The sequence below is a fragment of the Sphingopyxis terrae subsp. terrae NBRC 15098 genome, assembly GCF_001598815.1.
Lineage (GTDB): Bacteria > Pseudomonadota > Alphaproteobacteria > Sphingomonadales > Sphingomonadaceae > Sphingopyxis > Sphingopyxis terrae.
The window spans coordinates 57,672-113,686 of record NZ_BCZQ01000004.1 but is presented as its reverse complement, the minus strand read 5'-3'; the positions used below and the strand labels follow the sequence as shown (position 1 = coordinate 113,686).

57 protein-coding genes and 1 tRNA gene (2 of these 58 cut by a window edge) are annotated in these 56,015 nt (G+C 64.7%); 30 read left to right on the top strand and 28 right to left on the bottom strand.

Going from position 1 to position 56,015, the window contains the following annotated elements; translation table 11 throughout:
- The 3 genes in view from STE01S_RS03290 to STE01S_RS03280 are tightly spaced (at most 18 nt apart) and all read left to right on the top strand, a layout consistent with a single transcriptional unit that may run on beyond the window.
- Positions 1-199 carry the end of an RBBP9/YdeN family alpha/beta hydrolase gene (locus STE01S_RS03290; RefSeq protein WP_003051425.1) on the top strand. Its footprint begins 461 nt before the window's first position, so the window shows 199 of its 660 coding nt (coding positions 462-660); its start codon lies off the left edge, out of view; its stop codon occupies positions 197-199.
- A 5-nt stretch (positions 200-204) separates the two neighbouring features.
- Positions 205-1,125 carry a cysteine synthase A gene (gene cysK, locus STE01S_RS03285; protein ID WP_003051422.1) on the top strand — a complete coding sequence of 307 codons (921 nt, stop codon included), beginning with the start codon at positions 205-207 and terminating at the stop codon, positions 1,123-1,125.
- Between the two features lie 18 nt (positions 1,126-1,143).
- The gene (locus tag STE01S_RS03280) at positions 1,144-2,277 is read left to right on the top strand and encodes a cell wall hydrolase (protein ID WP_062764839.1); all 1,134 of its coding nucleotides are present in this window, start codon (positions 1,144-1,146) and stop codon (positions 2,275-2,277) included.
- Between the two features lie 79 nt (positions 2,278-2,356).
- Here STE01S_RS03280 and STE01S_RS03275 read toward each other — a convergent pair whose 3' ends face one another.
- The 5 genes from STE01S_RS03275 to cysD form a co-directional block, all read right to left on the bottom strand.
- Entirely contained in the window at positions 2,357-3,493 is a 1,137-nt protein-coding gene (locus STE01S_RS03275; RefSeq protein ID WP_062764837.1) for a zinc-binding dehydrogenase, read from the bottom strand.
- 80 nt (positions 3,494-3,573) lie between these two features.
- The gene (locus tag STE01S_RS03270) at positions 3,574-4,317 is read right to left on the bottom strand and encodes a 3'(2'),5'-bisphosphate nucleotidase CysQ (protein WP_062764834.1); all 744 of its coding nucleotides are present in this window, start codon (positions 4,315-4,317) and stop codon (positions 3,574-3,576) included.
- Positions 4,314-4,601: a DUF2061 domain-containing protein gene (locus STE01S_RS03265; protein ID WP_062764831.1), complete on the bottom strand. Its 288-nt coding sequence runs from the start codon at positions 4,599-4,601 to the stop codon at positions 4,314-4,316. Before STE01S_RS03265 ends, STE01S_RS03270 begins: the two co-directional genes overlap by 4 nt.
- A gap of 3 nt (positions 4,602-4,604) precedes the next feature.
- Entirely contained in the window at positions 4,605-6,506 is a 1,902-nt protein-coding gene (gene cysN / locus STE01S_RS03260) for a sulfate adenylyltransferase subunit CysN (protein ID WP_062764828.1), read from the bottom strand.
- Between the two features lie 117 nt (positions 6,507-6,623).
- Positions 6,624-7,529: a sulfate adenylyltransferase subunit CysD gene (cysD, locus tag STE01S_RS03255; protein WP_003051397.1), complete on the bottom strand. Its 906-nt coding sequence runs from the start codon at positions 7,527-7,529 to the stop codon at positions 6,624-6,626.
- A 136-nt stretch (positions 7,530-7,665) separates the two neighbouring features.
- Here cysD and STE01S_RS03250 point away from each other — a divergent pair, with 136 nt between their 5' ends.
- The 4 genes from STE01S_RS03250 to STE01S_RS03235 are packed head-to-tail and all read left to right on the top strand — an operon-like array spanning position 7,666 to position 9,873.
- Positions 7,666-8,835 carry an isovaleryl-CoA dehydrogenase gene (locus STE01S_RS03250; RefSeq protein ID WP_062764825.1) on the top strand — a complete coding sequence of 390 codons (1,170 nt, stop codon included), beginning with the start codon at positions 7,666-7,668 and terminating at the stop codon, positions 8,833-8,835.
- A complete protein-coding gene (locus STE01S_RS03245) occupies positions 8,832-9,179 on the top strand; it encodes a hypothetical protein (RefSeq protein ID WP_003051392.1) in 348 nt (115 codons plus the stop codon). Before STE01S_RS03250 ends, STE01S_RS03245 begins: the two co-directional genes overlap by 4 nt.
- The gene (locus tag STE01S_RS03240) at positions 9,176-9,595 is read left to right on the top strand and encodes a VOC family protein (protein ID WP_062764822.1); all 420 of its coding nucleotides are present in this window, start codon (positions 9,176-9,178) and stop codon (positions 9,593-9,595) included. The genes STE01S_RS03245 and STE01S_RS03240 overlap by 4 nt, the downstream gene beginning before the upstream one ends.
- Positions 9,592-9,873 (top strand): hypothetical protein, encoded by a 282-nt coding sequence (locus STE01S_RS03235; protein ID WP_062764819.1) that lies wholly within the window; start codon positions 9,592-9,594, stop codon positions 9,871-9,873. Before STE01S_RS03240 ends, STE01S_RS03235 begins: the two co-directional genes overlap by 4 nt.
- Positions 9,874-9,981: 108 nt before the next feature.
- On the opposite strand, the gene STE01S_RS03230 is transcribed toward STE01S_RS03235, so the two are convergent.
- Positions 9,982-12,066 (bottom strand): M13 family metallopeptidase, encoded by a 2,085-nt coding sequence (locus STE01S_RS03230; RefSeq protein WP_062764816.1) that lies wholly within the window; start codon positions 12,064-12,066, stop codon positions 9,982-9,984.
- Between the two features lie 145 nt (positions 12,067-12,211).
- On the opposite strand from STE01S_RS03230, the gene STE01S_RS03225 reads away from it, so the two are divergent.
- The 6 genes from STE01S_RS03225 (at position 12,212) to STE01S_RS03200 (ending at position 17,932) form a co-directional block, all read left to right on the top strand.
- Positions 12,212-13,810: a carboxyl transferase domain-containing protein gene (locus STE01S_RS03225; protein ID WP_062764813.1), complete on the top strand. Its 1,599-nt coding sequence runs from the start codon at positions 12,212-12,214 to the stop codon at positions 13,808-13,810.
- A gap of 79 nt (positions 13,811-13,889) precedes the next feature.
- Positions 13,890-14,336 carry an endonuclease domain-containing protein gene (locus tag STE01S_RS03220; RefSeq protein ID WP_062764810.1) on the top strand — a complete coding sequence of 149 codons (447 nt, stop codon included), beginning with the start codon at positions 13,890-13,892 and terminating at the stop codon, positions 14,334-14,336.
- On the top strand, positions 14,333-16,171 hold the full coding sequence (locus STE01S_RS03215) for an acetyl/propionyl/methylcrotonyl-CoA carboxylase subunit alpha (protein WP_062764808.1): 1,839 nt from the start codon (positions 14,333-14,335) through the stop codon (positions 16,169-16,171). Before STE01S_RS03220 ends, STE01S_RS03215 begins: the two co-directional genes overlap by 4 nt.
- Complete coding sequence (locus tag STE01S_RS03210; RefSeq protein WP_062764806.1) at positions 16,168-16,626, top strand: GNAT family N-acetyltransferase; 459 nt, start codon at positions 16,168-16,170, stop codon at positions 16,624-16,626. The genes STE01S_RS03215 and STE01S_RS03210 overlap by 4 nt, the downstream gene beginning before the upstream one ends.
- Before the next feature lie 2 nt (positions 16,627-16,628).
- Positions 16,629-17,081: a MaoC family dehydratase gene (locus STE01S_RS03205; protein WP_058811688.1), complete on the top strand. Its 453-nt coding sequence runs from the start codon at positions 16,629-16,631 to the stop codon at positions 17,079-17,081.
- On the top strand, positions 17,081-17,932 hold the full coding sequence (locus tag STE01S_RS03200) for an HpcH/HpaI aldolase/citrate lyase family protein (protein WP_062764803.1): 852 nt from the start codon (positions 17,081-17,083) through the stop codon (positions 17,930-17,932). Before STE01S_RS03205 ends, STE01S_RS03200 begins: the two co-directional genes overlap by 1 nt.
- 10 nt (positions 17,933-17,942) lie before the next feature.
- On the opposite strand, the gene STE01S_RS03195 is transcribed toward STE01S_RS03200, so the two are convergent.
- The 5 genes from STE01S_RS03195 to hisI form a co-directional block, all read right to left on the bottom strand.
- Positions 17,943-19,436, bottom strand: coding sequence for a phospholipase D-like domain-containing protein (locus STE01S_RS03195; protein WP_062764800.1), 1,494 nt, complete (start codon positions 19,434-19,436; stop codon positions 17,943-17,945).
- A gap of 46 nt (positions 19,437-19,482) precedes the next feature.
- Positions 19,483-21,285 (bottom strand): acyl-CoA dehydrogenase C-terminal domain-containing protein, encoded by a 1,803-nt coding sequence (locus tag STE01S_RS03190; protein ID WP_058811691.1) that lies wholly within the window; start codon positions 21,283-21,285, stop codon positions 19,483-19,485.
- Between the two features lie 68 nt (positions 21,286-21,353).
- Positions 21,354-21,785, bottom strand: coding sequence for a MerR family transcriptional regulator (locus STE01S_RS03185; protein WP_003051357.1), 432 nt, complete (start codon positions 21,783-21,785; stop codon positions 21,354-21,356).
- A 63-nt stretch (positions 21,786-21,848) separates the two neighbouring features.
- Positions 21,849-22,397 (bottom strand): hypothetical protein, encoded by a 549-nt coding sequence (locus STE01S_RS03180; RefSeq protein WP_062764797.1) that lies wholly within the window; start codon positions 22,395-22,397, stop codon positions 21,849-21,851.
- Positions 22,390-22,764 carry a phosphoribosyl-AMP cyclohydrolase gene (hisI, locus tag STE01S_RS03175; RefSeq protein ID WP_062764795.1) on the bottom strand — a complete coding sequence of 125 codons (375 nt, stop codon included), beginning with the start codon at positions 22,762-22,764 and terminating at the stop codon, positions 22,390-22,392. The genes STE01S_RS03180 and hisI overlap by 8 nt, the downstream gene beginning before the upstream one ends.
- A 144-nt stretch (positions 22,765-22,908) precedes the next feature.
- Here hisI and purF point away from each other — a divergent pair, with 144 nt between their 5' ends.
- Genes purF through STE01S_RS03160 form a run of 3 tightly spaced genes read left to right on the top strand, consistent with a single transcriptional unit; the run spans position 22,909 to position 25,556 of the window.
- Entirely contained in the window at positions 22,909-24,366 is a 1,458-nt protein-coding gene (purF, locus tag STE01S_RS03170; RefSeq protein ID WP_062764792.1) for an amidophosphoribosyltransferase, read from the top strand.
- 10 nt (positions 24,367-24,376) lie between these two features.
- Positions 24,377-25,105, top strand: coding sequence for an SDR family NAD(P)-dependent oxidoreductase (locus tag STE01S_RS03165; protein WP_062765134.1), 729 nt, complete (start codon positions 24,377-24,379; stop codon positions 25,103-25,105).
- Between the two features lie 58 nt (positions 25,106-25,163).
- The gene (locus STE01S_RS03160; RefSeq protein ID WP_062764789.1) at positions 25,164-25,556 is read left to right on the top strand and encodes a hypothetical protein; all 393 of its coding nucleotides are present in this window, start codon (positions 25,164-25,166) and stop codon (positions 25,554-25,556) included.
- Between the two features lie 31 nt (positions 25,557-25,587).
- Here STE01S_RS03160 and STE01S_RS03155 read toward each other — a convergent pair whose 3' ends face one another.
- Genes STE01S_RS03155 through STE01S_RS03130 form a run of 6 tightly spaced genes read right to left on the bottom strand, consistent with a single transcriptional unit; the run spans position 25,588 to position 33,385 of the window.
- Positions 25,588-26,763, bottom strand: a complete 1,176-nt coding sequence (locus STE01S_RS03155) for a serine hydrolase domain-containing protein (RefSeq protein WP_062764786.1) — start codon at positions 26,761-26,763, stop codon at positions 25,588-25,590.
- Positions 26,764-26,793: 30 nt separating this feature from the next.
- Positions 26,794-28,077, bottom strand: a complete 1,284-nt coding sequence (locus STE01S_RS03150; RefSeq protein ID WP_062764783.1) for an SAM-dependent methyltransferase — start codon at positions 28,075-28,077, stop codon at positions 26,794-26,796.
- Positions 28,078-28,112: 35 nt separating this feature from the next.
- Positions 28,113-29,501, bottom strand: a complete 1,389-nt coding sequence (locus STE01S_RS03145) for a cryptochrome/photolyase family protein (protein WP_062764780.1) — start codon at positions 29,499-29,501, stop codon at positions 28,113-28,115.
- Entirely contained in the window at positions 29,501-30,448 is a 948-nt protein-coding gene (locus STE01S_RS03140) for a metal-dependent hydrolase (RefSeq protein WP_062764777.1), read from the bottom strand. The genes STE01S_RS03145 and STE01S_RS03140 overlap by 1 nt, the downstream gene beginning before the upstream one ends.
- Positions 30,449-30,488: 40 nt before the next feature.
- Positions 30,489-31,526: a 2-oxoacid:ferredoxin oxidoreductase subunit beta gene (locus tag STE01S_RS03135; protein ID WP_003051331.1), complete on the bottom strand. Its 1,038-nt coding sequence runs from the start codon at positions 31,524-31,526 to the stop codon at positions 30,489-30,491.
- A complete protein-coding gene (locus tag STE01S_RS03130; RefSeq protein ID WP_003051329.1) occupies positions 31,523-33,385 on the bottom strand; it encodes a 2-oxoacid:acceptor oxidoreductase subunit alpha in 1,863 nt (620 codons plus the stop codon). The genes STE01S_RS03135 and STE01S_RS03130 overlap by 4 nt, the downstream gene beginning before the upstream one ends.
- A 197-nt stretch (positions 33,386-33,582) precedes the next feature.
- Here STE01S_RS03130 and STE01S_RS03125 point away from each other — a divergent pair, with 197 nt between their 5' ends.
- Together STE01S_RS03125 and STE01S_RS03120 are read left to right on the top strand one after the other, a co-directional pair.
- Positions 33,583-34,524: an alpha/beta hydrolase gene (locus tag STE01S_RS03125; RefSeq protein WP_062764774.1), complete on the top strand. Its 942-nt coding sequence runs from the start codon at positions 33,583-33,585 to the stop codon at positions 34,522-34,524.
- A complete protein-coding gene (locus tag STE01S_RS03120) occupies positions 34,521-34,997 on the top strand; it encodes an RNA pyrophosphohydrolase (RefSeq protein WP_062764771.1) in 477 nt (158 codons plus the stop codon). Before STE01S_RS03125 ends, STE01S_RS03120 begins: the two co-directional genes overlap by 4 nt.
- On the opposite strand, the gene STE01S_RS03115 is transcribed toward STE01S_RS03120, so the two are convergent.
- Positions 34,958-35,647 carry a uracil-DNA glycosylase gene (locus STE01S_RS03115; RefSeq protein WP_062764768.1) on the bottom strand — a complete coding sequence of 230 codons (690 nt, stop codon included), beginning with the start codon at positions 35,645-35,647 and terminating at the stop codon, positions 34,958-34,960. The two genes, STE01S_RS03120 and STE01S_RS03115, sit on opposite strands and share 40 nt — an antisense overlap.
- 23 nt (positions 35,648-35,670) lie before the next feature.
- Between STE01S_RS03115 and folK the strand changes: the two genes are divergently transcribed.
- Positions 35,671-36,192, top strand: a complete 522-nt coding sequence (gene folK, locus STE01S_RS03110; RefSeq protein WP_062765131.1) for a 2-amino-4-hydroxy-6-hydroxymethyldihydropteridine diphosphokinase — start codon at positions 35,671-35,673, stop codon at positions 36,190-36,192.
- A gap of 44 nt (positions 36,193-36,236) precedes the next feature.
- Positions 36,237-36,312 (top strand) — tRNA-Lys (locus STE01S_RS03105).
- 25 nt (positions 36,313-36,337) lie between these two features.
- Here the strand turns inward: STE01S_RS03105 and STE01S_RS03100 are convergent.
- Together STE01S_RS03100 and STE01S_RS03095 are read right to left on the bottom strand one after the other, a co-directional pair.
- A complete protein-coding gene (locus STE01S_RS03100; protein ID WP_062764765.1) occupies positions 36,338-37,564 on the bottom strand; it encodes an alpha/beta fold hydrolase in 1,227 nt (408 codons plus the stop codon).
- A gap of 232 nt (positions 37,565-37,796) precedes the next feature.
- Positions 37,797-38,777, bottom strand: a complete 981-nt coding sequence (locus tag STE01S_RS03095; RefSeq protein ID WP_058811703.1) for an NAD(P)H-dependent flavin oxidoreductase — start codon at positions 38,775-38,777, stop codon at positions 37,797-37,799.
- 121 nt (positions 38,778-38,898) lie between these two features.
- Between STE01S_RS03095 and STE01S_RS03090 the strand changes: the two genes are divergently transcribed.
- The 8 genes from STE01S_RS03090 to STE01S_RS03055 all read left to right on the top strand — a co-directional run bounded on the left by STE01S_RS03090 (position 38,899) and on the right by STE01S_RS03055 (position 47,555).
- Positions 38,899-40,083, top strand: coding sequence for an acyl-CoA dehydrogenase family protein (locus STE01S_RS03090; protein ID WP_062764762.1), 1,185 nt, complete (start codon positions 38,899-38,901; stop codon positions 40,081-40,083).
- A gap of 118 nt (positions 40,084-40,201) precedes the next feature.
- Entirely contained in the window at positions 40,202-41,296 is a 1,095-nt protein-coding gene (locus STE01S_RS03085; protein ID WP_062764759.1) for an acyl-CoA dehydrogenase family protein, read from the top strand.
- Positions 41,293-42,498 carry an acyl-CoA dehydrogenase family protein gene (locus STE01S_RS03080; RefSeq protein WP_003051302.1) on the top strand — a complete coding sequence of 402 codons (1,206 nt, stop codon included), beginning with the start codon at positions 41,293-41,295 and terminating at the stop codon, positions 42,496-42,498. Before STE01S_RS03085 ends, STE01S_RS03080 begins: the two co-directional genes overlap by 4 nt.
- An 11-nt stretch (positions 42,499-42,509) precedes the next feature.
- Entirely contained in the window at positions 42,510-43,292 is a 783-nt protein-coding gene (locus STE01S_RS03075) for an SDR family NAD(P)-dependent oxidoreductase (RefSeq protein WP_062764757.1), read from the top strand.
- A 55-nt stretch (positions 43,293-43,347) separates the two neighbouring features.
- On the top strand, positions 43,348-44,598 hold the full coding sequence (locus STE01S_RS03070) for an acetyl-CoA C-acetyltransferase (RefSeq protein WP_058811707.1): 1,251 nt from the start codon (positions 43,348-43,350) through the stop codon (positions 44,596-44,598).
- Between the two features lie 136 nt (positions 44,599-44,734).
- Positions 44,735-45,865, top strand: a complete 1,131-nt coding sequence (locus STE01S_RS03065; protein ID WP_062764754.1) for a CaiB/BaiF CoA transferase family protein — start codon at positions 44,735-44,737, stop codon at positions 45,863-45,865.
- A gap of 104 nt (positions 45,866-45,969) precedes the next feature.
- A complete protein-coding gene (locus tag STE01S_RS03060; RefSeq protein WP_062765128.1) occupies positions 45,970-46,773 on the top strand; it encodes a crotonase/enoyl-CoA hydratase family protein in 804 nt (267 codons plus the stop codon).
- 2 nt (positions 46,774-46,775) lie between these two features.
- Positions 46,776-47,555, top strand: coding sequence for a tyrosine-protein phosphatase (locus STE01S_RS03055; protein ID WP_062764751.1), 780 nt, complete (start codon positions 46,776-46,778; stop codon positions 47,553-47,555).
- A 20-nt stretch (positions 47,556-47,575) separates the two neighbouring features.
- Here the strand turns inward: STE01S_RS03055 and STE01S_RS03050 are convergent, their stop codons facing one another.
- The 7 genes from STE01S_RS03050 to STE01S_RS03020 form a co-directional block, all read right to left on the bottom strand.
- Positions 47,576-48,895 carry a Xaa-Pro dipeptidase gene (locus STE01S_RS03050; RefSeq protein WP_082813215.1) on the bottom strand — a complete coding sequence of 440 codons (1,320 nt, stop codon included), beginning with the start codon at positions 48,893-48,895 and terminating at the stop codon, positions 47,576-47,578.
- Between the two features lie 73 nt (positions 48,896-48,968).
- The gene (locus STE01S_RS03045; protein WP_082813201.1) at positions 48,969-49,703 is read right to left on the bottom strand and encodes a sulfotransferase-like domain-containing protein; all 735 of its coding nucleotides are present in this window, start codon (positions 49,701-49,703) and stop codon (positions 48,969-48,971) included.
- Entirely contained in the window at positions 49,700-50,623 is a 924-nt protein-coding gene (locus tag STE01S_RS03040) for an aminotransferase class IV (protein ID WP_218016969.1), read from the bottom strand. The genes STE01S_RS03045 and STE01S_RS03040 overlap by 4 nt, the downstream gene beginning before the upstream one ends.
- 35 nt (positions 50,624-50,658) lie before the next feature.
- The gene (locus STE01S_RS03035) at positions 50,659-51,336 is read right to left on the bottom strand and encodes a phosphatase PAP2 family protein (RefSeq protein ID WP_082813200.1); all 678 of its coding nucleotides are present in this window, start codon (positions 51,334-51,336) and stop codon (positions 50,659-50,661) included.
- Complete coding sequence (locus STE01S_RS20250; RefSeq protein WP_062764742.1) at positions 51,297-51,896, bottom strand: hypothetical protein; 600 nt, start codon at positions 51,894-51,896, stop codon at positions 51,297-51,299. Before STE01S_RS20250 ends, STE01S_RS03035 begins: the two co-directional genes overlap by 40 nt.
- A 6-nt stretch (positions 51,897-51,902) precedes the next feature.
- On the bottom strand, positions 51,903-53,315 hold the full coding sequence (gene lpdA / locus STE01S_RS03025) for a dihydrolipoyl dehydrogenase (RefSeq protein ID WP_062764739.1): 1,413 nt from the start codon (positions 53,313-53,315) through the stop codon (positions 51,903-51,905).
- 1 nt (position 53,316) lies between these two features.
- Complete coding sequence (locus STE01S_RS03020) at positions 53,317-54,609, bottom strand: pyruvate dehydrogenase complex dihydrolipoamide acetyltransferase (RefSeq protein ID WP_062764736.1); 1,293 nt, start codon at positions 54,607-54,609, stop codon at positions 53,317-53,319.
- A gap of 160 nt (positions 54,610-54,769) precedes the next feature.
- Here STE01S_RS03020 and STE01S_RS03015 point away from each other — a divergent pair, with 160 nt between their 5' ends.
- A complete protein-coding gene (locus tag STE01S_RS03015) occupies positions 54,770-55,225 on the top strand; it encodes a universal stress protein (RefSeq protein ID WP_062764733.1) in 456 nt (151 codons plus the stop codon).
- On the opposite strand, the gene STE01S_RS03010 is transcribed toward STE01S_RS03015, so the two are convergent.
- Entirely contained in the window at positions 55,222-55,614 is a 393-nt protein-coding gene (locus STE01S_RS03010) for a hypothetical protein (RefSeq protein ID WP_162928191.1), read from the bottom strand. The two genes, STE01S_RS03015 and STE01S_RS03010, sit on opposite strands and share 4 nt — an antisense overlap.
- A 119-nt stretch (positions 55,615-55,733) precedes the next feature.
- Here STE01S_RS03010 and STE01S_RS03005 point away from each other — a divergent pair, with 119 nt between their 5' ends.
- Positions 55,734-56,015 carry the start of a helix-turn-helix domain-containing protein gene (locus tag STE01S_RS03005; protein ID WP_062764729.1) on the top strand. Its footprint extends 504 nt past the window's final position, so only the first 282 of its 786 coding nucleotides appear in the window; it begins with the start codon at positions 55,734-55,736; its stop codon lies beyond the right edge, outside the window.

Genomic DNA, 56,015 nt, shown 5'->3' with positions numbered 1-56,015 from the left:
CTTCGTCAATGCCGGCCCCTTCGGGCATATCAACGCCGACTCGGCGATCGGCGACTGGCCTTATGGACAGTATCTGCTGGCGTCGTTACAACCCGCTCCGACGCCCGCCCTGGCCGACGAAAGGCTGTGGGTCCGCGCCGGAGACTGGCCGAACCGGGTGCGCCGCGATCCGCGCTTCGACTTCAAGGAAAGTGCATAAAGACGATGAAAGCCAATTCGATCCTCGAAACCATCGGCAACACGCCGCACATTCGCGTCGCGAAGCTGTTTCCCGATGCCGAAGTCTGGGTGAAGTCCGAACGCGCCAATCCGGGCGGGTCGATCAAGGACCGTATCGGGCTGGCGATGATCGAAGCGGCCGAGCGCGACGGCAGCCTGAAGCCGGGCGGCGTGATCGTCGAGCCGACGTCGGGCAACACCGGCATCGGCCTGGCGATGGCGGCCGCGGTCAAAGGGTACAAGCTGATCCTTGTCATGCCCGAAAGCATGTCGCTCGAACGCCGGCGCCTGATGCTCGCCTATGGCGCGACCTTCGACCTGACGCCGCGCGAAAAGGGCATGAAGGGCGCCATCGAGCGGGCGATCGAACTGGTCGAGACCACCCCCGGTGCCTGGATGCCGCAGCAGTTTGAGAACGAGGCGAACATCGACGTCCATGTCCGGACCACCGGCCCCGAAATCCTGAACGATTTCAAGGACACGCCGATCGACGCGCTGATTACCGGCGTCGGCACCGGCGGACACATTACCGGCGTTGCGCAATTCTTGAAACAGCATTGGCCCAATCTGAAGGTCTATGCCGTCGAACCCGTTGCTTCGCCGGTCATCTCGGGCGGCCAGCCTGCTCCGCATCCGATCCAGGGCATCGGTGCCGGCTTCATCCCGCGTAACCTGCATACCGATCTGCTCGACGGCGTGATCCAGGTCGATGCCGCCGATGCGAAGGAGATGGCGCGGCGCTCGGCGACCGAGGAAGGGATGCTCGTCGGCATCTCGTCGGGCGCGACGCTGGCGGCGATCAAGCAGAAGCTCGCCGAGCTTCCGGCGGGCAGCCGCGTCCTGGGCTTCAACTATGACACCGGCGAGCGCTATCTGTCGGTGCCCGACTTCCTGCCGGAGATCTGAGCAGCAGCCATGCTCCCAATGGAGCATCCGGATACGACGGAGAACCCGCGCGAATGGCGCGACTGGCTGTTCGCGCTTTTGAGCTTTGCGGCGATTGCGGCGGTGCTGCATTTCAGCGGACAGACGAGCCGCCCGCTGCCGGTGATGCCGCACCCCGTTGCGCCGCCCGCCAACGTCGTGCCCGACGTCCAGCCGATGGAGTTCGCCCCGGTTACCGAGCAGGACGCGCGTGCCGAAAATGCGCGCATAGCCTTTGTGACCAAGGGCTTCGTTGCAGCGCGCCCATTCGTCTATCCCGGCGCGGGCGAGGCACGCGACCGCGCCCGCGACTGCATGGCAGCGGCGATGCTTTACGAGGCCGGCGACGATAGCAAGGGACAGCTTGCGGTCGGTCAGGTTGTCATCAACCGCGTCCGCCATCCCGCCTTCCCCAAGACGATCTGCGGCGTCGTATTCCAGGGAGCGGAACGCACCACCGGCTGTCAGTTCACCTTCACCTGCGACGGCGCGCTCAATCGCCGCTATTCGGATGCCGCATGGACGCGCGCGCGCAGCAATGCCGATCGCATGCTCGCCGGACTGATCGATCCGAAAGTCGGGCTGGCGACGCATTATCACACCGACTGGGTGCGCCCCTATTGGAGCGACAGTCTGGAAAAGATCGCGAGCGAAGGCACGCACCTCTTCTTTCGCTGGCCCGGCTTCTGGGGAACGCCCGGCGCTTTCCGCGGCGCGGTGTCGGCGAACGACGCGCCGATAGCGAAGATGGCGGGCCTGTCACCCGCCCATGCGCTTGCCCTCGCGCCGCCAAGCGATCTTGCCGAAGCCGCCGCCAGCGTTGGCCCGGTCAAGTTGGTAACGGGCGCCGGAGACGCGGTCGGGCGCGATACCATCTATGTCCAGCTCGACCGCCGCGCGACACCCGAAAGTTTCGTCACGCTCGCGCTGCGTCTTTGCGGCGAACGCCCCTATTGCAAGTTCATGGGCTGGACCAACCCGGTCATGAAGCCCGACAGCGATGCGATGAACGATATGCAGCGGGCGGCGATGAGCTTTTCCTATCTGCGCGACGAAAAATCGGGCTTTGAAAAGGCACTGTGGAACTGCAGCGAATATGCGCGCGACGATACGCGGCAGTGCATGAAGCGCTGAGCGAAGCGATCCAGCCTGCTTCAATCAACCCCGGATCACTTCGCTCGCAGTGCTGCAGCCCGTTTGAAGGCTCCAGCGCTCAACCATGCGGGCGGATCAGATATTTCTCGCCCGTGCGCTTCGCATTATAGGCGTGCGCGACGTCGAGGTTGAGCGCGTCGGCCAGCGAAATCTGGTGGCTGTAATGGCTCTTGAAGGTCGTCGTCAGCTCGTCGACGACACGCTGACGCATCCGCATAGCCGTCTCCATCCCCGCCTTTTGCAGGAAGGGCGTGAGCAGGAAGCCCGAGAGCGACCAGCTGAACCCGAAGCTGCGGTTGAGCAGCGTCGGGCCGAGGTCGAGCGCGCCGTAGATATAGACCTGTTTGAAGGTGTCCGAGCCATAGCGGCTGTAGCTGGTCATGCGCTTGACCGCCGCCGCTTCCATCGCCGCGAGAATCTGTCCCGCAAGCTTGCCGCCGCCGATCGCATCGAAGCCGATCGTGGCGCCGGTTTCGGTGATCGCGGCGACGAGTTGGTCGACGAAATCATCGTCGCTGCTATTCACGATATGCGTCGCACCGATGCCCTTCAGCAATTCGACCTGCGCCGCGCTGCGCACAATATTGACCAGCGGGATATTGTCCTTGGCGCAGATCTTGACGAGCATCTGGCCGAGGTTCGACGCCGCGGCGGTGTGAACGATCGCGCTATGCCCCTCCATCCGCATCGTTTCGGTGAAAGCGAGGCTGGTGAGCGGATTGACGAAGCAGGAGGCCCCATCGACCGGATCGGTGCCATCGGGCAACGGCATCGTCATCTGAACGGGAAGGCAGCGATATTCGGCATACATCTCGCCGCCAAGCAGCGCGACGGTCTTGCCCATCAGCGCCTGCGCCTCGGGCGAGGCCCCCGCCTTGACGACGACGCCGCACCCTTCGTTGCCGATCGGGAGCGCATCGCCGATCCGGCTCGCCATCGCGCGCATGCCGGGCGGCGGAATATCGGCCGTAATCATCGGCAAGCCATCGCGGGTGCCGGCGCGCGCGCTGCTCATGTCGGCCCCACCGAACAGCAGGCCAAGGTCGGACGGGTTGATCGGGGTGGTGAGAACCTTCACCAGTACCTCGTGCGGCTTGGGCTCGGGCATTGGGCGGCGTTCGAAATAGACTTCGAGCTCGCCCTCCGGCTTGGCGAGCGTCAGCATCGTCAGATTGGTTTCGGGCAAATCGGTCATCGCACGTCTCCCTTGGCGTAATTTGGTTTCTCGATGCAACGGGTTAGGGCGAAGGGCCGCCGCTGGCAATGCCGCCCGGTTCAGCCGGGCGAATATTCCGACGCGAGGCGCAGCACCTCGTCTGCCAGTTCGCGGCGGCAGATGAGCAGGTCAGGCAGATAGGTATCGGCATTGTTGTAGCGCAGCGGCGAGCCATCGACGCGGCTGACGTGCAGCCCCGCAGCCTGCGCAACCGCAACGGGCGCGCAATTGTCCCATTCATATTGGCCGCCGGTGTGCAGATAGATGTCGGCCTCGCCGCGCACCACGGCCATGGCCTTCGCTCCGGCCGAGCCCATCGCAAGCAGTTCCGCGCCCATCCGTTTGGCGACCTGAACCGCCTCGGCAGCGGGGCGGGTGCGGCTGACAAGCATCCGCAGCGGCTCGTTGGCAGGCGCCAATGCGGTCGGCGCGCCCGAGGTCAGCGTCAGCCCGAGCCCTGGCAACGCGACCGCGCCGACGCTGGCGACGCCATCGATCGCGAGCGCGACATGCACCGCCCAGTCGGACCGGCCCTCGCCATATTCGCGCGTGCCGTCGAGCGGATCGACGATCCACACGCGGTGACTGGCAAGTCGCGCCGGATTGTCCTTTTCCTCTTCCGACAAGATCGCATCGTCGGGACGCGCAGCGCGAAGTTCGCGGCAGAGCATCGCGTTGGCGGCCTCGTCACCCGCCTGCCCCAGCACCTTGCCCGCAAGATCGCCCGCCGCGCGCAGGTCGAGCAGGATACGGCCGGCGGCGTCGGCGAGCCGCGCCGCCAATTGTTCGTCATTCTCGGTCATGGCTGCGTGCCAGAGCCGTCGCCGCCGCGTTCGTCAAGCCTTTCGGCTCCCGGCTCGCGCGGCGTCTTGTCCATGCCCCAGGTCACGCGGCTCCACGCGCGTTCGTGCACATAATAGAGCAGCATCTTGGTCAGCACTTCGGTGCTCGCGATTGCGCCGGCGGCCTTCACATTGGCGGTGAAGATGTAGCTGAGGATGAAGGTGTCGATGCTGCCCAGAGCGCGCCAGCTGACCGCCTTGGCGAAAGATCGGCTGTGCGCCTCGCGGCCCCGGAACAGCAGCACCGGCTAGCCCAGCAACCGTTCGACGATGAGGTCAGCGGCCTCCTCTGCCGTCATCGCAGTCGTGTCGATGCGAATCTCCGGCGCCTCGGGCGCCTCATAAGGGCTGTCGATACCGGTAAAATTCTTGAGCTGACCCGCCCGTGCCTTCTTGTAGAGGCCCTTGACGTCGCGCCGTTCCGCCTCGGCCAGCGGGGTGTCGATGAATATTTCGAGAAACTCGCCCTCGGGTAGCATCGCGCGCACCATTTCGCGCTCGGCGCGGAAGGGCGAGATGAAGGCGGTGATGACGATCAGCCCGGCGTCGGTCATCAGCTTGGCAACCTCGCCGACGCGGCGGATATTCTCGATCCGGTCGGCTTCGGTGAAGCCCAGATCCTTGTTGAGCCCGTGGCGGACGTTGTCGCCGTCGAGCAGGAAGCTGTGCCGGTTCATCCGGTGCAGCTTCTTCTCGACAAGGTTCGCGATCGTCGATTTGCCCGAGCCCGACAGGCCGGTAAACCACAGCAGCGCCGGGCGCTGGTTCTTGAGGTTCGCGCGCATGTCGCGATCGATGTCGCCGGCCTGCCAATGGACATTCTGTGCCCGGCGCAAGCTGAAGTGCAGCATCCCGGCGGCCACCGTCGCGTTGGTCAGCTTGTCGATCAGGATGAAGCCGCCGAGCGTCTTGTTGTCGGCATAGGCTTCGAAGGTTATGGGCTTGTCGGTCGACACCTCGACGACCCCGATCCCGTTCAAGTCGAGCGTCTTTGCCGCCAGCCGGTCGAGCGTGTTGACGTTGATCTCGTACTTCGGGGCCTGCACGGTCGCCGAAACGCTCTGCGTCGCGAGCTTCAGCCAATAGGCGCGGCCGGGTATCATCGCCTCGTCGGCCATCCAGACGAGCGTCGCTTCGAACTGGTCGGCGGTTTCGGGGGGCGCATCGGCAGCTGCGATGACATCGCCGCGCGAACAATCGACTTCGTCCGCCAGCGTCAGCGTCACCGACTGGCCCGCGACTGCTTCATTCAGATCGCCATCAAGCGTAACGATCCGGTCGATCGTCGTCGTCTTCCCGCTCGGCAGGATACGGACGGCGTCGCCCGGCTTGACCTTGCCGCTTGCAAGCTGGCCCGAAAAGCCCCGAAAATCGAGGTTCGGGCGGTTGACCCATTGAACGGGCATCCGGAGGGGCTTCGCCTCGTCGGCGGTGTCGCCGATCTCGACCGTTTCGAGATGCTCGATCAGCGCCGGGCCCTTGAACCAGGGCGTGTTCGCCGACAACGCCGTGATATTGTCGCCCTTGAAGCCCGAGATGGGAATGGCGGTGAAATTGGTGATACCGATCTCGCTCGCAAAGGCGCGATAGGCAAGCGTGATGCGATCGAAGACCGCCTTGTCATAGCCGACAAGGTCCATCTTGTTCACCGCGAGCACGATATGCCGGATGCCGAGCAGATGCGCGAGAAAGCTGTGGCGGCGCGTCTGCGTCAGCACGCCCTTGCGCGCATCGACGAGGATCACGGCAAGGTCGGCGGTCGACGCGCCGGTGACCATGTTGCGCGTATATTGCTCATGTCCAGGGGTGTCGGCGACGATGAACTTTCGCTTTTCGGTCGTGAAAAAGCGATAAGCAACGTCGATCGTGATTCCCTGCTCGCGCTCGGCGGCAAGACCGTCGACGAGCAGCGCGAAATCGATCTCGCCGCCTTGCGTGCCGACGCGCTTGCTGTCCGCCTCAAGCGCGGCGAGTTGATCCTCGAAGATCATCTTGCTGTCGTAGAGCAGCCGCCCGATCAGCGTCGATTTGCCATCATCGACGCTGCCGCAGGTGATGAAGCGCAGCAGCGACTTCCGCTCGTGACTCGCGAGATAGGCGTCGATGTCTTCGGCGATCAGGGCGTCAGTGACGTAGATGGGGTCGGTCATATTCTTACTTCGTCATTCCCGCGAAAGCGGGAATCCCGCTTCGTCCGTTGATACAGAAAGAGGCCCCCGCCTTCGCGGGGGTTGACCCTTCGTCAATCTGAAGATTGACGCGGCGGGTCAAAAATACCCCTCCTGCTTTTTCTTCTCCATCGACGCATCGCCGCCATCCTTGTCGATGATGCGTCCCTGCCGTTCGCTGGTCGTCGTCAACAGCATTTCCTGGATGACTTGGCTGAGCGTCGTCGCCTCGCTTTCGACCGCCCCGGTGAGCGGATAGCAGCCGAGGGTGCGGAAACGCACCGAGCGCATCACCGGCTCTTCACCGTCGCGTAGCGGGAAGCGGTCGTCATCGACCATCAGCAGCAGCCCGTCGCGGGTCACCGTTGGCCGCGGCGCGGCGAAATAGAGCGGCACGATCGGGATATTCTCGCGCGCGATATATTGCCAGATGTCGAGTTCAGTCCAGTTGGAGATCGGAAAGACCCGGATGCTTTCCCCCTTCGCCTTGCGCGCATTGTAGAGATTCCACAGCTCGGGGCGCTGCTGCTTGGGATCCCAGCCGTGACTCGCCGTGCGGAAGGAAAAGATGCGCTCCTTCGCGCGGCTCTTTTCCTCGTCGCGCCGCGCACCGCCGAAGGCGACGTCGAATCCGTGAAGGTCGAGCGCCTGCTTGAGCCCTTCCGTCTTCCACATGTCGGTGTGCAGCGGGCCGTGGTCGAAAGGATTGATCCCCCGCGCCTTCGCCTCGGGGTTCTGATGGACGATCAGGTCCATGCCCGATTCCGCGGCCATGCGATCGCGCAGTTCGTACATCGCGCGGAACTTCCACGTCGTATCGACGTGGAGCAGCGGAAAGGGCGGCGGCGAGGGATAGAAAGCCTTGCGCGCGAGATGCAGCATCACCGCGCTGTCCTTGCCGACCGAATAGAGCATCACGGGGTTGACGGCGTCGGCCATCACTTCGCGCATGATGTGGATGCTCTCGGCCTCGAGACGGTCCAGATGGGTAAGCGTGTCGATCATGCCCCGCCCTTGCCGACCCCCATGGCGGCAAGCAAGCTGTATGGCCTTTTCGCCTTGCAAGCCAGACTTGTCCGCTGCGCTTCAAACGGCGTCCGCTTCCTGCTAGTCGCATCCGAAACCAGAAACAGAGGACGATATGCGCGCTACCCCCGATTTCGATTTTGCCCTTGGTGAAACTGCCGAGATGATCCGCGACACCACCGCCCGCTTCGCCGACGAGCAGATTGCGCCGCTGGCCGACAAGGCCGACCGCGAGGACTGGTTCCCGCGCGACGAGCTCTGGACGCAGATGGGGGCGCTGGGCCTGCACGGCATCACGGTCGAAGAAGAATGGGGCGGCCTCGGCCTCGGCTATCTCGAACATGTTCTGGCGGTCGAGGAAGTCAGTCGCGCGAGCGGCGCGATCGGCCTGTCCTATGGCGCCCATTCGAATCTGTGCGTCAACCAGATCCGCCGCTGGGGCAATACGGAGCAGAAGGCGAAATATCTGCCGAAGCTGATCTCGGGCGAGCATGTCGGTAGCCTTGCAATGTCGGAAGCCGGCGCCGGGAGCGACGTCGTCTCGATGAAACTGAAGGCCGAGCCGGTTCAGGGCGGCTATGTCCTCAACGGGACCAAATTCTGGATCACCAACGCCACCTGTGCGGACACGCTGGTCGTCTATGCCAAGACGACGCCCGAAGCGGGGTCACGCGGCATCACCGCCTTCCTGATCGAAAAGGATATGCCGGGCTTCAGCATCGGCCAGAAGATCGACAAGGTCGGCATGCGCGGATCCCCGACCGCCGAACTCGTCTTCACCGACTGCGAGGTCAGCGAGGACCAGGTGATGGGGCCGGTCAACGGCGGCGTCGGCGTGCTGATGTCGGGCCTCGACTATGAGCGCGTTGTGCTCGCCGGGCTCCAGCTCGGCATCATGCAGGGCTGCCTCGACACGGTCATCCCCTATCTTCGCGAGCGCAAGCAGTTCGGCAAGCCGATCGGCTCGTTCCAGCTTATGCAGGCCAAGGTCGCCGATATGTATGTCGCGCTCCAGTCGGCGCGCTCCTATGTCTATAATGTCGCCAAGGCATGCGACGCCGGGCTGACGACGCGGTTCGACGCCGCGGGCGCCATCCTGCTGGCCAGCGAAAGCGCGGTGAGGGTCGCGGGCGAAGCGATCCAGGCGCTTGGCGGCGCGGGCTACACCAAGGACTGGCCGGTGGAGCGCTATTGGCGCGACGCCAAACTGCTCGACATCGGGGCGGGCACCAACGAAATCCGCCGCATGCTGATCGGCCGCGAACTGATTGGCGCAGGCGCGTGATCTGGCTGGGGCTGTCGGCCACCTTCATGGTGGCGACCGCCCTGGTGCACGGCTTGCTGGGCGAAAGGCGACTTGTCAGGCCGTTGATGTCGCTCGACAGCGGAATCATGGGGATCGACTTGGCGCGCCGGGTGTTTCGTCTGGCATGGCATGCGCTCTCGCTTTTGATGCTGGTGTCCGCCGCGTCGGTCCTGTGGCCCGGAACGCCGCGCGGTCTGATCCTGCTGATCGGGGCCGCGTGGACGGCGACCGGTCTGTTCGATGCCGTATATACGCGCGGCCGACACATCGGCTGGCCGTTTTTGACTGCATCCGGACTGCTCGCGATTGCCGGGGCCTTATGAGCGCGCGCGGCCTTGTCCATCATATCGACCTGACAGTTCGCGACGCGGCGCGGTCGCGGATTTTCTATGACGCGGTGCTGGGCTTTCTCGGCTACCGGCGCGCCGCCGATTATGATCATGGCAGCGATTGGGACCGCGACGGCGAACCGTTCCATTCGATCGGGATCGTCGAAGCGCATGGCCCCGGTGCGCTACGGAGCCACGACCGCTTTTCGCCCGGACTGCATCATCTTGCCTGGACTGCCGAAAGCCGCGCCGACGTCGATGCGCTGCATGATTTGCTGCGCAGCATAGGCGCGACGATCCTCGATGCTCCCGCCGATTATCCGCGCTACGGACCGACCTATTATGCGCTCTTCTTTGCCGACCCTGACGGGTTGAAGCTCGAGTTCGTGTTCGGGGCGACCGGCGGATGAGCGATACGCTGCTCGACGCGCTGCAATATTATGGCGCCGGGGCCGGAACGCTCGCGGCGCTGATCGTGTCGCTCAATCTCGGGCGACGCCCGACCGGCTGGGCCTTCGTCATTTTCGTGACCAGCAGCATCGCGCTCGTCGCGTGGGGCTTTCTGCAAAGCGACAGCGAAGGCATCGGCTGGCAGAATATCGCGCTGCTGTGCATCAACTGCGTCGGCGTTTACCGGTACCTGATCCTCAAGGAAAAGCCGGAGGCGCCGCCGGCATCAGAAAAATAGCGTCTTCGCGAGCGCAGCGAAGCAATCTCCAGCGTCCCGACTCAAGCCCGGACAGATGACTGGAGATTGCTTCGTCGCTCCGCTCCTCGCAACGACGAGAAGTGGACATCACCCCCAGACGCGGACGCGCTGATCGGGGGCGAGATACAGCTTGTCGGTCGGCTGAACGTTGAACGCCTTGTACCACGCGTCGAGGTTGCGGACGGTGAGTGCGCGGTAGTTGCCCGGCGCATGGCCGTCGGTCGCGATCCGCGCGCGCAGTGCCTCGTCACGCATCTTGGTGGCCCAGGTCTGCGCATAGGCGATGAAGAAACGCTGATCGCCCGTGAAGCCGTCGATCACCGGCGCTTCCTTGCCGTTCAGCGAAGCGCGATAGGCGTCATAAGCCGCCTGCAGGCCCGCGACGTCGGCAATATTCTCTCCCAGCGTCAGCTTGCCGTTGACCGCAAGATCGGGGAACGGCTTGTAGCTGTCATATTGCGCGGCCAGCGCCGCCCCCGCCGCCTCGAACTTCTTGAGATCCTCGGCCGTCCACCAGTTGCGCAGCGCGCCGGTCGAATCGAAGGAGGCGCCATTATTGTCGAAGCTGTGGCTGATTTCGTGGCCGATGACGGCGCCGATCGCGCCGTAATTATAGGCGGGATCGGCCTTGGCGTCGAAGAAGGGCGGCTGCAGGATCGCGGCGGGGAAATTCAGCGCATTCTGCACCGGCAGATTGACGGCGTTGACCGTCTGCGGGGTCATCCACCATTCGCCCTTGTCGAAGGGCTTGCCGATCTTGGCGAGCTGGTGCGCATATTCGGCCTTCTCGCCGGCGACTTCGTTCGCATAGGCGTCGTCGGCGCTGATCGTGTAGCTGCCATAGTCGCGCCAGTTTTCGGGATAGCCGACGCCGACGACGATGGTTTCGACCTTCTTGATCGCTTCCTTCTTCGTTTCGGGCGCCATCCAGTCGATCGTATTGACGCGCTTCGCAAAGGCGGCCTTGATCCCCTTCACCATGTCACCGACTTCGGCCTTGGCCGACGCCGGGAAATATTTCTCGGCATAGACGCGGCCGACAGCATCGCCGAGATAGGTGTTGAGCGCGTCGAGCGCGCGCTTGTCGCGGCTGCGCTGCTGCGGCGTGCCAGAGAGGGTGGTGCCGTAAAAGGCGAAATGCGCGTCGTCGAGCGCGCTTGGCAGCACATCGGTATGGCTGTTGATCTGATGGAAGACGAGCCAGTCCTTCCACGCCTCGAGCGGCTGCGATGCGACGAGCGCCGACAGGCCCGTGATCGCCCGCGCATGATAGGCGCCAAACTTCGCCGCCTTGTCGAGCCCGGCGGCGGCAAAATAGGCGTCCCAGTCGATCCCGGGTGCCTTTTTGGCAAAGTCGGCCTTGGTCCAGACATCGGCCGATTTGGTGAAATCCTCACTCTCCTCGCGCGTCGCATGGGCGCGGGCGATCTTGGTTTCCAGATCGAAGATGCGCTGCGCCTTCGCATCGGCATCGGCGATCCCCGCCTGAGTCAGCAGCTTGGCGATATAGGCTTTGTAGGCGTCACGGATGCCCACCATCTTCGGGTCGGCCGACAGATAATATTCGCGCTCGGGAAGGCCGAGCCCGCCCTGCAGCATATAGGGAATAACCTCGCCCGGCGTCGCCAGTCCCTGCGAAACGAAGATGCCGAAGAGATTCTCGGTGTTGAAGTCGGTGGCGTTGAGCGGATCGACGTCGGCGCGCGTCTGTTCGCCCAGGATGGTCGACAGCGCCGCCTTGTCGGCGATGGTGTCGAAGCGCGCCAGATCGGCCTCGACCGGTTTCATCCCGGCGGCGTCGATCGCCTTGGTGTTCATATAGGCGTTGTAGAAGGCAGCAATGCGGCCGTCGTCAGTGCCCGCATCGCCGCCGCTCTTGACGATCGCATCGACGAGTTCGCGTGTCCGCTTCTCTGTTTCAAGGAAGGCGGTGTAGAAGGCGCCGATCGACGAGCGGTCGGCGGGGATCTGGGTCACCTTTTGCCAATTGCCATTCGCATAGGCGTAAAAATCGTCGCCCGGCTTGACGCTGGTGTCCATCGCTTCCTTGCTGATGCCAAGGTCGGTGCCGAGCGTGTAAGCAGCCTTGTCGCCGTTGGCGCTGGTGCAGGCGATCGGCCCGGCGACGATCGTCGCGGTGGACAGGAGGATGGCGAGGACGGTCTTTTTCATGGCGTTGCCTTGCTTTCTGGGGGGTGTCGGACGGCGATACGCCTGTGACAATCCCGTTTCAATACCAACCATTTTCGGCCTGCGGTGCTTTCCAATCGACGAGCGACCGGCTAGGGCGCAGTCAGTTTCAGGGAGAGAGTGAACCGTGAGCGCCCCCGTCCTTTCGACGCAATATAATCCCGACGATCCGCAGACCCAGGCCCGCGCCGCGCACAATCGCGGCCTGCGCGACGCGCTCTATGCCCGCGTTGCTGAAGCGGCGCTGGGCGGCAACGAAAAGTCGCGCGAGCGGCATACCAGCCGCGGCAAGCTGCTGCCGCGCGAGCGCGTCGAGCGGCTGCTCGATCCGGGTTCGCCCTTCCTCGAGATCGGCCAGCTCGCGGCGGGCGACATGTATGAGGGCGAGGTTCCGGGCGCCGGGATGATCGCCGGCATCGGCCGTGTGTCGGGCAAGCAGACGATGATCGTGTGCAACGACGCCACGGTGAAGGGCGGCACCTACTATCCGATGACGGTGAAGAAACATCTTCGCGCGCAGGAGATTGCCGAGGCGAACCGCCTGCCCTGCATCTACCTTGTCGACAGCGGCGGCGCGAACCTGCCGCATCAGGATCAGGTCTTTCCCGACCGCGACCATTTCGGGCGCATCTTCTTCAACCAGGCGAATATGTCGGCGAAACGCATCCCGCAGATCGCCTGCGTGATGGGCAGCTGCACCGCGGGCGGTGCTTATGTTCCCGCGATGTCCGACGAGACGGTGATCGTGCGCAACCAGGGTACGATCTTCCTCGCCGGCCCGCCGCTGGTGAAGGCCGCGACGGGCGAAGAGATCAGCGCCGAGGATCTGGGCGGCGGCGACCTGCACGCGAAGAAGTCGGGCGTGGTCGATCATCTGGCCGAGAATGACGAACATGCGCTGACCATCGTGCGCGATATCGTGTCGACCTTCGGGGCCGACGATGGCTTCGACGTCGCGATGAAAGACCCGCGTCCGCCCAAATATGATGCCGAAGAGCTCTACGGCATCATCCCCGAGGATGTGCGCGCGCCCTATGATGTGCACGAGGTCGTCGCGCGCATCGTCGACGGCAGCGAGTTCCACGAGTTCAAGGCGAACTATGGCACCACGCTCGTCTGCGGCTTCGCGCATATCTGGGGCATCCCGGTCGCGATCCTCGCCAACAATGGCGTGCTGTTTAGCGAGAGCGCGGTCAAGGGCGCGCATTTCATCGAGCTGGCGCAGCAGCGGCGCATTCCCCTACTCTTCCTCCAGAATATCAGCGGCTTCATGGTCGGCGGCAAATATGAGGCCGAAGGGATCGCCAAGCATGGCGCAAAGCTGGTGACGGCCGTCGCGACCGCGACGGTGCCGAAGATCACCGTGCTGATCGGCGGCAGCTTCGGTGCGGGCAATTACGGCATGTGCGGGCGGGCCTATAGCCCGCGCTTCCTGTTTAGCTGGCCCAACAGTCGGATCAGCGTGATGGGCGGCGAACAGGCGGCGTCGGTGCTCGCGACGGTCCACCGCGACGCCGACAAATGGACGCCCGAGGAGGCCGAAGCCTTCAAGGCACCGATCCGCCAGAAATATGAGGATGAGGGCAATCCCTATCACGCGACGGCGAGGCTGTGGGACGATGGCATCATCGATCCGGCGCAGACGCGCGATGTGCTCGGGCTGGCCTTCTCCGCAACGCTGAATGCCCCGGTCGAAGACCGCGGCTTCGGCGTGTTCAGGATGTGATGATGGGCCGACGGATCATAGTGATCCTCCCCGACACGGGGAGGGGGACCATCCGCAGGATGGTGGAGGGGCACTCCCGGTGATCACTGGCCCCCGAGACACGCTGAAACGTGCCCGCAAACTGCGCAGCGAGATGAGCCTTCCCGAACGGATGCTCTGGCGGGTTTTGCGGGAACGACCCGGTGGCTTCAAGTTTCGGCGCCAGCATCCAGCGGGTATTTATATTCTGGACTTCTATTGTCCGGCGGTGCGCCTGGCGATCGAGGTTGATGGGCGGGCCCATGACGGCGAGAAGGCGGCGCGGAGTGACGCCGCCCGATCGGATTTCCTGAAGTCGCAGCATGTCGCTACGCTGCGCGTGCCGGCAACGGTGATCATGACGAGTCTGGAGAGCGCGATGGCGCGGATAGTAGACGTTTGCAAGGAACGGGCGATGAAGATCAAAGAACGGCAAGGCAAATCGCCTGTGCCCCTCCACCATCCTGCGGATGGTCCCCCTCCCCGTTCCGGGGAGGACCGGCTTTGATCTCCTCCCTCCTCATCGCCAATCGCGGCGAAATCGCCTGCCGTATCATCCGCACCGCGCGCGAGATGGGCATTCGCACCGTTGCGGTCTATTCGGACGCCGACGCGAAAGCGCTGCATGTGCGCGAGGCCGATGAGGCGGTGCATATCGGGCCTTCGCCGGCGCGCGAATCCTATCTGGTCGGCGAGAAGATTATCGCCGCCGCCAAGGCGACCGACGCCGAGGCGATCCATCCGGGTTACGGCTTCCTCTCGGAGAACGCCGAGTTCGCACAGGCGGTCGCCGATGCCGGACTCGTCTGGGTAGGGCCGAAGCCTTCGTCGATTACCGCGATGGGCCTGAAAGACGCCGCCAAGAAGCTGATGGCCGAGGCGGGCGTGCCCGTGACGCCGGGCTATATGGGCGAAAATCAGGATCCGACCTTCCTCGCCGAACAGGCTGCGCAGATCGGCTATCCCGTCCTGATCAAGGCCGTCGCCGGCGGCGGCGGCAAGGGGATGCGCAAGGTCGATACCGCGGCGGACTTCGCCGATGCGCTCGCCTCGTGCCAGCGCGAGGCGGCGGCGTCGTTCGGCAATGATCATGTGCTGATCGAGAAATATATCCTCACCCCGCGCCATATCGAGGTGCAGGTGTTCGGCGACACGCACGGCAATGTCGTCCATCTGTTCGAGCGCGACTGCTCGCTCCAGCGCCGCCACCAGAAGGTGATCGAGGAAGCCCCGGCCCCGGGCATGGACGAAGCGACGCGCGCCGAGCTGTGCGCCGCCGCAGTGCGCGCCGCAAAGGCCGTCGACTACGTCGGTGCAGGGACGATCGAATTCATCGCCGACGCCAGCGAGGGCCTCCGCGCCGACCGCATCTGGTTCATGGAAATGAACACACGCCTGCAGGTCGAACATCCGGTGACCGAGGAGATCACCGGCGTCGATCTGGTCGAATGGCAGCTGCGCGTGGCGTCGGGCGAGCCGATCCCGCTGACGCAGGGCGAACTGGCGATCAACGGCTGGGCGATGGAAGCGCGCCTCTATGCCGAAGATCCGGCCAAGGGCTTCCTGCCCTCTATCGGCACGCTCGAACTGTTCCAGCTTCCCGAACATCTCGGCCGCATCGACACCGGCGTCTACGAAGGCGCGGAGGTGTCGCCCTTCTATGACCCGATGATCGCGAAGGTGATCGCCTATGGCGACGACCGCGATGAAGCCCGCGAAATGCTAGCCGAAATGCTGGAGGACAGCGCGATCTGGCCGGTAAAGACCAATTCGGCCTTTCTGATTGCCGCGCTCAGCCATCCCGATTTCGTTGCGGGCACGGTCGATACCGGGCTGATCGGCCGCGACGGCGACAGCATGACCGCCGAGCCGATGCCGTCGGAGCAGGCACTGACAAACGCCGCTATGGCGATGGTTCCCCGCTCGCTGCAGTCAGGCTTCCGTCTCAACGCGCCGGACGTGCGCACCGCGCCCTTCCTGCTCGACGGCAAGCGCGTCGACGTGACGCTGCACGGCCCCGGCGCGGAGGAGCCCGCCCCCGCGATGCTCGTGGCCGAAAGCGGCGCGGTGTGGCAGCTTACGCCCTGGCGGGCCGCGGGCGGCGCCGGCGGCGCAGCGGGCGACGGGGCGATCCTGTCGCCGATGCCCGGCAAGATCATAGCGGTCGACGTCGCCGCGGGCGACAAGGTGACCAAGGGTCAGAAGCTGCTGACGCTCGAGGCGATGAAGATGGAGCATAGCCTGACCGCGCCCTTCGACGGCATCGTTGCGGAACTCAACGCTGCGGCCGGGGCGCAGGTGCAGGTCGAGGCTCTGCTCGCGAAGATCGAGGCCGCCGAGTGAGCGGCCTGATCCTTCGAGACGCGACGGCAGCGGATCTTCCCGCCATCCTCGCCATGCTCGCGGAGGACACGATCCCGCCGGCGCGTGAGGTCGATCCCTCGGACCCACGTTACCTTGCCGCGTTCGAGGCGATCGACGCCGACCCGAACCAACGGCTGATTGCAGCGGAACTCGATGGCCGCGTAATCGGGACGATGCAACTCAGCTTCCTGCCGGGGCTTTCTTTTGTTGGAAGCTGGCGCGGGCTGATCGAGGCGGTGCGGATCGCCGCCGACCTGCGCGGCCAAAGGCTGGGCGAGCAGATGATCCTTTGGGCGGTGGAACAGTGCCGCGCGCGCGATTGCAAACTCGTCCAGCTCACATCATCGGCGACACGGACGGCCGCGCACCGCTTCTACGCCCGGCTCGGCTTCGTGCAGAGTCATGTCGGCATGAAATTGCATTTGAGGGACTGACGATGGCAGGCAAGTTTTTCGACGAATGGCAGATCGGCGATGCGATCGTGCACGAGATCCGCCGCACCGTGACCGAGACGGACAATCTGCTGTTCACGACGATGACGCACAATCCGCAGCCGCTGCATCTCGACATCGAAGCGGCAAAAGCATCGGAATTCGGACAGATCCTCGTCAACGGCACTTTCACCTTCAGCCTGATGGTCGGGCTGTCGGTTGGCGACACGACGCTCGGCACCCTCGTCGCGAACCTCGGCTATGACAGGCTGGTGATGCCCAAGCCGGTCTTCATCGGCGACACGCTGCGCGCGACGAGCGAGGTGATCGGCCTCAAGGAATCGAAATCGCGGCCGAATGCGGGCATCGTGACCTTCCTTCATCGCTGCATCAACCAGCGCGACGAAATCGTCTGCCAGTGCGAACGGTCAGCGCTGATCAACAGGAAGGACGTGTGATGCGCCTCCGCTCACTCCTCTTCGTTCCCGGCGACCGCCCCGAACGCTTCGCGAAGGCCGCGGCGTCGGGCGCCGACGCGATCATCCTCGACCTCGAAGATTCGGTGTCCCCTGCAAACAAAGAGGCCGCGCGCGAAGCGGTCGCCGCCTATCTCGCCGGAACGCGCGAAGTCTTTACGCTGGTCCGTGTCAATCCGCTCGACGGGCATATGACCGCCGCCGACGTTGCTGCCATTGTCGGCGGGCGCCCCGATGCGATCATGCTGCCCAAGGCCGAAGGCGCGCCGAGCATCGCCCAGCTCGATACGATCCTTCGCAGCGAGGGGGCCGCCGATGCGTCGTTGCCGCCGGTGCTGCCGATCGCGACCGAAACCCCGGCGGCGATCTTTACGCTGGGCAGCTATCGCGAGGCGAAGGCCCGGCTGGTCGGCCTCACCTGGGGCGCCGAGGATCTGCCCGCCGCCATCGGCGCGGCGACGAGCCGCGAGGCCAACGGGCGCTACACCGAACCCTATCAGGTCGCCCGCGCGCTGACCTTGTTCGCCGCACATGGTGCGGGCGTCGCGGCGATCGATACGGTGTTTCCCGCGATCAAGGACGAGGCGGGCCTTGCCGCCTATGCTGCGCGCGCGCGGCGCGATGGCTTTACCGGCATGATGGCAATCCACCCGTCACAGGTCGCGCCGATCAATGCCGCCTTCACGCCGTCGGCCGACGAGGTTCAGCGTGCGCAGGCGATCGTCGATGCCTTCGCCGCCAATCCGGGCTCGGGGGTGCTTCAGGTGGACGGCAAAATGGTTGATGCCCCGCACCTCAAACAGGCGCGGCATATCCTGTCGCTGGCGGACTGACGCCGCGCTATCATCTCCGCCGGAACGGGCGGTGACGCTTCATCCAGGCTTTGCCGCGGTGCCAGCTCCGGCGCAGCCCGCGCTCGGCGATCCCTTCGAACATCGCGTCGGGATTTTCGGGATCGAGCAGTTCATGCTCGGCGATGTAATCGTCAAACGGCCCGGGCTCGACGAGATCGAGTAACTCGAGCGAGCGGCCCGGTCCGCGCAGCGCCTCGATCGCATCGATGAGCGACCCCGTTGTTTCATAAAGGCGGCCGACATCGGCCGGATCGACGTCCAGATGCTCGCCGATCAGCGATTCGCGCAGTGCCCTGATCGTCGGCTCCACGCCGCGGTTCGCGGGCAAAGCAGCATCGATCGTCACATCGCATTCGCTGTCGAGCCCCAGCGAGCGATTGTTCATGTTCGACGATCCGATACGCAGCAGGCGATCGTCTACGACCGCAGTCTTTGCATGAACATAGATCGGGTCGCCGCCCGCCGTGTGCGGGACATAGACGCGCAGGCGGTCGCCGTGCCGCGCCTTGGCGATCGCGCGCACCAGCTTCACGCGCGCCGCGTCCATCGCCATCTGTTCGAGCCAACCGTCGGCGGTACGCGGCATCACCATGACGACTTCGGGCGGATCGTCCTCGTCCAGCCGCTCGGCAATCGCCGCTGCGATCTTGGCCGAGGTAAAATATTGATTTTCGAAATAGATGAAGCGCTTCGCCGCGGCGATCATGTCGAGATAGAGCTGCTCAATCTCGCGAATTTCGGGATAGCCGTCATATTCGGCGCGCGTGCGCGATATTGCGACATCGACGTTCGTAAAATCGGGTTCGAGATTTTCGGGCCAGTTTTCGCCGTCGCCCTTTACGTCGCGCAATTGCTTGTTCGTTGCGCGCTGCCACCGTTCGTTGCCCAGATCGGCAAGCGCTTCGCCGACCGGCCCGGCCAGGATCATCGTCGAATCGTGCCACGGCATATAGGGCTGGCCGTCGGGATTGGTGCGCCGCGGATCGCCGTCGCGGTGGCCCCGCGTATCCCAGCGCGACGAGGACACGTCGATACCGCCGCACACCGCCAGATGATCGTCGAACACCGCGACCTTCTGGTGGTGGCTGCATCCAGTGGGGTGCGCGCTGTCGAGCCGGAAGCTGATCGAGCGCGTCACCTTCCAGCGCAGCACCATCGAGACGATGCGCGGCATGAGAAACTGTTTCAGACCGCCGAAATTCCAGCGAAGAATGTCGATATCGCGGTCGGGCTTCGCATGGGCCAGACGCAGCAGAAAATGCCCCAGCGATTCGCCCTTGCCCGCATCGTCGGGCGTCAGGGCAATCCGCGGGTCGAAATCCCAGCCGATCAGCAGGATGCGCTCTTTCGCGCGCTCCATCAGCCGGACGAGCAGCGCGTAATAGTCGGCCGCATCGACGATCATCCGCGCCTTGTTGGCGCGTTCGATCCGCCAGCAATTGCGGCCTTCCTCAACGATCGGGGTCAGCGCATCCTCGCTCATCGCCGCCTACACGCACGGGCGGCGGCGATGGTTGCGAGCCTGCACGTCAGGCGGCGAAGAATTGATCGGGCGTCAGCGCCATCATCGCTTCGCTGCCGGCCTCGATCTTGCGGCGCAACGCGCCCGCATCGGGGATGAAGCGTTCGCCGAAATGCCGCGCGGTAACGAGCTTGGCTTCGAGGAACGCCTTGTTCCCGCGCCCTTCGTCGAGCGCCTTCTGTGCCGCTTCGGCCATGCGCAGCCACATGAGGCCCAGCGCGACGATACCCATGATGTGCATATAATGATGCGCGCCCGCGCCGACATTATTGGGGTTGGTCATGCCATTTGCCATGAACCACATCGTCGCGGCCTTGAGTTCGCCATTGGCCTTTTCGAGTTGCCCCGCAAAATCGGCGAAAGCCGGCTTGTCCTTCGCCGCCGCACATTCGGCGTCGACGATCGCGAAAAAGGCCTGGATGGCACGGCCGCCATTCTGCGCGAGCTTGCGGCCGACGAGGTCCATCGCCTGCACGCCGTTGGCACCTTCGTAGATCATCGTGATACGGGCATCGCGGACATATTGGCTCATGCCCTGCTCTTCGATGTAGCCGTGGCCGCCGAACACCTGCTGCGCGTTGGTCGCGACGTCATAGCCCTTGTCGGTGCCATAGCCCTTGATCACCGGGGTCAGCAGGCTGACGAGATCGTCGGCCTGCTGCCGCTCCTCTTCGGACGCGGCGCCATGCGCCAGATCGACCTGCAGCGCGCCCCAGAGACACAGGCCGCGCAGCCCCTCAACCACCGCCTTGCCATCCATCAGCATGCGGCGCACGTCTGGATGGACGAACAGCGGGTCGGCCTTCTGGGCGGGATCCTGCGGCCCGGTCAGCGCCCGGCCCTGCCGGCGGTCCTGCGCATATTGCACGGCATTCTGATAGGCTATGTCGGCCTGACCCAACCCCTGTATGCCGACGCCGAGCCGCGCGGCGTTCATCATCACGAACATCGCGGCAAGGCCCTTGTTCTCCTCGCCGACCATCCAGCCTTTTGCGCCGTCATAGTTCATCACGCAGGTCGCATTGGCGTGGATGCCCATCTTGTGCTCGATCGACCCGCACGACAGCGTGTTGCGCTCACCGAGCGAGCCGTCGTCGTTCACCAGATATTTTGGGACGATGAACAGCGAGATTCCCTTGACGCTGTCGGGTGCGTCAGGGGTCTTTGCCAGCACAAGGTGGATAATATTGTCGGTGAGGTCATGCTCACCCGACGAGATGAAAATCTTCGTCCCCGTGATCGAATAGCTGCCGTCGCCGTTCGGCACCGCGCGGGTGCGGATCAGGCCAAGATCGGTGCCGCACTGCGGTTCGGTCAGGTTCATCGTGCCGCCCCATTCGCCCGACACCATCTTGGGGACATAGAGCCTCTTCTGCTCGTCCGACCCCTTGACCAGCAACGCCGAGACCGCCGCCTGCGTCAGCCCCGGATACATGGCAAAGGCCTGGTTCGCCGCCATCCGATATTCCTCGACCGGAAAGCCGAGGACATGGGGCAATCCCTGGCCGCCGAATTCTTCGGGCTGGTTGAGCAGCGTCCAGCCCGCCTCGCAATAGGCCTTATACGCTTCCTTGAACCCCTCGGGCGTGGTGACCGAACCGTCTTCATGACGCGTGCAGCCTTCGAGGTCGCCCGATCGGTTGATCGGGAACAGCACCTCTTCGCAGAATTTGCCGGCCTCGGTCAGCACCGCTTCGACCATATCGGGCGACGCATTGGCGAAGCCCGGCAGGTCGGCATAGCGATCGATGCCGAGGACATCATTGAGCTGGAACAGCGTATCTTGGATCGGGGCGCGATAGACAGGCATGCGAAATCTTTCCGATAAATCAGGTGTTGGCAATCAAACTTGCCCGGGGAGGTTCTGGTTGCCGAAGCTCAGCCGACTTTTTCGCCAGCGTCGACCTTTTTCACCATATCGATGAAACGTGTCAGTTCCTCGACGGCGCTGTCGATGTCATCGCGCTGACGCTGGAGCAGCGCGATGCGCTCCTCGCATTTTTCGACCGTGACCTGGCGCTGGAGCTTGCGGCCGTCGCCGACGTCGTAAAGGTCGATCATCTCGCGAATGTCGGCCAGGCTAAATCCGGTGCGCTTGGCACGCAGAATCCAGGCCAGCCGGGCGCGGTCGCGTTTCGAATAAATACGCGACAGCCCCTTGCGCGAGGGGCTGATCAGCCCTTCGTCCTCGTAGAACCGAAGCGCACGCGCGGTGACGCCGAATTCGGTCGACAGATCGGTGATGCTGTATTGCTCGCGCCCCAGATGATCGGGCGTGTCGATATGGGCGTGGCCGTATTCTTCGGTCATCCCGAAAGACTAGTTTCCGTTGACGTGAACGTCAAGGCCGTCGGAGATAAGGAAAAGCGCCGCTTACGGCGATCCGCAAGGCCGGACCATATTGCCGCGTCCATCGCGCAACTGCAAGCCCTTTGCATCGTCCGCCGACCAGCTCGCCCGCGGCAGGCGCAGGCCCGAGAGCGACGCGCGCGACGGGCACAGGCTGTCGCATTGCGACGGCAGGCGTCCGGGCAGGCGCAGTTCGTCATCCTCTTCGTGGACAAGTGCCTCGCATCCCTCGACCCCGGCGAAGCGCATCCGCCAGTCATCCCCGTCGCGGACGATGGTGCCGCGCGCATTGCACGACAGGCCGGGACCGAACGACGCGCTCACCGCAAAGCGCCACTGCCCGGCGCCGTCAGGGACAACGCACATCGCATCGCGCCCAAGCTCGTGCGTGCGTTCGAACAGGCCGGTCGGATCGCTTGCATCGGCGCGTACCACTCCGCGTTTGCGCGCCGCGATTTCCAACGGATTGCGCGTATCGATCGCGGCATCGGCGCCGTCGCGCTTCGCCCGGTCGCAGCCGCCGACGAGCAGCAGAACCGCGACGAGGAGGTACGCAACGCGTGGGCTAGGCATCGGTATCGAGGAAGGTCAGGCTGCCGTCGCACTCGATCCGGCGATAAAAGCAGGATCGGCGACCTGTGTGACAGGCCGGACCGGCGGGCTTCACGCGCAAGAGCAGCGCATCCTGATCGCAGTCGACGCGCATTTCGACGACCGTCAGTCCGTTGCCCGAGGTTTCGCCTTTGCGCCACAGCGCGGCCCGCGACCGCGACCAGAAATGCGCCTGCCCCGTCTCCTGCGTCAGCGCGATCGCGTCGGCATTCATATGCGCGACCATCAGCAGCGCGCCGCTGTCGGCTTCGGTCACGATGGCGGTCACCAGCCCGGCGGCGTCGAAACGCGGCAGGAAACGGTCGGTGGTGTCGCGCGAAGCATCCATGGTCCGCGCCTTAGAGCAGGTCGAGAGCGGCTGTCACCCCCCGCGCGGGTGGGGTTGACATCAAAAGGTCAAATATGGGGGGCGACATTTGGGTTCGGCACTCCTATATGCGCGGCAGTCCCAGCCCCCTGCCCCTGGATTGACATGCTGACGACCCATCCTTTTGACGACGACAAGCTCCGCGAGGAGTGCGGCGTCTTTGGTATTCACGGCGCCGAAAGTGCCGCTGCGGTTGCGGCGCTGGGGCTTCACGCCCTGCAGCACCGCGGTCAGGAAGCCGCGGGCATCACCGCCTTCGATGGCAAGGATTTCCATACCCACCGCGCGATGGGGCATGTTGCGGGCAATTTCGACCGCGACGACATCATCCGCCAGCTCGCGGGCGCGTCGGCGATCGGCCATGTCCGCTACTCAACCACCGGCGAGACGGCGCTGCGCAATGTCCAGCCGCTGTTCGCCGACCTGGCCACCGGCGGCTTTGCAGTCGCGCATAACGGCAATATTTCCAACGCGATGGCGCTGCGCAAGATATTGGTGCGCCGCGGATCGATCTTTCAGTCGACGAGCGATACCGAGGTCATCATCCACCTCGTCGCCACGTCCAACTATCGCACCCTGCTCGATCGCTTCATCGACGCGCTGAAACAGGTCGAGGGCGCCTATTCGCTGATCTGCCTGACCGCGGAAGGCATGATCGGCTGCCGCGATCCGCTCGGCATTCGTCCGCTGGTCATCGGCAAGCTGGGCGATGCGTACATCCTCGCGTCCGAAACCGTGGCGCTCGACGTCGTCGGCGCCGAATTCGTCCGCTCGGTCGATCCCGGCGAACTTGTGATCATCCGCGACGGCCAGCTTTCGTCGCACCGCCCCTTCGCCGATCGCGCGGCACGGCCGTGCATCTTCGAATATGTCTATTTCTCGCGCCCCGATTCGATCGTCGACGGCACCAGCGTCTATTCGGTGCGCAAGGCGATCGGCGCCGAACTGGCGCGCGAAAATCCGGTCGATGCCGATCTCGTCATCCCGGTCCCCGATTCGGGAACCCCCGCGGCGATCGGCTATGCGCAGGAATCGGGCATTCCCTTCGAGCTCGGCATCATCCGTTCGCACTATGTCGGCCGTACCTTCATTCAGCCGGGCGACAAGGTTCGCCATCTCGGCGTCAAGCTGAAGCACAATGCCAATCGCGCGCTGATCGCCGGCAAGCGGATCGTGCTGATCGACGATTCGATCGTGCGCGGCACGACCAGCCTTAAGATCGTTCAGATGATGCGCGACGCGGGGGCCGCCGAAGTGCATATGCGCATCGCCAGCCCGCCGACGTCGCATAGCTGCTTCTACGGCGTCGATACGCCCGAACGCGCCAAGCTGCTCGCGGCGCAGATGACGGTCGGCCAGATGGCCAATTTCATTAATGCCGACAGCCTGTCCTTCCTGACCATCGACGGCCTGTACCGCGCGCTGGGCGAGGCGCGGCGCACCGATGATTGTCCGCAATATTGCGACGCCTGCTTCACGGGCGATTATCCGACCACGCTGACCGATTTCGACGAGAACAGCCTGGAAGATCAGTTTTCGCTGCTTGCCGAACGGGTTGTCTGACGAAATGACGATGAATTCTGAAGAACTGGCGGGACAGACGGCGCTCGTCACCGGCGCGAGCCGCGGCATCGGCGCTGCGATCGCCGAATCGCTCGCACGACGCGGCGCGCATGTCGTGATCACCGCCCGCACCGCGGGCGGGCTCGAGGAACTGGAAGACCGCATCCACGATGCGGGCGGCAGCGCGACCATTGCGCCGCTCGACCTGACCGACGGCGACAGCATCGCCCGGCTGGCGAGCGCGATCGCCGAACGGTGGCAGCAACTCGACATGCTCGTGCTCAATGCCGCGATGCTCGGCACGCTGACCCCGGTTGGCGCGATCGACAGCAAGGAATTCAACAAGCTGCTGACGCTCAATCTTGTCGCGCAGCAGGCGCTGATCGCCAATTTCGATCCGCTGCTGCGCCGCGCGCCCGCAGGGCGCCTCGTCGCGCTATCGACCGGCGTTGCACGAACGCCGCGCGCCTATTGGGGCGCCTACGCCGCGTCGAAGGCGGCGTTTGAGGTGCTGGTGTCGAGCTATGGCGCCGAAATGCGCAATATCTCGAACGTCCGCACCGCAATTCTCGACCCCGGCGGCACGCGCACCCAGATGCGCGCACGCGCCTATCCCGGCGAAGACCCGCAGAGCATCAAGGATCCGGCAGTCGTCGGCGAATTCGTCGCCCGGATGATGGTCGATGGCTTCGACAGCACCGCCTATCACGCGCTGCCGAAGGTGATGGCAGAGGCTTAACGCGATATTTGCTTTCCCGGGCTATCACGCGCTCTCAAGCGTTTCGACAAGCAAGGGCATGAAAATGGGCGGCAATATTCTACGTTCCGCGGTCGCGGCGGTTATCGGCATTGCGGTTGCCTTCGGCCTGTTGTGGATCGCCCAATATGCGGGCGGCGAATTCGCTCCCGAAGTCTATGACCTCGACACCGGCGAAATCCTGATCCCGCTCGGCGCGACAATTGCGTTGCTCGTCGGCTGGTTCGTCGGCACCTTCGCCGGAAGCTGGCTCGCGATGCGCATTTCGGACGGCACCGGCGCCGGCTGGGTTGTTGCCGGAGCGATTCTGGGCGCAGCCATCTATCGTTCGATCACCTTGGCTGATGCCTGGTGGGTGATGGCGCTGGGCGTCCTGATCCCGGTTGTAGCCGCCTGGCTCGCTCAGCGCGCTACCGCTACGCCGGTCGTCTGAACGGCACTGTGGCGCTAGACGCATCAAAAAATCAGCGGCTGCTTTCCCGGTCGACCGCAGCCTGCACCGCCTTGTAAAAGGCCTCGCGCGCCGCGCCCACGCCTTCGGGGTCGGTTGCGGTCGGCCAGTTGCCGTTCGATGCGATGACGAGCCGTCGTTTGGGGTCGATGAAGATGCCCTGCCCGAAGATGCCCTGCGCGGCGAAGCTGCCGTCGTCGTTGGTCCACCATTGATACCCGTAGCCGCGCCCCGGCTGATCGATCGCGGCCTGCTTGGTCGTCGCGGCGGCGAGCCAGTCATCGGGCAGAACTTTCTCCCCGCCAGCCACGCCGCCGCCGAGAATGAACAGACCGAAACGGGCATAATCGCGCAGGCTGGCCGATACGCAGCAACCGCTGATCTCGTGCCCCGTCGGGCCGAGCATCCAGACGGCGTCCTGATCCATGCCGAACGGCTTCCATATCTTTTCGGACAGATAGGATGAGAGTGTCTTGCCCGTCGCACTCGACACGAGGACGCCGATCAAATTGGTCTCGCCGGTCTTGTAGACCCATTTCGACCCCGCGGGCGCCTCGCGCGGCAAGGTCTTCATATAGCTGACGGTAATATCCTCGCCCGCGATGGGCTTTTGCAGATTGAACTGCGCCACGTCCGATTTGGGATCGGTATAATCCTCATTCCAGCGCACGCCCGAGGTCATCGTGAGAAGCTGGCGCACGCTGACGTCGTCATAGGCCGAACCGCGCAGTCCGGGGATATACTGCGTCACCTTGTCGTCGAGGCTCTTGATATAGCCGTCCTTCACCGCCGCGCCGACGAGCGTCGAGGTAAAGCTCTTCGCGACCGAAAAGCTCGTCCAGCGTCCCGCAGGACCATAGCCGAGCGCATATTTTTCGAGCCGGATTTTGCCGTCCTGAACGATGATCAGCCCTGCGTTGCGCTGGCGCGCCATATGCGCGTCGATGTCGACCCCGACATCAAGCGGCTGTCCTTCGGGCAGCGGATAGACGGGACCCCCCGCCGCAATGGTGTGCACGACGACCTTGGGCACCGATTCCATCGTACGGAAAGCGGCGTCGCGTTGATCCTGGCTCCAAAACAGCACATTCTGATCCTTTGGCATGGCGTCGGTGGTCTGTGTCGCGGCGGGGCCGGCAAGGCCGGCCAGCGCCACGGGCAATAGCAAGGCGGCCAATCGTCGTCGCATTCCCCTCTCCCTCTACTCGATTACAGTCGACTATGCGTCGATCTTTTCCAGCGTGACCTGCGCGACGTCGATCCCACCGCCGCGAAAGCCGCCTTCGCAATATTGCAGATAATAGCGCCACAGACGGATGAAGCGTTCGTCAAAGCCCGCCGGGAGTTGCCCCGCCGACACCGCCTCGTCGAAGCGTTCACGCCACTGGCGCAGCGTTTCGGCATAGTCGCCGCCGAAGTGGCGCACATTGCCCCACGTCAGCCCGCGCGCTTCGGCCAAGGCCCGGAAGCGACTTTCGGAAATCAGGCAACCGCCGGGGAAAATATAGGCCTGAATGAAGTCGCTGCTCGCCGCATAGCGTTCGAACAGCGCGTCGTTGATCGCGATATACTGGATCGCCGCCTTGCCGCCGGGGCGGAGCAGCCGCGCGATCGCGTCGAGATAGGCGGGCCAATAGGCCTGCCCCACCGCCTCGACCATTTCGACGCTCGCAATCGCGTCATAGGGGCCCTTGGCGTCCCGATAATCGCAGATTTCGACACGCGAACGCCCCGAAAGATCGACCGCCTGCAATCGCGCCTCGGCCACCTCCGCCTGCGACGGCGACAGGGTGATACCGGTATAGAGAACATCGTGGCGCTCGACCGCGCGTTCGGCGAGTGCGCCCCAGCCGCAGCCGATTTCGAGCAGCCGCGTCCCCGACCGCAGGTCGAGCCTGTCGAGGATCGCATCGACCTTGACCTCCTGCGCCTCTTCCAGCGTCATGCTAAGGTCGGTGAACAAGGCACTCGAATAATTAAGTCCGCTGTCGAGCCACAGCCGGTAGAAATCATTGCCCAGATCGTAATGCGCCAGAATATTGCGCTTCGAACCGCTGCGGCTGTTGCGGTTGACGATATGGGCGGCGCGATTGATCCAGTGCAGCGGCCCGCGCGAGCGCGCGACATTGCCCAGCGTTTCGCCGTTGCGCATGAACAGATCGAACAGCGGGACCGGATCGGGCGAACTCCATTCGCCCAGGTCCCAGGCCCGGTACCAACCGACCGATCCCGACATCGCGAGGCGCACCAGCGCCGACCAGCTTTTCAGATGAACGATCGCGGTCGGGCCCTTGCCACGTCCGCCCAGGATGCGCACGCTGCCATCGGGCAGATGTCCCTCCAGCGTCCCCTTGCCCAGCCCGGCATCGATGCGGTCGAGCAGGCGATGGAACAGCCCCGCCGGGGCGCGGCCGACGAGGCGCGCGATAAAACCACCCGACCGAAAAGCCCTGTCGGCGCGAAGAAGCGCTTTGCCGCGACGGGGGCTGACATGGGTGTTCATTAGCATTCCCTGCCGCAAAACCTGCGCCATGACAATCAGTTGTCGTCGGCCTTCATGACGTCATAAGCCGCCAACGCCCGCGCGCGGGCTTCGCGATGCCCAATGATTTTCGGGGGATAGCTTCGCGGACGGCGGCCGAATTCGTCGGGATCGTGGATTGCGGGCTCGCCGATGTCGGCCAGTTCCGGCACCCATTGGCGGATATAGGCGGCGGCATCGAATTTCTCCGACTGACTGAGCGGCGCCATGATGCGCGGAAACATGTTCGAGTCGACACCCGACCCCGCGACCCACTGCCAATTCACCGCATTGGACGCGTAATCGGCATCGACCAGCGTATCCCAAAACCATTGTTCGCCGCGCCGCCAGTCGATGAGCAGATGCTTGATGAGGAAGCTCGCGGCGATCATCCGGACGCGATTGTGCATCCAGCCGGTTGCCCAGAGCTGCCGCATGCCGGCATCGACGATCGGATAGCCCGTACGTCCCTGTTGCCAGGCGGCGAAATCGGCGTCGGCCTCCTTGCCACTCCGCCAGGGCAGCGCGGTATCGAAGGCTTCGCGGGCACTGCGGCCGCCGTAATCGGGATATTGCAAGATCACCGTCTGCGCATAGTCGCGCCACCCAATCTCGGCGAGGAACACATCGACCGATCCCCCCGCGTCCGCGACGGCATGCCAGATCGCGGCGGGCGAAATCTCGCCGAAGTGAAGATGCGGCGACAGGCGCGAACTGCCTTCGATCGCGGGCAGGTTCCGTTGCTCGTCATAACGCGCAGCGATCTCGGCAAAAGCGCCGAGTCGCACCTGCGCGCCCGTTTCGCCCGGCGTCCATTCGCCTTCGAACCCCGTCGCCCAATTGGGCCGGGACGGCAGCAGTTTCCAATCGTCGAGTCGGTCCGACGCCGGCCAGCGGTCGGGCGCATCGAGGCCTTCGGGCGCATCCACGGGCACAGGCGGCGGCATATGATCGCGCAGCGCGCGCCAGAAGGGGGTGTAGATTTTATAGAGACCGCCGCTGCCGGTCTTCACCGATCCCGGCGGCGCGAGGTAATTGCCGTCGTGACACATGAGATCGAGGCGCTTCGCGACCGCGCGCTCGGCATTGCGCCACCACGGCTCGTAATGACGGAGGCAATGCACGGCGCCGGCCCCGCTTTCCCCGGCAATCTTCGCCAGTTCGTCCTCGCACTTGCCGCGCCGCAGGATCAACCGCGAACCGCGCGCGCGCAGGCTTTCGTCGACCCGCGCGAGGCTGTGATGCAGCCACCAGCGCGACGCGCCGCCCATCGCCCGATGCCGCGGCGTTTCGTCGTCGAGAATATAGACGGGAATGACCGGACCCGACGCCGCGGCAGCGACAAGCGCCGCCTGATCGGCGAGCCGCAGATCGCTGCGAAACCACAGGATCGTCGGCGGCGCCATCACGGATAGCTGGCGGTATCGGGTGCGGTCACGCGCACCGTGAACTGGTCGCGCGCCAGCGGCTGCATATAGCGCTGATCATGCAGGACGATCGCATCGCCGTCGCGCGTCGCGACCGGCATCCGTGCCCAGAACAGGAAGGCGCGCGCGGGCGGATCGGACTTCAACCACGCGCGGAGGCGCATGTCGTCCATGCCCGTCGGAACCCCCGGCTCCACCGTGCTCCCCTGCCCCAGCGCATAGGCGCCGCTGCCATAGCGCCCGCCCCCGCGCCAAAAGATATCGCGCCGCCAGAAGGCGATCGGCGGCGGGCTCGCGACGACCAGTGCGCCGCCTTGTCCGCTCCGGCGCAGCAGGTCGGCCGCCTGCGCCTCGGCCTGCCCCGTCATGACACCGTTGGCTAAGATATAGGCGCAAACGGCGGTGAAACCGATCCAAGCCGGACGTCGCCAGTCAGGCGCCCCGCGCCGTTCGCGTCGCATCGACAGCCAGACCGACAGGCCGAGCGCCAGCCATATCCACAGGTCGATGATGAACAGCGTATCGCCATAGAACCAGCGGTGGCTGAACGGTTCGAGCAGCCGCACGCCATAGTTGTTGAGCCAGTCGAGCGCCGGGTGGCTGAGGCACCCGATATAGGCGAGCGCGAGCAACCAGCCGCGATGCAAGGGCGGCCTTGTAGCGGGCCGCGTTCCCCGCCGCGTCTGCCAGCGGTCGAAGGCGATCATCGCCGCCCACAGCAGGACCGGCAGCAAAAGCAGCGCGATCGGCCCATGGGTGATCCCGCGGCGCATCGCGAGCGATTCGACGCCATAAAAGGCGCAGCTTGCATCGATGTCGGGCAGGTTCGCGGCGAGGATCAGCGTCGGCATCGCCAGCGCGGTCTTTTTCTTGAGCCCCATTTGCCCAAGAACCGCGCCGACGAGGCTGTGGGTCAGATTGTCCATGCGCCCCTATAAAGCCGACGCGCGCATCGACCGCAAGCGATCAGAGATCGGGCCCGCCTTCGCTGACCGTCCAGGTCTGCCCTTTCTTGAGCAGGCTCTGCAGATCGGCCTTCTTGCCCTCAGCCGCCGCCTTGTTCTGGCGCCATACGTCGGCTTCGAAAGTCGGACGCGGATCGTCGTAGAGGACACCGAGCGCCATCGGGAATTCGCCGAAGCGCATTTCCACGAGCATGTGCGCGACGCTGCGGTTGGTGACGTCGTGGACGATCACGCCCGCCGCCTGCCAGTCGCCATCGACGACATCGACGACCTTGAGCGTCAGCGCCTCCTGATCGAGCGCGATGCCCTTCGCGCCCTTGGCAAACAGCATCGGTTCCCCGTTCTGGAGCCAGAGCTGGCGGTCTTCAGCGCCCTTCGGCGCGGCGAAATCCTGGAACACGTCCTTGTTATAGACGATGCAGTTCTGGAAGATTTCGATAAAGGCCGCGCCCTTGTGCGCATGGGCCGCTTTCAGAACATTCGGCAGTTCCTTCGACACATCGAAGCCGCGCGCAACGAAGCGGGCGCCCGCGCCGAGTGCGAAGGCGCAGGGCTGCGCCGGGCGGTCGACCGAGCCGAACGGGGTCGACGGGCTGTTGGTGCCGACGCGGCTGGTGGGCGAATATTGCCCCTTGGTCAGCCCGTAAATCTCGTTGTTGAACAGCATGATCTGGCAATCGAGGTTCCGCCGGATGAGGTGCATCGTGTGATTGCCGCCGATCGACAGACCATCGCCGTCGCCGGTGACGATCCACACGTCGAGTTCGGGATTGGCAAGCTTCAGCCCCGTCGCGAACGCCGGCGCACGGCCATGGATCGTATGGAAGCCGTAGCTTTCGACATAATAGGGGAAGCGCGACGAGCAGCCGATCCCGCTGATGAACACGGTGCTTTCGGGCACTGCGCCAATTTCGGGCAGGGTGCGCTGCACCGCCTTCAGGATCGCATAGTCGCCGCAGCCGGGGCACCAGCGCACTTCCTGATCGGTTTCCCAATCCTTGAGCGTCGTCGTGCGGGCGATGGTCGTCATCTCGTTCACTGGAGCGCCTCCTCGATGGCAGCTTCGATTTCGGCAATCCGGAAGGGCTGGCCCGACACCTTGTTGAGCGGCTTGGCATCGACCAGATACTGGTCGCGCAGCACCGTCTTGAGCTGGCCCGTGTTCATTTCGGGCACGATCACCTTGTCATAGCTTTTGAGCAATTCGCCCAGATTGGCGGGGAGCGGCCAGATATGGCGCAGGTGAATCTGGCTGACGTCCTTCCCTTCGGCGCGCTTGCGGCGCACCGCCTGATGGATCGGGCCATAGGTCGATCCCCAGCCGACGATCGCAAGCTTGCCGCCCTCGGCGCCGAGTTCGACGATCTGGTCGGGAACCTTGACCCCGTCGATCTTCGCCTTGCGAATGTCGGTCATCGCCTGGTGATTTTCGGGCGCATAATTGATGTGACCGGTGTCGATCTCTTTCTCGATCCCGCCGATCCGGTGCAACAGGTCGGGCGTACCCGGCTTCACCCACGGGCGCGCGAGCTTTTCGTCGCGGCCATAGGGTTTGAAGCCGCCTTCGGGTACCTGGGTCAGAAATTCGACCGGGAAGGCTTCATAGGCGGTCAGGTCGGGGACTTTCCACGGCTCGGCCGCGTTGGCGATATAGCCGTCGGTCAGCAACATCACCGGCGTCATATATTGGACCGCGATCCGGCACGCCTCGATCGCGCATTCGAACGCGTCACCCGGCGAGCGCGCGGCGATCACCGGCATCGGCGCATCGCCGTTGCGGCCATAGACAGCCTGATAGAGATCCGACTGTTCGGTCTTGGTCGGCAGGCCCGTCGACGGGCCGCCACGCTGCGAATTGACGATGACGAGCGGCAGTTCGGTCATGATCGCGAGGCCCATTGCCTCGCCCTTCAGCGCGATACCCGGTCCCGACGAGCTGGTGACGCCCAGCGACCCTGCGTAGCTCGCACCGATCGCCGAACAGATGGCGGCGATTTCATCCTCGGCCTGAAAGGTCGTGACGTCATATTCCTTGAGCCGCGACAGATGGTGGAGGATTGCCGATGCGGGCGTGATCGGATAGCCGCCGAAGAACATCGGCAGATGCGCAAGCTGCGCCCCGGCGACAAGGCCGAGCGCGATGCCCTCGGCGCCGGTCAGCGTACGATAGAGGCCGGGTTCGGCGGGCGCCGGCGCGACATGATGCTGCTTGAGCGGTCCCGCGAGTTCGGCGGTTTCGCCATAGGCATGGCCCGCATTGAGCGCCGCGATATTCGCTTCGGCAAGATTGGGATCCTTGGCGAATTTCGCCTTCAGCCACTCGATCAGCGGCTGGCGGTCGCGGTCGAACATCCACAGCGCAAGGCCGAGCGTCCACATATTCTTGCAGCGCAGCGCTTCCTTGTTGCCGAGCCCGAACGGTTTGACCGCATCCATTGTCGCCTGACTGATGTTGAGCTTCAGAAGCTGCCATTTCGCAAGGCTGCCATCCTCGAGCGGGTTGGCGTCATATTTCGCCTTGGCGAGATTGCGGTCGTTGAATTCACCCTCATCGGCGATGATCAGGCCGCCGAGCTTGAGCACGCCGACATTGGTCTTGAGCGCCGCGGGGTTCATCGCGACGAGCACGTCCGGGGCGTCGCCCGCAGTCGTGATCTCGCTCGACCCGAAATTGATCTGGAACGCCGAAACACCGAACAACGTCCCCTGCGGGGCGCGGATTTCGGCCGGAAAATCAGGGAAAGTCGCCAGGTCATTGCCCGCGAGCGCGGTCGAAAGCGTGAACTGACCACCGGTAAGCTGCATCCCGTCGCCGCTGTCGCCCGCGAAACGAACCACCACTGCGTCGGAAAGGGGGGACTGCCGATCTTCGGCCCGGTCCTCGACCACTGTCGCCATTTTCTGTTCTGCCTTTAGAGTCCTGCGAATTGCCGGAATGGGCCTAGGCCCGTCTTTCGTCGCCCGCAATTCAGAAAAATTTGTGCGCTGCAAAGCGGATCGGCGCGCGCCTGCCGCAATCAGTTTCCAATTGCCATTGAATTATGCCGCCCGATGGCGAATAGCAGCGGCAACAACATAGCAAAGGGATATGACGGATGACCGACGGCACGACTCCTTATGTTCGCCCCGATGTGGCGGCGTTTCTTGCCTTCCTCAACGCCCAGGACGGCCCCAAGATGGAAGAGATGCCGCCCGAGGCGGGGCGCGAGATGATGCGCGTGATGGGCCAGATGGCCGACGTGCCGCGCGGCACGATCGCGAAGGTCGAGGATCGCACCATTCCCGGACCCGCCGGCGAGATTCCGATCCGCATCTATGACAACCGTCCCGATCGCGAGCCCGGCCCGGTCATGGTCTTCTACCATGGCGGCGGCTGGGTGATCGGCGATCTCGACACGCACGATCCCTATTGCGCCGAAGCGGCGCGTCAGCTCGACATGCCGGTGATCGCCGTCGACTATCGCCTCGCACCCGAACACCCCTTCCCTGCGGCGCCCGAGGATTGCGAAGCGGCGACGCGCTGGGTCGCCGACAATATTCCTTGCACCGGGCTGGTCCTGTCGGGCGACAGCGCGGGCGGCAATCTGACCATCGCGACCGCGCTCGCGCTGCGCGATACGCCAGCCGCGAAGCCGGTGGTCGCGATCCATCCGATCTATCCGGCGGTCACGACGCATCAGGACTGGCAAAGCTATCGCGATTTCAAGGATGGCTATCTGCTCACCGAAGGCGGCATGACCTGGTTCGGCGATCATTATGCCGCCGATCCCGCCGATCGCCGCGCATCGCCGATCGATTTCGACGCCGCCGGCCTGCCGCCGACCCTGCTTGTGACCGCGGGGCTCGATCCGCTGCGCGATCAGGGCCGCGCCTATGCCGGCAAGTTGATCGCCGCCGGGGTGCCGACGACCTACCGCGAGGCCGCGGGCACCATCCACGGCTATATCTGTCTGGCGCAGGGCATCCCGAGTGCCAAGGACGACATCCGCGGCAACCTGACCGTCCTCAAGGCGATCGTCGCCGAAGCGACCACATGATCGACGCCAGCGCCCTTCCCTATCGCCCCTGCGCCGGGGTGATGCTCGCCAATCGCCATGGCCGCGTTTTCGTCGGCCAGCGACTCGATTCGGCCGAGGACGCGTGGCAGATGCCGCAAGGCGGCATCGATCCCGGCGAGGATGCCGAAGATGCCGCAATCCGCGAGCTCGGCGAGGAAACCGGCGTCCATGCCGGGCTGGTCGATATCATCGCGCGCAGCAAGACCGAGCATTTCTACGACCTGCCCGACCATCTGATGGGCAAGATGTGGGGCGGGAAATATCGCGGTCAGCGCCAGTCGTGGTTCCTGATGCGCTTCATGGGCGAGGATAGCGATGTCGATATCGCGACCCGGCATCAGGAATTTCGCGCCTGGCGCTGGGCCGAACTCGACGAGCTCGAACGGCTGATCGTCCCGTTCAAGCGCCAGCTTTACCGCGCCGTCGTCGACGAATTCCGCCCACTGGTCTGATCGCGCAATGCGACGGCGGTGCGAAAGACGTCGGCGAACATCGCCGGCGTCAGTCGCCCGGTGTTCGTGTTGTAGCGCGAGCAGTGATAGCTATCGACCAGATGGCGCCCGTCGGGCAGGCGATGCACCGCGCCATGCGCAAACCGATAGGCGGCGAGCCGCCCGCCCACAGCCTGAACCGCCGCGTCATGCGCAATTCGGCCGAGTGCGATCAGCACCCTGACCTGTGGCAGCGCCGCGAGCTGTCCCTCGAAATAGGGTCGGCAGGCGGCGATTTCGGCGGGCGTCGGCTTGTTCTGCGGCGGCAGGCATTTGACGCTGTTGACGATGATCGTTCCGTCCAGGCGCAGCCCGTCGTCGATCCGCCCGTCATAGACGCCGCGGCTGAGCCCGAAGGCGGCGAGCGTTTCGAACAACAGGTCGCCCGCATAATCGCCAGTAAACGGCCGCCCGGTGCGGTTGGCACCGTGCTTTCCCGGCGCGAGCCCGGCGATGGCGAGCCACGCATCGGGATCGCCGAAAGCATAGACGGGGGCATTCCACCAATCGGGATGCTCGGCGCGACAGGCGGCACGCAACCCGACAAGGCGCGGGCAACGTCGGCAATCGCGCGGCGGCTCGGTACCGAGCAAGGGGCTGTCAATCTTCACCCCGCTGCGATAGGCGCATGGGCATGACCAGCGCAACGCCCCTGCCCCTCTATGCCATCGGCCTTGGTTCGAACCGCCGCCACGTCCGCTTCGGCGATCCGCGGCGCGTGTTGCACGCCGCGCTGGCTGCGCTCGAAAGCGACGATATCGAACCCGTCGATGCGAGCCCGATCGTCGCCAGCGCGCCGCTCGGTCCATCGCGTCGCCGCTACGCCAACGCGGTCGCGCTCGTCGCCTCGCCGCTCAGCCCGCCCGAAATGCTGGGCCGACTGAAAGCCATCGAAGCTGCTTTCGGACGGCGGCGGGGCCGGCGCTGGGGCGCACGCACGCTCGACCTCGACATATTGCTGTGGTCGGAGGGCGCATGGAGCGATGCGGCGCTCACCGTGCCGCATGCGGCAATGACCGTGCGCGATTTCGTGCTCGGCCCGCTCCGCATGATCGCACCCGCCTGGCGCCATCCACTCAGCGGCCAAAGCGTCCGCCAACTCGCCGCGCGTCTTTCGCGGGCAAAGCCGGTTGACCACGGCGCTTCGGCGCACTAGGGCGACGGCTCGCTTTCGCACACCGCCCCCGCGCGGTCCGCGATGGGCCCTTAGCTCAGTCGGTAGAGCAACTGACTTTTAATCAGTAGGTCGCTGGTTCGAACCCAGCAGGGCTCACCATAACCGCCGGAATTGGCGCCTTACCTCAGGCGAAGTGCAGCTTGCGATATTTGCCGCGGAAGTAGAGCAAGGGATCGCGGCGCGGTTCGAAGATTGCTTTCAGGACGCGGCCGACAAGAATGAAATGATCGCCGCCCGGATGCACTGCCTCGCGCGCGCATTCGAAACTGCTGAGCGATCCCGACAGCACCGGCGTGCCGAACTCGCCGATCTCCCACCCGGTTGCCGCGAAGCGGTCCTCGCCCTTGCCCGCAAAGCGATTCGACGTCGGCTGCTGGCCGATCTGGAGCACATTGACCGCGAAATGCTCCGCTTCGCGCAGCACCCCCGCGCTGCCGGCGTTGTTGGCGATGCAAACGAGGAGGAGCGGCGGGTCGAGCGATACCGAAGTGAAGCTGTTGGCGGTGAGGCCGATCGGCTGGCCCGCCGCATCGATCGCTGTGACGACGGTAACGCCGGTCGCGAAACAGCCGAGTGCGTCGCGAAAGGTCCGCGCATCGGACCCAGCGCGATATTCGGGCCAGCCGCGCGGCGCGCGGCGCTCGAGAAAGTCGATCAGATGCGCGCCAAGCGCATCGATCCGGTCTTCGGTGACGACCAGCGCGGCGTCCTCCACCTCGACCAGTTCGCCATCGGGGAGCTGGCCGACGAACCCCGCCGCCGAGGCGCGCGAGACGAGTTCGCTCATCGCGCCGCGGACATAGAGCGTCGGCAAGGCTATATTGGGGGCGATCCCGGAAAGCCGCTCGGTCACGGTAGCGGCGTCGAAGGCTTCGAACAGCCGGGCGTCCCATGCCGCCTGACCAGGCGCGCGGTTGGCCGCTTCGCGCAGGCGGTCACCGATGCGCCGCGCCATCGTTACATCGTCACTGACCGGCAGGTCGACGAGCACCAGCCCCGAGGCGAGCACCGCCGCGTCGCGTTCGAGCGCGGCAGCGGCGATCCATCCGCCCAGGGTCGAGGCGACAACGACCGGCCGCGTGCCGAGCTGCGCCAGCACCGCGCGCAGATCGCCGACCAACGCATCGAAATCATAGCGCCCATCCTCGGGCCACTCGCTACCGCCATGACCCCGAAGGTCTAGGCTGATAACGCGGCGGCCGGCCTGTTCGAGCGCGTCGGCGACATTCGACCAGATCGCGCGCGTCTGACCGGCACCGTGAAGCAGCAGCACCGCCGGGTCATTATCCGATCCGATGACGTCGGCTTCGAGGCGGATTCCCGCGAAGCCCTGATAATGAACGATGCTCATGCCGTGAAAATCTCTTTCGTCCGGTGCCGCGGCGGCGACCGATCGGGCATGATTATTTTCGCTTGTTGATGCAAGTCAAAGTGGGGGAACCGCACCATTGCCAAAAGCGGATGGCAGGTTCCGGTGATCGAACCTGCGTTCATGGCAACCCTGCACCAGTTGCCACCCAGATCACCTCCCCCAACTGCCCTGCCGGCGTCCCACCGGCGGGGCATTTCTTTGGGAAGGCCGTTCAGGCGCGAAACCCGGTCAGTCGCTGATCGAGGACAGCCTCCGCCTCGGCTATGATGCGGTCGATCAATTCCTGGCAGCTCGGAATATCATGGATAAGGCCCTGGACCATCCCGGCCCAGAACACACCCTTCGTCAGATCTCCCGTTTCGAGGAGTTCGCGGCCGGCCTTGCCGTTGACCAGTTCGGCGACGTCGGCAAAGGTCGCATCGGGCTGCGCAAGGCGGCGCACCACCTCCTCCGACACTGCGCTCTTGCCGACGCGCGCGGTGTTCTTGAGGCTGCGGAAGATCAGGAAGCTGCCGCGCTCGTCATTATCGACATAGGCCTGCTTCACATTGTCGTGGATCGGCGCTTCCTTGGTCGCGCAGAAGCGCGTCCCCATGTTGATGCCTTCGGCACCGAGCGATAGCGCTGCGACCAGCCCGCGTCCGTCGCCGAAGCCGCCCGAGGCCAGCATTGGAATCTTCACCTTGTCGGCTGCCGCCGGGATCAGGATCAGCCCCGGAATATCGTCTTCGCCGGGATGGCCCGCACATTCGAAGCCGTCGATCGAAATGATGTCGCAGCCCGCCTTTTCGGCCGACAGCGCATGACGCACGGCGGTGCATTTGTGGAGGATGGTAACGCCATGGGGCTTGAGCATTTCCCAAATCTCGCGCACCGCCTGGGTGCCCGCCGTTTCGACGATCTTGACGCCGCCGTCGATGATCGCCTGCGCATAGGCCTTGTAATCGGGCGCGTTGATGGTCGGAAAGACCGTCATGTTCACGCCGAAGGGCTTGTCGGTCATCGACCGGCAGCGTTCGATTTCGTCGCGCAGAGCGTCAGGGCTTGGCTGGGTCAGCGCGGTGATGATGCCGAGGCCGCCGGCGTTCGACACAGCGCTCGCCAGTTCGGCATAGCCGACGCTCTGCATGCCGCCCTGCACGATCGGATGCTCGATACCCAGCATTTCGGTGATGCGCGTCTTGAAAGCCATGGTCCATCCTTCCCTTCTGTCTCTGCCGTTACGGCACCGTTGCTTCTCCCTTGAATTAACTTGACGCTTACGTCAACGTCGGGTTGAGAGACGATATAGTTAGACAGCGAAGGGAATCGGAATGGCGGCGACGCACCAAGGCATATCGGATCGGGCGCTGGCGATCGCAGCCAAGGTCGAGGCCTTCGTCCGCGAGACGGTGGTCCCTTATGAGAAAGACCCGCGCCGCGACCATCATGGCGCACCGACCGACGAGCTGGTGATGGAAATGCGCGAGCATGCGCGGGCCGCGGGCGTGCTGACGCCGCACATCCTGTCCGATGGCAGCCACCTCAATCAGCGCGAGACGGCGGTCGTCCTCATCAAGTCAGGGCTGTCGCCGCTCGGTCCGCTCGCCTGCAACACGATGGCGCCCGACGAAGGCAATATGTATCTGCTCGGCAAGGAAGGCAGCCCCGAGCTCAAGGAACGGTTCCTCAAGCCGATGGTCGAGGGCCGCGTCCGATCGGCCTTTTTCATGACCGAACCCGCCGAAGAAGGCGGTGCGGGGTCCGATCCGTCGATGATGAAAACGACCTGCCGCCCCGACGGCAATCATTGGGTCGTGAACGGCCGCAAGACCTTCATCACCGGCGCGGAGGGCGCGCGCGTCGGCATCGTCATGGCGAAGGCCGAAGAAGGCGCATGCATGTTCCTCGTCGACCTGCCCGATCCGGCGATCCGCATCGACGAGATTCCGAACACGATCGACAGTTCGATGCCCGGCGGGCACGCGACGCTGACCATCGACAATCTGCGTATCCCTGCCGATCAGATGCTGGGACAGGCGGGCGAAGGCTTTCGCTACGCGCAGGTCCGCCTGTCCCCCGCCCGGCTGTCACACTGCATGCGTTGGCTCGGCTGCTGCATTCGCGCGCACGAAATCGCGACTGACTATGCCAACCGGCGTGAAGCCTTTGGCAAGCCGCTGATCGAGCATGAAGGCGTCGGCTTCATGCTCGCCGAGAATATGATCGATCTGAAGCAGGCCGAACTGATGATCGACTGGTGCGCCGGCGTTCTCGACACCGGGTCGCTCGGCACGGTCGAAAGCTCGATGGCAAAGGTTGCGGTCTCCGAAGCGCTGATGCGGATCGCCGACCGCTGCGTTCAGGTGATGGGCGGGACCGGCGTCACCGATCGCACGATCGTCGAACAGGTGTTCCGCGAGGTGCGCGCCTTCCGCATCTACGACGGTCCGACCGAGGTTCACAAATGGAGCCTTGCCAAGAAGATCCGCCGCGACTGGAAGGCCGGACGCACCTGATGCCCCTGTCAGTTGCGCTTTGCCGCCCGATCCTCCAGCCGTAGCGTCAAAACGACTTGACGTTTACGTTAACGTCCGGATGATGGGTGAAAACATAAAGGGTAGAGGACTCGGACCGATGTCGATTTTGCACGACGAAGGACAACAGGCGATCGCCACCGAATCGCGCCGCATATTGGAAGCGCGCGTGCACAAGGACGATCTGCTCCCGCTGCTCCAGACAAGCGGGCGCTATCACGAAGCCTTCTGGGCCACCGCGAAAGAACAAGGCTGGACCGCGCTGGCCTTGCCGGAAGCCCATGGCGGCCTTGCGCTCGGCCTAGTCGAACTCGGCCTGATCGCGCACCAGGCGGGCCGCACGCTCAGCGGCGCACCCTTTCTGACCTCGAATTTCGGTGCGGCAAAAGCGATCGAGCTATACGGCAGCGATGATCAGAAACAGCGCTGGCTACCTGGACTGGCAAGCGGTGACGTCATCGGGGCGGTCGCGATTGCATCGGGGCCTGACGCCCTGCCCGCCCATCCCAAAGTCACGCTGACCAATGATCGCCTCGATGGGGTGAAGGACGGCGTTTCGGGCGCATTACATGCCGACGTCGCCATTGTCTTCGCCAATGGCCCGGGTATGCCGGTCCTCGCGTTGGTCGATCTTGCCAAGGTCGAAAAGACGGCGATCGACAGCTTCGACAACAGCCGCTGCCTCGCCGACCTGCATTTTGCCGATACGCCCGCCGAGACGCTCGTCAGCGGAAGCGCCGCGCGCGCGGCGGCGCTGCACATTCTGGCATTGCAGGCCGTCATCACCGCGCACGAACAGACGGGCGGAGCCGAGGCGCTGATGGAAATCGCGCGCGACTATGCCGTCACGCGCAAGGCGTTCGGGCAACCGATCGGCGCCTTCCAGTCGATCAAGCACCGCATCGCCGAACTCTACGGCCTCGTCGAACTCGCGCGCGCCAATTGCATCCACGCGGCCTCGCGCGAGGGGCAGAGCGACTTCGTGACGGCGGCCGCCGCGGCGCGGCTTTCGGCGACCGAAGCCTATGACACCGCGGCGCGCGATTGCGTGCAGATCCACGGCGGCATCGGCGTGACCTGGGAAATCGGCCTGCACCTACATATGCGCCGCGCCCGCACGCTGGCGCTTGAACAGGGAAGCAGCCTGTTCTGGGAAGATATATTGGTCGACCGCCTGGCAGGAGAAGCAGCATGAGCGATCTCGAAGCCTATCGCGCGAAGGCCGCAGCCTGGTGCGAATCCGTCGCGCCCACGTTCGGCAAGGCGGCCCGCAAGGGCCTGAGCGTCGAAGAGGATCTCGCGCTCGGACGCCGCTATCAAAAGGCGAAATTCGATGCGGGCTTCGCGGGCATCAACTGGCCTACCGACCTCGGCGGACAGGGCCTTGGCCATATCGAGAAGATCACCTTCGAAGCCGAGGAGATGAAGCACGGCTTCCCGAACGTCTATTTCGGCATCTCGCTCGGCATGCCGGTGCCGGTGCTGATGCAGTTCGGCTCTGACCGCGATTTCGTGAAGGAGCGCGTGCTCAAGGCGCTGCAGGGCGAAGAAATCTGGTGCCAGCTCTTCTCCGAACCATCGGGCGGCACCGATCTTGCCGGCCTGCGCACGCGCGCCGAAACCGATGGCAACGGATGGAAGATTAACGGCCAGAAAGTCTGGACGAGCTGGGCGCAATATAGCGACTATGGCGTCATCGTCGTGCGCACCGACCCGACCGTCGCCAAGCACAAGGGCCTTACCTATTTCTGGGTCGACATGAAGGCGCCCGGCGTCACCGTGCGCCCGATCAAGCTCGCCGGCGGCGACAGCCACGTCAACGAAGTCTTCTTCGATGATGTGAAGATCAGCGACGACCACCGCATGTCTCCGGTCGGCGGCGGCTTCTCGGTCGCGCTCGCGACCCTGATGATCGAACGCTATGTCGCGACCGACAGCGCCGGATTCGGCCCGCACCTCGACCTGTTCGTCGATCTGGCGAAAGACCTGATGATCAATGGCCGACCGGCGATCGAGGATGGCCGCATCCGGCAGCAGATCGCCCGCAACTATGCGATGCGTTCGGGACTCGATTCGATCAATGTCCGCGCACGATTGATGATGCAGGCGGGTATGACGCCGGGGCCCGAAGGCTCGCTCAACAAGCTGGTTGCGGTTCGCTCGCGCCAGAAGCTGTCCGAACTCGCGATCGACCTGCAGGGCGTCGGCGGCTTCCACTTCGACGAGCATGCCTCGCCCAAGGACGATTGGGCATCGAGCTGGATCAACGCGCCGACCGGCCGCATCGCCGGCGGATCGGACGAAACGCTGCTCAACACGATCGCCGAGCGCATCCTCGGCCTGCCGCAAGACCATCGCCCCGACAAGGGCGTCCCCTTCAACCAGATTCCAGCCTGAGGAGCCTCCCCATGAAACTCGATTCCTCGACCGCGGCCGTTGTCACGGGCGGCGCGTCCGGTCTTGGCCGCGCAACCGCCGAAGCCCTTGCCGCCGCGGGTGCGAAGGTCGCGATCTTCGATATCAACGACGCGCTGGGCGAAGAGGTGGCGCATTCGATCGGCGGCCTGTTCGTCCATGTCGATATCACCGACGAACAGTCGGTTCTCGACGGCTTTGCCAAGGCGCGCGCCGCTCATGGTCAGGAACGCATCGCGGTCCACTGCGCGATGACGTCGCGCCGCGGCAAGACGCTCGCCTATGACAAGGAAACGGGCAAATTTCGCCGGACCCCGACCGCCGATTATGAATATGGCGTCGCGGGCATATTGACCGCCAGCTACCGGATCGGATCGATCGCGGCCGAAGGCATGGCGACATTGCCCGAACTGGAAGACGGCGAACGTGGCGCAATCATCTTCACCGCCTCGGTCGCGGCGCAGGACGCGCAGATCGGTCAGGTCATCTACGGGTCGGCCAAGGCCGGGGTAAACGGCCTCGTCCTGCCGATGGCGCGCGATCTGATGGACCTCGGCATCCGGGTCAATTCGATCATGCCCGGTGTGTTCGGCACCCCGCTGCTCGGCAATATGAACCCCAAGGTCAAGGAAAGTCTCGAAGCGTCGGTCCCCTTCCCCAAGCGGCTCGGCAAGGCCGAGGAATATGCCAGCCTGGCGATGGAAATGATCCGCAACACCTATTTCAACGGCCAGGCCGTCCGCCTCGACGGCGCGATCCGCATGGCGCCCCGGTAAACCTCGCTGTGGCCGCATAGCCCCTCGTCAAGACTTTCAAGGAAGGAACATCGTCATGGCCGAAGCCTATATCATCGACGCCGTCCGCACGCCGCGCGGGATTGGCAAGCCCGGCAAGGGCGCACTGTCGCATCTTCACCCACAGCATCTCGCCGCGACCGTCCTCGCGGCGATCCGCGACCGTAATCATCTCGACACGGCAACGGTCGACGATATCGTCTGGTCGACCTCGTCGCAGAACGGCAAGCAGGGCGGCGACCTTGGCCGCATGGCGGCGCTGTCGGCTGGGTACGACACCAAGGCCAGTGGAACGACGCTCGACCGCTTCTGTGGCGGCGGCATCAGCTCGGTCAATTTCGCCGCGGCGAGCGTGATGAGCGGCATGGAAGATTGCGTCATCGCCGGCGGTACCGAGATGATGAGCTACACCACTGCCTTTGCCGCCGAGCAGGCAAACGCAGGGCTGCCGCCGCGCCTGATGGGATCGGGCCATGAAGCGCTCGACGAAATCCACCCGCAGTCGCACCAGGGCATCTGCGGCGACGCGATCGCGACGATCGAAGGCATCAGCCGCGAAGCGCTCGATGCGCTCGCGCTCGTCAGCCAACAGCGCGCCGACAGGGCGATCAAGGAAGGCCGCTTCAACAAGTCGGTCGTGCCCGTCCTGAACCCGGACGGCAGCGTCGCGCTGGACCATGAAGAATTCCCGCGCCCCGAAACCACCGCGGAGGGTCTTGCGTCGCTCAAGCCCAGCTTTGCCGCGCTCGCCGATTTCGACATGGGCGGCGGCTTCACCTTCCGGAAGCAGATCAACCGCCGCTATCCCGACCTTGAAATCCAGCATTTCCATCATGCAGGCAATTCGTCGGGCGTTGTCGACGGCGCCGCCGCGATTTTGCTGACATCCAAGGATTATGCCGACAAGCATGGCCTGAAGCCCCGCGCGCGCGTCGTCGCCTATGCCAATATCGGCGACGATCCGACGCTGATGCTCAACGCCCCGGTTCCGGCGGCCAAGAAGGTGCTCGAAAAAGCGGGACTGACCAAGGACGACATCGACGTCTGGGAAATCAACGAAGCCTTTTCGGTGGTCGCCGAAAAGTTCATCCGCGACCTCGACCTCGATCGCGAAAAGGTGAACATCAATGGCGGCGCGATGGCGCTCGGTCATCCGATCGGCGCGACCGGTTCGATCCTGATCGGCACCGCGCTCGACGAACTCGAACGCTCGGGTGGCCGCTATGGCCTCGTCACCATGTGCGCCGCGGGCGGCATGGCACCGGCCATCATCATCGAACGCATATAAGACAATCATCGTCATTGCGACCCCGGCGAAAGCCGGGGGAAGCAATCCAGGGCGGCTTACGCCCCCCTGGATTGCAGCGTCCCCCGGATCAAGTCCGGGGTCCTCGCAATGACGATGCAGGCATGGGAGACACGACATGGCCGGACCCCTCAAGGGCATCAGGATCATCGAATTTGCGGGGATCGGTCCCGGCCCCTATTGCGGGATGATGCTCGCCGACCATGGTGCGGAGGTGATCCGCATCGATCGTCCCGGCGGTTTCATGGACCCGCGCGATCCGCTGTCGCGCAACCGCACCTCGATCGCGCTCGACATGAAAAATCCCGATGCGGTCGCGATCGCGCGCGATCTGTGCAAGAGCGCCGACGGCATCATCGAAGGCTATCGTCCGGGCGTCATGGAGCGGCTGGGGCTCGGCCCCGATGTGCTGCTCGCCGACAATCCCAGGCTTGTTTACGGACGCATGACCGGCTGGGGCCAATATGGCCCCTATTCGCAGGCGGCCGGACACGACATCAACTATATCGCGCTGTCGGGCGTCCTCCATACCGTTGGCCGCGCGGGAGAAAAGCCGGTGCCGCCAGTCAATTATGTGGGCGATTTCGGCGGCGGCGGCATGATGCTGGCCTTCGGCATGGCAAGCGCGCTGCTGCACGCCGCGAAGACCGGCGAGGGTCAGGTCATCGACTGCGCCATGACCGACGGGTCGGCATTGCTCGCGGGGATGAGCTGGGGCTTTTATGCCATGGGTCGGCTGCGCGACGAGCCGGGGGTGAACATGCTCGATACCGGCGCCCATTTCTACGACACCTATGCGTGCGCCGACGGCAAGTTCATCTCGATCGGCTCGATCGAGCCGCAATTCTATGCCTTGCTGCGCGAAAAGACCGGGCTCGACGCCGATCCCGCCTTCGATGCGCAGATGGACCCATCGCAATGGGCACCGCTCAAGGACAAGCTGACCGCGTTGTTCGCGACCAAGACGCGCGACGAATGGTGCGCGCTGATGGAAATGACCGACGTGTGCTTTGCTCCCGTCCTCTCGCTCGCAGAGGCGCCGCAGCATCCGCACAATGTCGAGCGCGAAACCTTCCTCTCGGTCGGCGGCGCCACCCAGCCCGCCCCTGCCCCGCGCTATTCGGCGACGAAGGCCGACACGCCGCGTCCCGCGCCGGCGGTGGGCGCAGACGGCGACGCGGTGCTTGCCGCGCTCGGCTACGACGCCGAGCGAATCGCCGCGCTGCGTAGCGGAGGCGCGGTCCGCTGAACCGATGCGGCGACCGGGCGCCGATCCGCGCCCGGCAACGCCATCTGCAACTTGCCAGAACAGACCGCGGGGCATAGCCTGTGCGCGGTACAGGAGACGTGATGATGGGCGAATTTCTGAGTGTCGAGCGGCGGGGAAAGATCGCCATCCTGACGATGATCAAGCCCGAGAGCATGAACGCGATCGGCACCCATGCCGACTGCGACGATATCGTCAACACGCTCCGCGCGCTGGGCGAGGATCGCAGCGTCAGCGCAATCATCCTTACGGGCAGCGGCAAAGCGTTCAGCGCCGGCGGCAATCTCAAGTCGATGCAGGATCGCAAGGGGATCGGCGTACTCGATCAGCCCGATTCGACCCGCGCCAATTATCGCCGCGGCGTGCAGGCGGTGATCCGCGCGCTGATGGACTGCGAGATCCCGATGATCGCCGCGGTCAACGGCCATGCCGTCGGCCTCGGCTGCGACCTTGCCTGCACCTGCGACATCCGTATCGCGGCGGAGAGCGCCAAATTCGCCTGCAGCTTCATCAAGGTCGGCATCGTCCCCGGCGACGGCGGCGCCTGGCTTCTCCAGCGCGTCCTCGGCTATCCGCGCGCGGCCGAACTCTTCCTGACCGGCGACCGCTTCGATGCGCAGACGGCAAAGGACTATGGGCTTGTCACCGAAGTCGTCCCCGACGCCGAACTGCTCGACCGTGCGGTGGCGATCGCCGAGCGCATCGTGTGCAACCCGCCCCGCGCGCTGCGGCTCACCAAGCGGCTGCTCCGCGAAGCGCAGCACAGCCGGATGAGCGACATCCTCGAACTCAGCGCCGCCTATCAGGCGATCGTCCACGAAACAGCCGACAACCGGGAGGCGATCAACGCCTTCGTCGAAAAGCGCCCACCCGTCTTTACCGGAGAATAGCCATGATCGCCGACCGCGTCCTGCCGCTTTCGGGCATCCACAATTTCCGCGACTATGGCGGCTATGCGGTCGAGGACGGCGGACGGCTGCGGCAGGGACTGCTCTGGCGTTCGGCGCACCACGAACAGGCGACCGACGCGGATCTGGGCGCGGTCGATGCGCTGGGCCTCGAAACCGTGATCGACCTGCGCGGCGACGATGAGCGCGAAATGCATCCCTGTCGCCGCTCCGACAATTTTTCGGCGCGCGTCCTGTTCGCAGGCGGCGTCACCGCAGGGCTGGCGCCGCACCTTCAGGCAGCGGGCGGCGCGATCGAAGTCGAGACGGCACGGGCACGAATGATCGATACCTATGCTGGCATGCCCTATCGCTCGGCGCTCGTCGCGACCCTGCGCCTCTATCTGGCGGCGCTCGCCGAATATGATGCGCCGAGCCTGGTGCACTGCGTCGCGGGCAAAGATCGCACCGGCTTTGCGGTCGCGATCGTCCACCGGCTCGTCGGTGTGCACGAGGATGATCTGATGCACGACTATCTGCTCACCAACACGGCGGGCAAGATCGAGGAACGTATCGCGCAGGGTGCCGCACACATCCGTGCCCGCTATGGCGCCGAGATCAAGGACGAGGCGGTGCGCGCGCTGATGTCGGTCAATCCCGCCTATCTCGACGCCGCGCTGGCGACGGTGCGCCGCGATCATGGCGATATTCCGAGCTATGTCGAGGCGGTGTTGAATTTCACCCCCGCGATGCGCGAAGCCCTGATCGACAAGCTAGTCGTATAGTCCCTTTCCTCAAGGGCGGATTATTCGCCCTTCACCAGCACCCCGCCCTTCACGACCGCGGCGACATGTTCGAGCCGGGTCACATCGGCAAGCGGGTCGCCATCGACCGCGATGATGTCGGCGTAGCGACCGACCGCGATCGCGCCGAGGTCGTTCGTCATGTCGAGCGCTTCGGCGCCGCTGACCGTCGCGGCGCGGATCGCCTGGAGCGGGGTCATCCCCCACTCAACCATCTTTGCGAACTGCTTGCCGTTATCGCCGTGCGGATAGACGCCGGCATCGGTGCCGAACAGCATCCGCACCCCTGCCTTCACAGCGCGCTGGAAGGTCTGGCGCTGGGCAAGGCCGATCGCCTTTTCCTTGTCGAGGCTTTCCTGTTCGGTGCCGTTGGCGGTCCCGGTCGCGAGGATATAATCGTCGTTATAGATATCCATGTCGAACCAGGTCTTGTGCTCGATGGCGAGCTTGATCGCCGCATCGCTCGCAAGGCTGGCATGTTCGATCGTATCGATGCCGGCAAGGATCGCCGTCTTGATCCCGTCGTCGCCATGCGCGTGGGCCGCGACCTTCAGCCCCAGCATATGCGCCTCGTCGGCAATCGCCTTCATCTCGTCGAAGGTCAGTTGCTGCGCGCCGACGCTGTCGCCGAGCGAAAAGACGCCGCCGGTCGCGCAGATCTTGATGACGCGCGCGCCATATTTGTGCAGCCAGCGCACCTTCGCGCGCGCCTCTTCGGGGCTGTCGATCACCGACGCCTCCTTGCGGTCCATCGAGGGCGGCAGCCCGCCGCTGTCGCAATGGCCGCCGGTCGCGCCGATCGCCCACCCCGCCGGAATGATGCGCGGTCCCTGAATGAAGCCGCCCTCGATCGCCTGCTTCAGCCCGACGTCCTCGAAATCGGCGGAGCCGACATTCCGTACGGTGGTGAAGCCCGCATCGAGCACTTTCTTCGCGTTGGCGACGCCGACGACGGTCCAGAAGCTGTCGGTATAGCGCAGCCCTTGATAGCCGCCGACTTCGGCGAGCGAGGTCAGATGGACGTGCATGTCGATGAGGCCCGGCAAAAGCGTGCGATCGCCAAGGTCGATCTGCCGGACGTCGGAGCCCCAGCGCACGGTGCGCGCATCGGCGATGCCGGTAATGCGCCCGTCGGGCCCGACGAAGATCGCGGGATGCTCGACGGTCTTGCCGGTCAGCACGTCGAGATAGCGCGCCGCGGTAATCACCGTCTTCTGCGTCGCCGCCGCGTCCTGCGCCGACGCTGTCCCAACGGCGAAAATCGCCGCCGCACCGATCGCGATTCCCCGGAGAAAACTGCCGAACTTCACACTGGATTGCATCACGCGTCCGCCCTCTGTTGCTGCCCGCAGACTTGATGGCAAAAGGCGCCCGTGTAGGACAGCGAAAATTGCGTCAGGCGGCGATTTTATGCTGCGCAAGATAGGCATAGTCGGCGCGGCACGCGTCCGCGACGGCCTGGGCCTCGGGCGACAGCGCCGCCGCCGGCTTGTCGGGCGCACCGAAGCCCGTGCTGGCCGCAACCGCGTCATACCAGTGCGACGCCCATATGCCGTCGGTGGCTTGGATTCCGGGTTGCCACCGCAACATGGCGGCGTCCCATCCGATGCCGAGCGCTGCGCACAATTTCTGCAGCATCGCCGCCGGATCGCGCAATATGTCGGCGCTGTCGATCACCGGCGGCGCATGGCCGAGCCGGTCGGCCTCGCGGTCGAAAAACTCGACCTGACGCGCGGTGCCGAGATGGTCGGGGCGGACCATCACGCGCTTGGCCGCATAGCTCGCGACGACGCGCGCCGGGTCGCGGATCAGGAAGGCGTGGCGAAGCCCGGGCAGATCGTGATGCGCGATCGGGCCGACCATATGGTGCGCCATATGCTTCTGATACCAGATCGGCGTGGCGGCGGGATTCGGCCCCGACAGGGTGTGCGCGACGCTGCGCCAATCGCAGTCCATCGACGCCATGACCTGCTCCATCATCGGCTGCGGGTCGCCGGTTTGCCGCAGATAGGCGCCGTAAAAGGGTTCGTCGGTGACGAAGCTGTCGGCTCGGCTGCCGAAACTGCGCATCATCGCGGTCGACAGGTTGCGCGGCCCCGACCACATGGCGATGCGGATGCAATCGGTCACGGTCGTCCCCGCACCGCGATATCGGCCTCGATCAGCGCGCGATAGAGGCCCTGCAGGCGTTCGACCATCGGCCCGCGCCCATCGGTCAGCTTGCGCCCGTCAATCGTGTGCGCCGGCACGACGCCGGCGAAGGTGCCGGTCACGAATGCCTCGTCGGCTCCATAGACATCGGTCAGCGAAAAATTCCGTTCATGGACCGCTATTTCGTTGTCGCGGCAGATACGGATGACGTTGCCGCGCGTGATCCCGCCAAGGCAATAATCGCCGGTCGACGTCCACACCTCGCCCTTGCGGACGATGAAGAAATGGGTCGAATTGCAGGTCGCGACGAAGCCGTGCGGATCGAGCATCAGCCCCTCGTCGGCGCCGGCCTGCGCCGCCTGGATGCAGGCGGTGATGCAGTTGAGCTTGGAATGCGAATTGAGCTTCGGGTCCTGCACCGCGGGATCGCCGCGGCGGACATGGACGGTAAAGAGCGACAGCCCCTTTTCGACCGTCGCGGGCAGCGGATCCTTATATTCGGCAATGATGACGATCGTCGCGGGCGAGACGATAACGCGCGGATCCTGATAGGGGGTCGAGCGTATCCCCCGCGTCACCATCAGGCGGATGTGGCACGCGTCCATCCGGTTGGCATCGATCGTGTCGTAGAGCCGCCGTTCGAGCGCTTCGCGCGAAATGCCGATGTCCATCGCGATCGCCTTTGCGCCCTCCCACAACCGATCGAGATGCTGGTCGAGAAACGCCATGCGGCCGCGGTGAACGCGGATCCCCTCCCACACTCCGTCGCCAAGCATGAAGCCGCTGTCGAACACCGACACGCTGGCTTCGGCGCGCGGAACGAGCGCGCCGTTGACGTTGATGAGGATCGCGTCGTTGCGCGGATCGGGGACGAAGTCGTGCGTGCCTTGTGCCATCATTCCAACCTAGCCGCTTGGACGGCGCTGTCGAGCGGTCATGCCGGCCCGGCGCGCTCCGAACGCGCCCACCACGCCGCCGCCAGCGCGAAAGCCGCGCCGAGCAGGGTGCCGCCGACGACATCGCTCGGCCAATGCACGCCGAGCATGATGCGCGACAGGCCGGTGAGGCCGATCATCAGCATCGCGAAGGTCCATGCTGGCCGCCGCCATCGCACCGGCGCAAGCAGTGCCAGCGTCAGGTAGAGCGCCGCCGCGCTGGTGGCGTGGCCGCTGGGATAGGAAGCGCTGCTGACATGATCGAGATGGGCGATCAGGTCGGGGCGCGGGCGGTCGAAGGCCGCCTTGAGCAGGCTCGACGCAATGTTGGCGAACAGCACCGCGGCCACGATCGCGAGCGCCGGACGCCGCCCGCCCCAATAGCGCACCGCCGCCGCGATCAGGCCGACCAGTACCCAACGCGGCGTGCCGCCGCCGATCCAGCTTATCGCCTGCATGAAGGCGATCAGTGGTGGCGGACCGGCGCCGTCGGGCCACGTAAGATGCCGCGCGATCGCGGTGTCGAGGGCCGCGCCATAATCGGCGCGGGTCAGCAGGCCGAGCATCAGCATCGCGACAGCAAGCATCACGACGATGACCGCCCTGTTCCGCAAGCGCGCCGGTGGTTGCGCCACGATCAGGCTTGCCTCATCCGGTCGGCGGCGGGCTTGCGCCATGCCTCGAGATAGGCGGCAAAACGGCGCAGTTGCTCGGTGCCGCCGTCGACGTCATTGTCCATCAGCCGCAGCACGCCCGGCCCCTGATCGGTGCGATAGGCGAGATAGAGTCCGTGCCGGAAACGCGCCCCCAATCCAACCGATACGGAGAGGTCGCCCGGAAGGCGATCGGCGCGGTCGACGAGAAGCTGCGTGATGTCGTGCGCATCGACCGACCCGATCCCGGCATCGTGCAGCAGATCGGAATAGAGGCGCCCGTTCTCGATCCTGGCCGCAACGCGCGCCGTGGCCGCCCGCCCCCCATGTCGCGCCGCATAGAAGAGGCAGCCGCATCCGCCCCCGATCACCACGATCATATGCAACGGTACCAACGGATCGCGCCGCGGCGCCGGCGCCGGCCACAAGCCGCCGGCGAGAGGCACTGTCGGCGGCGGCGGGGCGTGGGCGTCGTCGTCGTACATCAACCCGGCCACAAGGAAAGCCGCAACGGCAAAGGCAAGGAAGAGAAGGGCCTTCCCGCTATTGCCGCCGCGCGCATAGTGAAGGATCGACGGGTTCAAGCGCGATCAGATATGCAGCGCCCGCCCATAGGCGCCAAGCACCGCTTCGTGCATCGTCTCGCTGATCGTCGGGTGCGGATAGACGGTGTGCATGAAATCCTGTTCGACCAGCTCGGCGGTCTTGCCGACGGTATAGCCCTGGATCATTTCGGTCACTTCGGCGCCGACCATATGCGCGCCGAGCAGTTCGCCGGTCTTGGCGTCGAACACGGTCTTCACGAAGCCCTCGACCTCGCCAAGCGCGATCGCCTTGCCGTTGCCGATGAAAGGGAAATTGCCGACCTTGACGTCATAGCCCGCTTCCCTGGCCTTCGCCTCGGTCAGCCCGACGCTCGCGATCTGCGGGTGGCAATAGGTGCAGCCGGGGATGTTCTTCGCATCCATCGGATGCGGGTGCGCGTCCTTGTTGCCCAGTTCCTTCGCAATCGCCTCGGCCGCGATCACGCCTTCGTGGCTGGCCTTGTGCGCGAGCCACGGCGGCGCGGTGACATCGCCGATCGCCCACAGGCCCTTCACATTGGTGCGGCAATAGGGATCGGTGTCGATATGCCCCTTCGTCGTTTTGACGCCGAGCGCTTCGAGGCCGATATTTTCGGTGTTGGGAACGATGCCGATGGCGACGATCGCATGGCTGTAGTCGCCCGCCTGAACCTTGCCGTCCTTCGTCTTGATCTTCGCCGAAACGCCGCTCGCGGTTGCTTTCAACTCCTCGACGCCGGCGCCGGTCAGGATCGTCATGCCCTGCTTCTTCAGCGATTTTTCGAGAAAGCTCGACACGTCGGCATCCTCGACAGGGACGATGCGGTCGAGCATTTCGACGACCGTCACCTCGGCACCCATATCGTTGTAGAAGCTCGCGAATTCGATCCCGATCGCGCCCGATCCGATGACGAGCAGCTTCTTGGGCATTTCGGCCGGGGTCATCGCGTGGCGATAGGTCCAGATGCGCTTGCCGTCGGCGGGCGCGAAAGGCAGGTCGCGCGCGCGGGCGCCGGTGGCGACGATGATATGCCTGGCGGTCAGCGTCTCGCTGCCCTTGTCGCCCTTCACCTCGACCTTGCCCGCACCGGCGAGCTTGCCGTCGCCCATATGAACCGCGATCTTGTTCTTCTTCATCAGGTGCGTGACGCCCTGATTGAGCTGTTTCGCGACGCCGCGCGACCGCTTGACCACCGCATCGAGATCGGCGCTGATGCTGGCGGCGGCGAGGCCATAATCCTTGGCGTGGCTCATATAGTGAAAGATCTCGGCCGAGCGCAGCAACGCCTTGGTCGGGATGCAGCCCCAGTTGAGGCAGATGCCGCCCAGATTCTCGCGCTCGACGATCGCGGTCTTCAACCCAAGCTGCGCCGCGCGGATCGCCGCGACATAACCACCGGGGCCGGAGCCGAGGACGATGAGGTCGTAATTTTCAGCCATGTTACGCCACCAGTCCGAGCGGGTTTTCGACGATCTGCTTGAACGCCTGCATCAGTTGCGCCCCATCCGCCCCATCGATGGCGCGGTGGTCGAAGCTGCCGGTGGCCGACATCACGGTCGCGATGGCGAGCGCGTCGTCGACGACATAAGGCCGCTTCTCGCCCGCACCGATCGCCATGATCATGCCCTGCGGCGGGTTGATCACCGCCTCGAACTGCTTGATGCCGAACATGCCCATGTTCGACAGGCTGGCGGTGCCGCCCTGATATTCGTGCGGCTGGAGCTTGCCTTCCTTGGCGCGGCCCGCAAGTTCCTTCATCTCGGTCGAAATCTTGCTGACCGACTTGTCGTCGGCGCCGACGATGATCGGGGTGATCAGGCCAGCCGGCACGCTGACCGCGACCGAGATGTCGGCGCGTTCGTAGCTGATGAGCTGATCGCCGGCGAAGCTGACATTGCATTTCGGCACCTGGATCAGCGCCTTTGCCAGCGCCTTGATCAGCAGGTCGTTGACGCTGAGCTTGACGCCCTGCGGCTCGAGTGCCGCGTTGAGTTCGCCGCGCAGCTTGAGCAATTTGTCGAGCTGGACATCGACCGTCAGATAGATGTGCGGCACCTCCTGCTTCGACTGGGTCAGGCGGCGCGCGATCGTCTTGCGCATATTGCTGAGCTTTTCCGCGCTGTGCGGGATGTCGGTTTCGAACGGCTGCGCGGGGGCGGGCGCAGCGGCGGGTGCGGAGCTGGGCGCGGCCGCGCTTGCCGGGGCGGCGGTCGACGCAGCAGCGCCTTCGAGGTCGGCCTTGACGATGCGGCCGCCGGGTCCGCTGCCGGTGAGCGCAGCGAGATCGATGCCCTTGTCGGCGGCGATGCGCTTGGCGAGCGGGCTCGCTTTGATCCGCTCGCCCTGCGCGGCAGGGGCCGGGGCGGCGGTCGGCGCCGGAGCGGGTGCAGCCGCGGGAGCAGCCGCGGGAGCAGGCGCGGGGTCGGCCTTGGCGGCAGGCGCCGGTGCAGGTGCAGGCGTAGGCGCAACCTTGGTGCTGCCCGCATCCTCGTCCTCGCCGGCGATAACGGCGATCACGGTGCCGACCTTCACATTGTCGGTGCCTTCGGGGATCAGGATTTGCGCGATCGTGCCTTCATCGACCGCTTCGAATTCCATCGTCGCCTTGTCGGTTTCGATTTCGGCCAAAAGGTCACCTGACTGGACGCTGTCCCCCTCCTTCACCAGCCATTTGGCGAGGGTCCCTTCCTCCATCGTCGGCGAAAGGGCGGGCATCTTCAGTTCAATCGGCATCGTCGCTTTTGTCCCTGTCAGTCTCGCAGGCGCAGGCCTGCCGCTACGGATTCGTCCTCGTCATAAGCGCATCGCGGGTCAAGGTCTATCGGGCGGAACTTGCCTTTCATACGAATGTGACGCACTGTCCGCCCGCAAAAGGCATAGCGGGGGCCGGGGCATGCGCACCTATCTGGTGGTTATCGACGACAGTCAGGAGGCGACGCTGGCGCTGCGCTTTGCGGCGCGGCGCGCGGCGCGCACGGGCGGCGGCGTGATGGTGCTGGCGATCGTGCCGCCGCAGGATTTCGTGGCTTTCGGCGGTGTCCAGGCGACGATCGAGGCCGAAGCGCGCGAGCATGCCGAAGAACTGGTCGCCGCCGCCGCCGATGCGATCGCGCAGGAAGCGAATGTGACGCCGCAGATCATGGTCAAATCGGGCAAGCCCGCCGAGATCGTGCGCGACGTGATCGGCGCAAACGACGAGATAGCGGCGCTCGTCCTCGCCACCGCCGCGAGCGGAGCGCCGGGCCCGCTGGTGGCGCATTTCACCGGGCACGACGCGGGAACGCTGCCATGCCCGGTGATGCTGGTTCCGGGCGCAATCGACCTCGCCCGGCTCGACGCGCTTAGTTAGGCCGCCGCAGCGCGCGGGAGCGCTGCCGCGCCCTTCGCTTCGAACAGCGCGAGTTCGAGAACGACAATCGCCTGCACGATCAGGATTGCGATGCCGGTCCAGCTCATCTGGCCCGCGAACATCGCCAGCACCGCAAAACTCGCCGCGACCCAGCCGAGATTGCCGATGGCGATCAGATTGGCGAGCGCGCGGCTCGGGTTCTTCTGCCCGGCAACGAACAGCATCAGCGCCGCCGACGGTAACCCGATCCAGCCTGCGGCCGCGATAAGCCCGGTCGGCAGACCGAGCAGCGCCGCGACCGGCGCGGTCGCGAACACGCACGCCAGGAACAGGATGCTGCAGGTAATCGCATCGATGACGAGGCTGTTCTTGAGATTGAAATAGGACATGATGGATTCTCCTTTCGAACCCCTCCTGAATGGCGCCGCGACGTCATCGCGTCGATTACGCGCCAGGTAATGGAAATCGCGCACCGCCATCGCTAACCAGAGGCAAAAGGAGACAGGCGATGCAGATGGTTCCGCTCGGCGAGCAGCTTCGCGAATGGCGCGCGCGGCGCCGGATGAGCCAGATGGACCTCGCCCTCGACAGCGAAATTTCGACCCGGCACCTGAGCTTTATCGAAACGGGACGCTCGAAACCGAGCGCCGCGATGCTCCAGCGGATCGCCGATTGCCTGGACGTGCCGCACCGAGCGCGCAACGCGATGCTGCTCGCCGCCGGATACGCCCCCGATTATCGCGAGCGCCCGCTCGACAGTCCCGAAATGACCGGGATGAAGGCCATTGTC

Bases quoted from the DNA above. Each gene is read 5' to 3' on its own strand.
- STE01S_RS03195 (WP_062764800.1), bottom strand. From the start codon at position 19,436: ATGAGCGAGGATGCGCTGACCCCGATCGTTGAGGAAGGCCGCAATTGC.
- folK (WP_062765131.1), top strand. From the start codon at position 35,671: ATGACCAGCGCAACGCCCCTGCCCCTCTATGCCATCGGCCTTGGTTCG.
- STE01S_RS03160 (WP_062764789.1), top strand. From the start codon at position 25,164: ATGAAAATGGGCGGCAATATTCTACGTTCCGCGGTCGCGGCGGTTATC.
- STE01S_RS03235 (WP_062764819.1), top strand. From the start codon at position 9,592: ATGAGCGATACGCTGCTCGACGCGCTGCAATATTATGGCGCCGGGGCC.
- STE01S_RS03100 (WP_062764765.1), bottom strand. From the start codon at position 37,564: ATGAGCATCGTTCATTATCAGGGCTTCGCGGGAATCCGCCTCGAAGCC.
- cysN (WP_062764828.1), bottom strand. From the start codon at position 6,506: ATGACCGACCCCATCTACGTCACTGACGCCCTGATCGCCGAAGACATC.
- STE01S_RS03035 (WP_082813200.1), bottom strand. From the start codon at position 51,336: ATGGCGCAAGCCCGCCGCCGACCGGATGAGGCAAGCCTGATCGTGGCG.
- STE01S_RS03065 (WP_062764754.1), top strand. From the start codon at position 44,735: ATGGCCGGACCCCTCAAGGGCATCAGGATCATCGAATTTGCGGGGATC.
- STE01S_RS03150 (WP_062764783.1), bottom strand. From the start codon at position 28,077: ATGAACACCCATGTCAGCCCCCGTCGCGGCAAAGCGCTTCTTCGCGCC.
- cysD (WP_003051397.1), bottom strand. From the start codon at position 7,529: ATGATCGACACGCTTACCCATCTGGACCGTCTCGAGGCCGAGAGCATC.
- cysK (WP_003051422.1), top strand. From the start codon at position 205: ATGAAAGCCAATTCGATCCTCGAAACCATCGGCAACACGCCGCACATT.
- STE01S_RS03275 (WP_062764837.1), bottom strand. From the start codon at position 3,493: ATGACCGATTTGCCCGAAACCAATCTGACGATGCTGACGCTCGCCAAG.
- STE01S_RS03120 (WP_062764771.1), top strand. From the start codon at position 34,521: ATGATCGACGCCAGCGCCCTTCCCTATCGCCCCTGCGCCGGGGTGATG.
- STE01S_RS03205 (WP_058811688.1), top strand. From the start codon at position 16,629: ATGGCAGGCAAGTTTTTCGACGAATGGCAGATCGGCGATGCGATCGTG.
- STE01S_RS03015 (WP_062764733.1), top strand. From the start codon at position 54,770: ATGCGCACCTATCTGGTGGTTATCGACGACAGTCAGGAGGCGACGCTG.
- lpdA (WP_062764739.1), bottom strand. From the start codon at position 53,315: ATGGCTGAAAATTACGACCTCATCGTCCTCGGCTCCGGCCCCGGTGGT.
- STE01S_RS03050 (WP_082813215.1), bottom strand. From the start codon at position 48,895: ATGCAATCCAGTGTGAAGTTCGGCAGTTTTCTCCGGGGAATCGCGATC.
- STE01S_RS03145 (WP_062764780.1), bottom strand. From the start codon at position 29,501: ATGGCGCCGCCGACGATCCTGTGGTTTCGCAGCGATCTGCGGCTCGCC.
- STE01S_RS03270 (WP_062764834.1), bottom strand. From the start codon at position 4,317: ATGACCGAGAATGACGAACAATTGGCGGCGCGGCTCGCCGACGCCGCC.
- hisI (WP_062764795.1), bottom strand. From the start codon at position 22,764: ATGGATGCTTCGCGCGACACCACCGACCGTTTCCTGCCGCGTTTCGAC.
- STE01S_RS03240 (WP_062764822.1), top strand. From the start codon at position 9,176: ATGAGCGCGCGCGGCCTTGTCCATCATATCGACCTGACAGTTCGCGAC.
- STE01S_RS03010 (WP_162928191.1), bottom strand. From the start codon at position 55,614: ATGTCCTATTTCAATCTCAAGAACAGCCTCGTCATCGATGCGATTACC.
- STE01S_RS03155 (WP_062764786.1), bottom strand. From the start codon at position 26,763: ATGCGACGACGATTGGCCGCCTTGCTATTGCCCGTGGCGCTGGCCGGC.
- STE01S_RS03055 (WP_062764751.1), top strand. From the start codon at position 46,776: ATGATCGCCGACCGCGTCCTGCCGCTTTCGGGCATCCACAATTTCCGC.
- STE01S_RS03230 (WP_062764816.1), bottom strand. From the start codon at position 12,066: ATGAAAAAGACCGTCCTCGCCATCCTCCTGTCCACCGCGACGATCGTC.
- STE01S_RS03200 (WP_062764803.1), top strand. From the start codon at position 17,081: ATGCGCCTCCGCTCACTCCTCTTCGTTCCCGGCGACCGCCCCGAACGC.
- STE01S_RS03075 (WP_062764757.1), top strand. From the start codon at position 42,510: ATGAAACTCGATTCCTCGACCGCGGCCGTTGTCACGGGCGGCGCGTCC.
- STE01S_RS03125 (WP_062764774.1), top strand. From the start codon at position 33,583: ATGACCGACGGCACGACTCCTTATGTTCGCCCCGATGTGGCGGCGTTT.
- STE01S_RS03250 (WP_062764825.1), top strand. From the start codon at position 7,666: ATGCGCGCTACCCCCGATTTCGATTTTGCCCTTGGTGAAACTGCCGAG.
- STE01S_RS03165 (WP_062765134.1), top strand. From the start codon at position 24,377: ATGAATTCTGAAGAACTGGCGGGACAGACGGCGCTCGTCACCGGCGCG.
- STE01S_RS03040 (WP_218016969.1), bottom strand. From the start codon at position 50,623: ATGATGGCACAAGGCACGCACGACTTCGTCCCCGATCCGCGCAACGAC.
- STE01S_RS03095 (WP_058811703.1), bottom strand. From the start codon at position 38,777: ATGGCTTTCAAGACGCGCATCACCGAAATGCTGGGTATCGAGCATCCG.
- STE01S_RS03070 (WP_058811707.1), top strand. From the start codon at position 43,348: ATGGCCGAAGCCTATATCATCGACGCCGTCCGCACGCCGCGCGGGATT.
- STE01S_RS03185 (WP_003051357.1), bottom strand. From the start codon at position 21,785: ATGACCGAAGAATACGGCCACGCCCATATCGACACGCCCGATCATCTG.
- STE01S_RS03090 (WP_062764762.1), top strand. From the start codon at position 38,899: ATGGCGGCGACGCACCAAGGCATATCGGATCGGGCGCTGGCGATCGCA.
- STE01S_RS03140 (WP_062764777.1), bottom strand. From the start codon at position 30,448: ATGGACAATCTGACCCACAGCCTCGTCGGCGCGGTTCTTGGGCAAATG.
- STE01S_RS03060 (WP_062765128.1), top strand. From the start codon at position 45,970: ATGGGCGAATTTCTGAGTGTCGAGCGGCGGGGAAAGATCGCCATCCTG.
- STE01S_RS03190 (WP_058811691.1), bottom strand. From the start codon at position 21,285: ATGCCTGTCTATCGCGCCCCGATCCAAGATACGCTGTTCCAGCTCAAT.
- STE01S_RS03020 (WP_062764736.1), bottom strand. From the start codon at position 54,609: ATGCCGATTGAACTGAAGATGCCCGCCCTTTCGCCGACGATGGAGGAA.
- STE01S_RS03280 (WP_062764839.1), top strand. From the start codon at position 1,144: ATGGAGCATCCGGATACGACGGAGAACCCGCGCGAATGGCGCGACTGG.
- STE01S_RS03130 (WP_003051329.1), bottom strand. From the start codon at position 33,385: ATGGCGACAGTGGTCGAGGACCGGGCCGAAGATCGGCAGTCCCCCCTT.
- STE01S_RS03180 (WP_062764797.1), bottom strand. From the start codon at position 22,397: ATGCCTAGCCCACGCGTTGCGTACCTCCTCGTCGCGGTTCTGCTGCTC.
- STE01S_RS03080 (WP_003051302.1), top strand. From the start codon at position 41,293: ATGAGCGATCTCGAAGCCTATCGCGCGAAGGCCGCAGCCTGGTGCGAA.
- STE01S_RS03085 (WP_062764759.1), top strand. From the start codon at position 40,202: ATGTCGATTTTGCACGACGAAGGACAACAGGCGATCGCCACCGAATCG.
- purF (WP_062764792.1), top strand. From the start codon at position 22,909: ATGCTGACGACCCATCCTTTTGACGACGACAAGCTCCGCGAGGAGTGC.